The 57,671-nt window shown below is 46.8% G+C and carries 49 protein-coding genes, 1 tRNA gene and 1 pseudogene (1 of these 51 only partly in view); 26 read left to right on the top strand and 25 right to left on the bottom strand.

Features of this window, described 5'->3' with window-relative positions:
* Window positions 1-949: the beginning of a xanthine dehydrogenase molybdopterin binding subunit gene (gene xdhB, locus XMG59_RS00535; protein ID WP_173483963.1), read on the bottom strand. 1,328 nt of this gene lie to the left of the window's left edge; only the first 949 of its 2,277 coding nucleotides appear in the window; it begins with the start codon at window positions 947-949; the stop codon falls past the left edge of the window.
* Window positions 946-2,337 carry a xanthine dehydrogenase small subunit gene (locus XMG59_RS00530; RefSeq protein ID WP_173483964.1) on the bottom strand — a complete coding sequence of 464 codons (1,392 nt, stop codon included), beginning with the start codon at window positions 2,335-2,337 and terminating at the stop codon, window positions 946-948. The genes xdhB and XMG59_RS00530 overlap by 4 nt, the downstream gene beginning before the upstream one ends.
* A 174-nt stretch (window positions 2,338-2,511) precedes the next feature.
* On the opposite strand from XMG59_RS00530, the gene XMG59_RS00525 reads away from it, so the two are divergent.
* The 3 genes from XMG59_RS00525 (at window position 2,512) to XMG59_RS00515 (ending at window position 5,621) form a co-directional block, all read left to right on the top strand.
* On the top strand, window positions 2,512-3,876 hold the full coding sequence (locus tag XMG59_RS00525; protein ID WP_173483965.1) for an 8-oxoguanine deaminase: 1,365 nt from the start codon (window positions 2,512-2,514) through the stop codon (window positions 3,874-3,876).
* A 9-nt stretch (window positions 3,877-3,885) separates the two neighbouring features.
* A complete protein-coding gene (gene gpt, locus XMG59_RS00520; RefSeq protein WP_173483966.1) occupies window positions 3,886-4,380 on the top strand; it encodes a xanthine phosphoribosyltransferase in 495 nt (164 codons plus the stop codon).
* A gap of 206 nt (window positions 4,381-4,586) precedes the next feature.
* Window positions 4,587-5,621, top strand: coding sequence for a diguanylate cyclase (locus XMG59_RS00515; protein WP_173498030.1), 1,035 nt, complete (start codon window positions 4,587-4,589; stop codon window positions 5,619-5,621).
* Here XMG59_RS00515 and XMG59_RS00510 read toward each other — a convergent pair.
* Entirely contained in the window at window positions 5,618-7,048 is a 1,431-nt protein-coding gene (locus XMG59_RS00510; protein ID WP_173498029.1) for a sigma-54 dependent transcriptional regulator, read from the bottom strand. The two genes, XMG59_RS00515 and XMG59_RS00510, sit on opposite strands and share 4 nt — an antisense overlap.
* 24 nt (window positions 7,049-7,072) lie before the next feature.
* The gene (locus XMG59_RS00505; protein ID WP_173480958.1) at window positions 7,073-7,471 is read right to left on the bottom strand and encodes an Hpt domain-containing protein; all 399 of its coding nucleotides are present in this window, start codon (window positions 7,469-7,471) and stop codon (window positions 7,073-7,075) included.
* 206 nt (window positions 7,472-7,677) lie between these two features.
* On the opposite strand from XMG59_RS00505, the gene XMG59_RS00500 reads away from it, so the two are divergent.
* From XMG59_RS00500 to XMG59_RS00475, 6 genes are all read left to right on the top strand, one after another.
* On the top strand, window positions 7,678-9,342 hold the full coding sequence (locus XMG59_RS00500; protein WP_173498028.1) for a SpoIIE family protein phosphatase: 1,665 nt from the start codon (window positions 7,678-7,680) through the stop codon (window positions 9,340-9,342).
* Between the two features lie 97 nt (window positions 9,343-9,439).
* Window positions 9,440-10,033 (top strand): AAA family ATPase, encoded by a 594-nt coding sequence (locus tag XMG59_RS00495; protein WP_173495580.1) that lies wholly within the window; start codon window positions 9,440-9,442, stop codon window positions 10,031-10,033.
* A gap of 73 nt (window positions 10,034-10,106) precedes the next feature.
* Complete coding sequence (locus XMG59_RS00490) at window positions 10,107-10,451, top strand: STAS domain-containing protein (RefSeq protein ID WP_173488850.1); 345 nt, start codon at window positions 10,107-10,109, stop codon at window positions 10,449-10,451.
* A 3-nt stretch (window positions 10,452-10,454) separates the two neighbouring features.
* Complete coding sequence (locus XMG59_RS00485; RefSeq protein WP_173483971.1) at window positions 10,455-10,961, top strand: hypothetical protein; 507 nt, start codon at window positions 10,455-10,457, stop codon at window positions 10,959-10,961.
* 8 nt (window positions 10,962-10,969) lie between these two features.
* On the top strand, window positions 10,970-11,452 hold the full coding sequence (locus XMG59_RS00480; RefSeq protein WP_173483972.1) for an OmpA family protein: 483 nt from the start codon (window positions 10,970-10,972) through the stop codon (window positions 11,450-11,452).
* Between the two features lie 12 nt (window positions 11,453-11,464).
* On the top strand, window positions 11,465-12,628 hold the full coding sequence (locus tag XMG59_RS00475) for a WecB/TagA/CpsF family glycosyltransferase (protein ID WP_173498027.1): 1,164 nt from the start codon (window positions 11,465-11,467) through the stop codon (window positions 12,626-12,628).
* Here the strand turns inward: XMG59_RS00475 and XMG59_RS00470 are convergent.
* Window positions 12,573-13,127, bottom strand: a complete 555-nt coding sequence (locus XMG59_RS00470; RefSeq protein ID WP_173498026.1) for a hypothetical protein — start codon at window positions 13,125-13,127, stop codon at window positions 12,573-12,575. The two genes, XMG59_RS00475 and XMG59_RS00470, sit on opposite strands and share 56 nt — an antisense overlap.
* Before the next feature lie 102 nt (window positions 13,128-13,229).
* On the opposite strand from XMG59_RS00470, the gene XMG59_RS00465 reads away from it, so the two are divergent.
* Window positions 13,230-14,426, top strand: a complete 1,197-nt coding sequence (locus XMG59_RS00465) for a glycosyltransferase (RefSeq protein WP_173498025.1) — start codon at window positions 13,230-13,232, stop codon at window positions 14,424-14,426.
* 8 nt (window positions 14,427-14,434) lie between these two features.
* The gene (locus tag XMG59_RS00460; RefSeq protein WP_173480968.1) at window positions 14,435-15,670 is read left to right on the top strand and encodes a hypothetical protein; all 1,236 of its coding nucleotides are present in this window, start codon (window positions 14,435-14,437) and stop codon (window positions 15,668-15,670) included.
* Between the two features lie 34 nt (window positions 15,671-15,704).
* Here XMG59_RS00460 and XMG59_RS00455 read toward each other — a convergent pair whose 3' ends face one another.
* A complete protein-coding gene (locus XMG59_RS00455) occupies window positions 15,705-16,688 on the bottom strand; it encodes a hypothetical protein (protein WP_173498024.1) in 984 nt (327 codons plus the stop codon).
* A gap of 144 nt (window positions 16,689-16,832) precedes the next feature.
* Between XMG59_RS00455 and XMG59_RS12235 the strand changes: the two genes are divergently transcribed.
* Entirely contained in the window at window positions 16,833-16,970 is a 138-nt protein-coding gene (locus XMG59_RS12235) for a hypothetical protein (protein ID WP_371731440.1), read from the top strand.
* 389 nt (window positions 16,971-17,359) lie between these two features.
* On the opposite strand, the pseudogene XMG59_RS00450 reads toward XMG59_RS12235, so the two are convergent.
* From XMG59_RS00450 to XMG59_RS00430, 5 genes and pseudogenes are all read right to left on the bottom strand, one after another.
* A pseudogene (locus XMG59_RS00450) lies at window positions 17,360-19,192 on the bottom strand (SLBB domain-containing protein); the annotation flags it as partial.
* Window positions 19,193-19,514: 322 nt separating this feature from the next.
* On the bottom strand, window positions 19,515-20,438 hold the full coding sequence (locus XMG59_RS00445) for a hypothetical protein (protein WP_173498023.1): 924 nt from the start codon (window positions 20,436-20,438) through the stop codon (window positions 19,515-19,517).
* Window positions 20,428-20,907, bottom strand: coding sequence for a hypothetical protein (locus XMG59_RS00440; RefSeq protein ID WP_173480972.1), 480 nt, complete (start codon window positions 20,905-20,907; stop codon window positions 20,428-20,430). The genes XMG59_RS00445 and XMG59_RS00440 overlap by 11 nt, the downstream gene beginning before the upstream one ends.
* Before the next feature lie 68 nt (window positions 20,908-20,975).
* Window positions 20,976-22,172, bottom strand: coding sequence for a glycosyltransferase family 4 protein (locus XMG59_RS00435; protein WP_173480973.1), 1,197 nt, complete (start codon window positions 22,170-22,172; stop codon window positions 20,976-20,978).
* The gene (locus XMG59_RS00430) at window positions 22,172-23,452 is read right to left on the bottom strand and encodes a lipopolysaccharide biosynthesis protein (protein WP_173480974.1); all 1,281 of its coding nucleotides are present in this window, start codon (window positions 23,450-23,452) and stop codon (window positions 22,172-22,174) included. The genes XMG59_RS00435 and XMG59_RS00430 overlap by 1 nt, the downstream gene beginning before the upstream one ends.
* Window positions 23,453-23,579: 127 nt before the next feature.
* Here XMG59_RS00430 and XMG59_RS00425 point away from each other — a divergent pair, with 127 nt between their 5' ends.
* Genes XMG59_RS00425 through XMG59_RS00415 form a run of 3 tightly spaced genes read left to right on the top strand, consistent with a single transcriptional unit; the run spans window position 23,580 to window position 27,185 of the window.
* Window positions 23,580-24,470: a DUF6492 family protein gene (locus XMG59_RS00425; RefSeq protein ID WP_173498022.1), complete on the top strand. Its 891-nt coding sequence runs from the start codon at window positions 23,580-23,582 to the stop codon at window positions 24,468-24,470.
* A gap of 1 nt (window position 24,471) precedes the next feature.
* Window positions 24,472-25,872 carry a sugar transferase gene (locus tag XMG59_RS00420; protein ID WP_173480976.1) on the top strand — a complete coding sequence of 467 codons (1,401 nt, stop codon included), beginning with the start codon at window positions 24,472-24,474 and terminating at the stop codon, window positions 25,870-25,872.
* Entirely contained in the window at window positions 25,872-27,185 is a 1,314-nt protein-coding gene (locus XMG59_RS00415; protein WP_173483978.1) for a hypothetical protein, read from the top strand. The genes XMG59_RS00420 and XMG59_RS00415 overlap by 1 nt, the downstream gene beginning before the upstream one ends.
* Window positions 27,186-27,268: 83 nt before the next feature.
* Here the strand turns inward: XMG59_RS00415 and XMG59_RS00410 are convergent, their stop codons facing one another.
* The 3 genes from XMG59_RS00410 to treF all read right to left on the bottom strand — a co-directional run bounded on the left by XMG59_RS00410 (window position 27,269) and on the right by treF (window position 31,468).
* Window positions 27,269-28,441, bottom strand: coding sequence for a nucleotide sugar dehydrogenase (locus XMG59_RS00410; RefSeq protein ID WP_173498021.1), 1,173 nt, complete (start codon window positions 28,439-28,441; stop codon window positions 27,269-27,271).
* A 74-nt stretch (window positions 28,442-28,515) separates the two neighbouring features.
* The gene (locus tag XMG59_RS00405; protein ID WP_173498020.1) at window positions 28,516-29,913 is read right to left on the bottom strand and encodes a mannose-1-phosphate guanylyltransferase/mannose-6-phosphate isomerase; all 1,398 of its coding nucleotides are present in this window, start codon (window positions 29,911-29,913) and stop codon (window positions 28,516-28,518) included.
* A 55-nt stretch (window positions 29,914-29,968) separates the two neighbouring features.
* Window positions 29,969-31,468, bottom strand: coding sequence for an alpha,alpha-trehalase TreF (gene treF / locus XMG59_RS00400; protein ID WP_217363652.1), 1,500 nt, complete (start codon window positions 31,466-31,468; stop codon window positions 29,969-29,971).
* Between the two features lie 111 nt (window positions 31,469-31,579).
* On the opposite strand from treF, the gene XMG59_RS00395 reads away from it, so the two are divergent.
* Window positions 31,580-33,151 (top strand): bifunctional GNAT family N-acetyltransferase/carbon-nitrogen hydrolase family protein, encoded by a 1,572-nt coding sequence (locus XMG59_RS00395; protein ID WP_173483982.1) that lies wholly within the window; start codon window positions 31,580-31,582, stop codon window positions 33,149-33,151.
* 100 nt (window positions 33,152-33,251) lie between these two features.
* On the opposite strand, the gene XMG59_RS00390 is transcribed toward XMG59_RS00395, so the two are convergent.
* Together XMG59_RS00390 and XMG59_RS00385 are read right to left on the bottom strand one after the other, a co-directional pair.
* A complete protein-coding gene (locus tag XMG59_RS00390; RefSeq protein WP_371731435.1) occupies window positions 33,252-33,590 on the bottom strand; it encodes a HopJ type III effector protein in 339 nt (112 codons plus the stop codon).
* Window positions 33,591-33,607: 17 nt separating this feature from the next.
* Complete coding sequence (locus XMG59_RS00385) at window positions 33,608-34,270, bottom strand: phosphotransferase (RefSeq protein ID WP_173498019.1); 663 nt, start codon at window positions 34,268-34,270, stop codon at window positions 33,608-33,610.
* 188 nt (window positions 34,271-34,458) lie between these two features.
* On the opposite strand from XMG59_RS00385, the gene thiB reads away from it, so the two are divergent.
* From thiB to XMG59_RS00370, 3 genes are read left to right on the top strand one after another with little or no spacing between them, the layout of a single operon-like run.
* Entirely contained in the window at window positions 34,459-35,460 is a 1,002-nt protein-coding gene (gene thiB, locus XMG59_RS00380; RefSeq protein WP_173483983.1) for a thiamine ABC transporter substrate binding subunit, read from the top strand.
* A 23-nt stretch (window positions 35,461-35,483) separates the two neighbouring features.
* Entirely contained in the window at window positions 35,484-37,046 is a 1,563-nt protein-coding gene (locus tag XMG59_RS00375) for an ABC transporter permease subunit (protein ID WP_173483984.1), read from the top strand.
* Window positions 37,036-37,650, top strand: coding sequence for an ATP-binding cassette domain-containing protein (locus tag XMG59_RS00370; RefSeq protein ID WP_173498018.1), 615 nt, complete (start codon window positions 37,036-37,038; stop codon window positions 37,648-37,650). The genes XMG59_RS00375 and XMG59_RS00370 overlap by 11 nt, the downstream gene beginning before the upstream one ends.
* Before the next feature lie 175 nt (window positions 37,651-37,825).
* Here the strand turns inward: XMG59_RS00370 and XMG59_RS00365 are convergent, their stop codons facing one another.
* Together XMG59_RS00365 and XMG59_RS00360 are read right to left on the bottom strand one after the other, a co-directional pair.
* The gene (locus XMG59_RS00365; protein WP_173480987.1) at window positions 37,826-38,809 is read right to left on the bottom strand and encodes a quinone oxidoreductase; all 984 of its coding nucleotides are present in this window, start codon (window positions 38,807-38,809) and stop codon (window positions 37,826-37,828) included.
* A gap of 10 nt (window positions 38,810-38,819) precedes the next feature.
* The gene (locus XMG59_RS00360) at window positions 38,820-39,614 is read right to left on the bottom strand and encodes a DUF4198 domain-containing protein (RefSeq protein ID WP_173498017.1); all 795 of its coding nucleotides are present in this window, start codon (window positions 39,612-39,614) and stop codon (window positions 38,820-38,822) included.
* Between the two features lie 24 nt (window positions 39,615-39,638).
* Between XMG59_RS00360 and XMG59_RS00355 the strand changes: the two genes are divergently transcribed.
* A complete protein-coding gene (locus tag XMG59_RS00355) occupies window positions 39,639-40,769 on the top strand; it encodes a HupE/UreJ family protein (RefSeq protein WP_173498016.1) in 1,131 nt (376 codons plus the stop codon).
* A gap of 256 nt (window positions 40,770-41,025) precedes the next feature.
* On the opposite strand, the gene XMG59_RS00350 is transcribed toward XMG59_RS00355, so the two are convergent.
* On the bottom strand, window positions 41,026-42,156 hold the full coding sequence (locus XMG59_RS00350; protein ID WP_173498015.1) for an aminotransferase class V-fold PLP-dependent enzyme: 1,131 nt from the start codon (window positions 42,154-42,156) through the stop codon (window positions 41,026-41,028).
* Window positions 42,157-42,315: 159 nt separating this feature from the next.
* Here XMG59_RS00350 and XMG59_RS00345 point away from each other — a divergent pair, with 159 nt between their 5' ends.
* Both XMG59_RS00345 and XMG59_RS00340 read left to right on the top strand, forming a co-directional pair.
* On the top strand, window positions 42,316-43,203 hold the full coding sequence (locus XMG59_RS00345; protein ID WP_173498014.1) for a DMT family transporter: 888 nt from the start codon (window positions 42,316-42,318) through the stop codon (window positions 43,201-43,203).
* Between the two features lie 64 nt (window positions 43,204-43,267).
* Complete coding sequence (locus tag XMG59_RS00340) at window positions 43,268-44,860, top strand: ATP-binding protein (RefSeq protein ID WP_173488826.1); 1,593 nt, start codon at window positions 43,268-43,270, stop codon at window positions 44,858-44,860.
* A 225-nt stretch (window positions 44,861-45,085) separates the two neighbouring features.
* Here the strand turns inward: XMG59_RS00340 and XMG59_RS00335 are convergent, their stop codons facing one another.
* The 3 genes from XMG59_RS00335 to XMG59_RS00325 all read right to left on the bottom strand — a co-directional run bounded on the left by XMG59_RS00335 (window position 45,086) and on the right by XMG59_RS00325 (window position 48,961).
* On the bottom strand, window positions 45,086-45,913 hold the full coding sequence (locus tag XMG59_RS00335) for a PhnD/SsuA/transferrin family substrate-binding protein (protein ID WP_173498013.1): 828 nt from the start codon (window positions 45,911-45,913) through the stop codon (window positions 45,086-45,088).
* Between the two features lie 12 nt (window positions 45,914-45,925).
* Window positions 45,926-47,752: an ATP-binding protein gene (locus XMG59_RS00330; RefSeq protein ID WP_173498012.1), complete on the bottom strand. Its 1,827-nt coding sequence runs from the start codon at window positions 47,750-47,752 to the stop codon at window positions 45,926-45,928.
* Window positions 47,753-47,983: 231 nt separating this feature from the next.
* Complete coding sequence (locus tag XMG59_RS00325; protein ID WP_173483992.1) at window positions 47,984-48,961, bottom strand: calcium/sodium antiporter; 978 nt, start codon at window positions 48,959-48,961, stop codon at window positions 47,984-47,986.
* A gap of 303 nt (window positions 48,962-49,264) precedes the next feature.
* On the opposite strand from XMG59_RS00325, the gene XMG59_RS00320 reads away from it, so the two are divergent.
* Window positions 49,265-49,352 (top strand) — tRNA-Ser (locus XMG59_RS00320).
* 199 nt (window positions 49,353-49,551) lie between these two features.
* On the opposite strand, the gene XMG59_RS00315 is transcribed toward XMG59_RS00320, so the two are convergent.
* A complete protein-coding gene (locus XMG59_RS00315; RefSeq protein ID WP_173498011.1) occupies window positions 49,552-50,265 on the bottom strand; it encodes a YebC/PmpR family DNA-binding transcriptional regulator in 714 nt (237 codons plus the stop codon).
* A gap of 115 nt (window positions 50,266-50,380) precedes the next feature.
* Here XMG59_RS00315 and XMG59_RS00310 point away from each other — a divergent pair, with 115 nt between their 5' ends.
* The 3 genes from XMG59_RS00310 to XMG59_RS00300 are packed head-to-tail and all read left to right on the top strand — an operon-like array spanning window position 50,381 to window position 52,700.
* Window positions 50,381-50,632, top strand: coding sequence for a Trp family transcriptional regulator (locus XMG59_RS00310; protein WP_173481000.1), 252 nt, complete (start codon window positions 50,381-50,383; stop codon window positions 50,630-50,632).
* A complete protein-coding gene (locus XMG59_RS00305) occupies window positions 50,629-52,023 on the top strand; it encodes an anthranilate synthase component I family protein (protein ID WP_173483775.1) in 1,395 nt (464 codons plus the stop codon). The genes XMG59_RS00310 and XMG59_RS00305 overlap by 4 nt, the downstream gene beginning before the upstream one ends.
* A gap of 14 nt (window positions 52,024-52,037) precedes the next feature.
* Window positions 52,038-52,700: an aminodeoxychorismate/anthranilate synthase component II gene (locus tag XMG59_RS00300; RefSeq protein ID WP_173498149.1), complete on the top strand. Its 663-nt coding sequence runs from the start codon at window positions 52,038-52,040 to the stop codon at window positions 52,698-52,700.
* A 142-nt stretch (window positions 52,701-52,842) separates the two neighbouring features.
* Here XMG59_RS00300 and gcvP read toward each other — a convergent pair whose 3' ends face one another.
* On the bottom strand, window positions 52,843-55,707 hold the full coding sequence (gcvP, locus tag XMG59_RS00295; RefSeq protein WP_173498010.1) for an aminomethyl-transferring glycine dehydrogenase: 2,865 nt from the start codon (window positions 55,705-55,707) through the stop codon (window positions 52,843-52,845).
* Between the two features lie 170 nt (window positions 55,708-55,877).
* The gene (gene leuA / locus XMG59_RS00290) at window positions 55,878-57,545 is read right to left on the bottom strand and encodes a 2-isopropylmalate synthase (RefSeq protein ID WP_173481003.1); all 1,668 of its coding nucleotides are present in this window, start codon (window positions 57,543-57,545) and stop codon (window positions 55,878-55,880) included.
* Window positions 57,546-57,671: the final 126 nt, after the last annotated feature.

Raw genomic sequence — 57,671 nt, 5'->3', positions numbered from 1 at the left:
TGTCACTGTGGAACATCGCGCGATCCACAATGGCATCACTTAGATCTGGAGAGCAGCCACAGTCGCCATTAATGTCGATCTGTACCGCTTCGATTTGACCATCACTACGGAATCCCACTTGATATTGGTTGATAAAGGGGTGACGTTTCCCCGTTACCGTCATATCCGTTGATCTAGGTAGACGAAGCTTTACCGGTTTACCTAGCTTGTGCGCCGCCAGTGACGCTAAACAAGCCCAAGGAGCTGCTTGCGTCTCTTTACCTCCAAAGGCGCCTCCCATGCGTCGTACTTCAACGACAACCTCGTGGAATGGAAGGCCCAACACTTCAGAGACAAGGGTTTGCACCTCAGTCGGGTGCTGCGTAGAGCAGAGAAGATGCATACCCCCCTCCTCTGTTGGCACTGCTAAAGAGGCCTGCCCTTCAAGATAGAGATGTTCTTGGCCACCAATTCGCAATTCGCCAGAGACCTGATGTTCAGATGTGTCCATTGTGGACAGATCGCCTCTCTGCATCACATGAGGAGGACGTACTCGATACGCGTGGGACTTTGCATCTTCAATAGAGAGGATTGGCTTAGACTCTTCGTATTGAACCTCAGCCAATAATGCCGCAGAGCGTGCTTGCTTCTCATCAGTAGCTACTACGAGAAAGATCGGTTGACCATGAAAAAGCACATCGCCATCTACTAAAAGCGGGTCACCCGGAAAGACAGGACCAATATCTTTTATTCCAGGAATATCCCTGGACGTCAGCACGGTAATAACACCTGGAGCCTCTTGCACTGCACTCAGATCCATCGATAACAGACGGCCTCGGGAGATAGATGCTTGCCCGATGGCAGCAAACAGGGTGCCTTCAGGTAAGGGAGTATCATCTACGTATCGTGCTCTACCCGTCACATGCAACAACGCACTGTCGTGAGTGACTGAAACGCCTACAGGTTTCATACTGACTCCTTCGCACTGATTAGATGGAAGTGAATGACACGGGCACAGGCTTTGAGGCGATAATCAGCGCTGGCCCTGAGGTCTGATAGAGGCGTTAACTCGCCTAACGCATCAGTGACCTGATCAAGGGTAATGGATGAGGGGGCTGTACCTTCAAAAGCGGCCATAACACCCAGTGCCAAAACCGGAGTGGCTGCCATACCCCCTAACCCTATGCGCAATGAGGTTAACCGTCCCTCATGCATCCTGTAATGAGTCGCTACAGCGACGGCAGAGATATCATCATCCAGGCGCTTGGACACCTTCTCAAAATGCACTTGGGCCTGATCAGCAAGGTTGAAGTTAATCTGACTGATCACCTCATCCGAACTCAACGCGGTCTGCTTATAGCCTAAGAAGAAATGTTTTAGCGCAACCCTTCGCTCTTGTTGAACAGAGCTCAAAACCAACTCTGCATCTAAAGCGAGCATCAACGGAGCTAAATCGCCAATTGGAGAGGCATTTCCGATAGAACCACCCAAGGTCGCGCGATTACGGATCTGTTGTGATGCAAATCGACTGAGCAGCTGATCAAGAGCATTAAAATCAGACGCTTTTGCATGATCTTTAATTCGACTCAAAGTGACCGCTGCACCGACTGACCAGTGGCCACCCACAATAGTTAATTGATGTAAGGCGGCAACTCTGTCAGTACTAATAAGCGTCTCGACCTGTTCAAGCCCCTGAGTCGCCCGCAGCATACAATCAGTACCACCGGATAACAAAATGGCCTCTGGATGTTCCGATTTTAATTCACAAAGCGCCTCTAATGTTCGAGGTTGATGGAAACCGGCAACGGATGCCGTTGAGTGTTGTAACTGCTTTAGGGAATGGATTAACTCAACTTCACATTGAGCAAATCGATCATGGCTGCAATCGGCCAATTGAACCGCTTTAACAATGGGTGAATAGCCGGTGCATCGACAAAGATTGCCGCCTAGGGCTTCATCGATCGCCTCCACATCAGGATTGGATTCGTGCTTTTTCAATGCAAGTGCAGAAAGAATGAACCCTGGGGTGCAAAATCCACACTGCGATGCGTGCTGCTCTATAAATGCCTGTTGCAGTGGGTGTAGATCATCGCCTTGCGCTAGATCTTCAATCGTAATCAGCGCTTTACCAGCCAACTCAGCAGCCGGCATCAAACAGCTATTGACCGCCTCATACTTAAGCCTTTTATTATCATCTAAAGAGACAAGCACAACCGTACAGGCACCGCAGTCACCAGAGGCACACCCCTCTTTGGTCCCTGTGAGACGTTTAGATTCACGCAGGAATTCCAATAGAGTCTCGGTATTGGAAAGCGGACTATCCTGCTCAATGGAACCATTTTTCCAGTAACTGATCATATGAATGCTGCCTGAAGGGTCATATATAATAGACTTATTGTGCTAAAACCTAACCAAGTGGTCAAATAAATAAACTGACCTTGAAGTTAATTTTTATTTGATTTTTGAGTCAAATATTGGGTTCAATAGACGACTATTTTTCAATTATTAACAAGCTTTGAGATCCGCCAAAGTATGACAGACAATCTTCGCATCTGGTTATCCAATCCATTAGCCATCTACACGGGAAACGATGAGGATGCTTCTGGCGGTATTGTTGTCAGTGGCAAGACGATCGTAGAGCTGGTTGCCAAGGGTGAAACACCCGTTAATATTGATCAAACGATTGATGTCAGTGATCAGGTTCTGATTCCCGGTCTGATTAACACCCACCACCATTTCTATCAGACACTGACTCGCGCACTGCCCGCAGTGCTCAATAAAGAGCTTTTTCCTTGGCTTCAGACGCTCTACCCTGTCTGGGCCAATTTAGATCCTGAGGTTCATCGTGCCGCCACAAAACTGGCACTGGCCGAGTTACTGTTGTCCGGCTGCACAACCGCTTCTGATCACCACTATCTGTTCCCAGCCAATCTTACTGATGCCATTGATCATCAAGTTGAAATCGGCCGTGAGATGGGTGTGCGTATGGCGATGACCCGAGGCTCTATGAGTTTGGGCCAAGATCAAGGTGGATTACCGCCTAATACCGTGGTTCAAACAGAAGATGAGATCTTGCAGGATTCTGAACGCCTAGTCTCTCGCTATCACGACAGCGAACCCTATTCGATGTCACAAATCGCCTTAGCACCCTGTTCTCCCTTCTCTGTGACGACCGAGTTGATGCGTGACACGGCCAGTCTGGCCAAACAACTCAATGTACGACTCCATACGCACCTAGCAGAGACCATCGACGAGGAGAACTTCTGTGAACGCTCTTTAGGAATGCGAACGGTAGATTACCTAGAGTCTGTTGGTTGGCTATCCAGTAACACTTGGTTGGCGCACGGCATACATTTTAATGACGAAGAGATTGCCCGATTGGGTAAAGCTGGCGTCGGAGTCTGTCACTGCCCAAGCTCGAATATGATGCTGGCATCGGGCATTGCTAAAGTGAAGGAGCTTGAAGCGGCCGGTTCACCGGTAGGTTTGGGCGTCGATGGTTCTGCGTCGAACGATTGCTCGAATATGATTCAAGAAGTTCGCCAAGCCATGTACATCCAGCGCCTGCGTTACGGATCCTCTGCGGTCACCCATTTTGACGCCTATCGTTGGGGTACCAAAGGCTCAGCGCAGGTATTAGGCCGTAACGATATAGGTGAGCTCGCGGTGGGCAAAGCAGCCGACCTAGCTCTATTTAAGCTTGATGAGCCGCGCTTTAGCGGTGCTCACGATCCATTAGCCGCCCTGCTGTTGTGTGGGGCACATCGCGCAGAAGCCGTAATGGTGAATGGCGAGTGGCGCGTTAAGGCTGGTGAGTTAGTCGGTCAAGATATTGAACAGATCATGCATGAACATAAAGAGGCTGCTAATACGCTTGCGGCTCGTACGATTTCTTAGGAGAAGATAATGACACCCTTCAGCAAAGACTTTCCCGTAAGCTGGGATGAACTGCACCGAAATGCACGTGCACTGAGCTGGCGCCTTCTAGAACAAGGGCCTTGGAATGGCATTATTGCCATCACTCGCGGCGGCTTAGTACCAGCAGCCATCCTAGCTCGAGAGATGGATATTCGCATGATCGATACGATCTGTGTCCTTAGCTACTCAAACTCAGACAGTGGTGAAGCTTCTGTTCAGGGGCAGATAGAGGTACTAAAAGGCATTGAAGGTGATGGCGAGGGGATGATTTTGGTCGATGACCTGGTTGATACCGGCCGCACCGCAAAATACGTTCGCGAAATGCTTCCTAAAGCACACTTTGCAACACTCTATGCAAAACCGGCTGGCAAACCACTGGTTGATACCTTTATTACTGAGGTCAGCCAAGATACTTGGATTCGTTTCCCTTGGGATATGGTGCAAACCTTTGCACAACCACTATCAGAAGTTATCGATAAGTAACTGATTTTAAATAAAGTATTATTTTGATTGGACGTTCTATTTTACACAAATAAAACGTCTTAAAAAATCCTGCAAAATCAAAATCCTCTGCTAGGCTTAAGCTTTCATTATGTTTGGAAGGGTTTTGTATGGGTTTTAGTTACCTAGTTTCCTGCCTATCTTTGTTACTCATTAGCCAACCTCTTTGGGCTAATGAGAGCTCTCTAATGGCTGAGATAAGACTCCACCCCGTCATCTTTTTAGTCTCTGTTACACTTATCATCATTGTGCTGGCCACAATGACTCGAACCCTGCAGCTATTTCGTTCACGTGGACATAAGCAGTTTAGACAGCTTAAGCGTAAGCGTCACAAGACACAGCGACATCTTGCCATCATCGACAAACACATCTTAATGGTAAATACCGCCCCAAACGGCAAGGTGACTAAGGCATCTAGCGCCTTTTGCGATCACACGGGATATACAAAAGAACAACTTAAATCAGGCACATTAGCTCGTTTAATTCCAGACGAAAACAGCGCACGCCTTTTGCAACAACGATATCAAGAGGCAAGTCAGAAAGGGGTCGTGAGTGTTGAAACCCAAGAGAAAAATGCCTACGGTGGACTCTATTGGGTCAAGCTTCAGATCGAGCCTCAATACGACCGAAACGCTAATCTGATTGGATTCACCGAGATTCGCGAAGACATTTCGACTCAGAAAAAACTGGAAGAGCTATGGATGACGGACCAGTTAACCGGCCTCTACAATCGTTCGAGGCTAGATGAGCTATTTGAAGCAGAGCTGCGACGTGCAAACCGATACGGCACTCAATTTTCGCTGTTGCTGTTAGATATTGATCACTTCAAACAGATCAATGATACCCACGGGCATCTTGTAGGCGATGACGTTCTCTATGCCGTCGCTAACCTACTTCAGAATAATATTCGTGATGTGGATATATTGGGTCGCTGGGGCGGTGAAGAGTTTATGATCATTTTACCCAACACCAACCAATCTGAAGCGTTGATTCTTGCAGAAAAACTTAGAAACACACTAAGAGATCACCCATTCACACCCGTGAGTAAGGTAACGGCTAGTATCGGTATCAGTAGTTTTATTGCCGGTGTCGAAGCAGATGAGCTATTTAAACGGGCGGATGATGCGCTCTATCGAGCCAAAGCAAAAGGAAGGGATCGGGTAGAGTTAGGCATGGTCAGCATACCTAACCCTAATGAACAGAGTCGCGATCGCAGCGCTTAACTCCAACCCTTTATTTTGCGGTAGAGTGTAGAGGGGCTAACCTCAAGTAACGCGGCCGCTTTAGGGACATTGCCTTTACAGAGTTTGACGGCATTTTCGATGATTTTTCGCTCTAATACATCCAGAGGTTCAATCTCGTCTAAACTCTGAGCCATCACTTTCGAATAGGGTTTAGACTTCTTAGCGGATTTACTCGTTTGAACCTCTTCTGGCTCTTCTGTTTTGACGGGTTGTGGTGCCACAATCTCCTGCAGCGAATTTAACGGGGCCGGGAAATCGGCCACACCGACCATACCCCCCTCGTTTAATACAACGACATTACGAATCACATTCTGAAGTTCGCGGACATTACCTGGCCAGTGGTACTCCAGCAGTCTACGCTTAGCTTCATCTTCAAAGCCCTCGAAATACTTGGTCTCTTCACGCGCGTAACGGTTAAGGAAGAATTCGGCAATCATTAGAATATCATCACCGCGATCCCGTAACGGCGGCAGGTGAACAGGAATCACATGCAGGCGATAGTAGAGATCCTCTCTAAAACGACCCGCTTGCACCTCAACCAGAGGGTCTCGGTTCGTTGCGCAGATGAATCGAACATCGACCACCTCATCTGAATTACTTCCTACTTTTTGGATAATGCCGGTCTGAATGAATCGTAGCAATTTGGTTTGCAAATCAAGACTCATTTCACCAATTTCATCTAGAAAAAGTGTACCGCCATTGGCTTTGCTGGCTGCGCCCTCACGATTGGCACTGGCCCCAGTAAACGCACCCTTCACATGGCCAAAGATCTCACTCTCCATAAGATCTTTAGGAATAGCGGCACAGTTAATAGCAACGAAAGGACCTTCAGAACGCGCGCTCTGCTTATGCAGGGCTTCTGCAGTGAGCTCTTTACCTGAGCCACTCTCCCCTGTCACAAAGACAGATGCCTTACTGGGGCCCGCACGCTCGATAAGATGATACATATCTTGCATCGCAGGACTGGCACCAATAAAGCTATGGAAGGTCTCACGCTCCCTCTTCTCTGCCAAATCGACAGGAGCAAAGTTGAGTTTTGCCACCTGTGCAAATGCTGAGCTGATCGCTACCTTTAGTCGACGCGCATCAAAAGGTTTTTCTAGAAAATCATAGGCGCCTAAACGAATGGCATCGACGGCCACATCGATCGAGCCATGCGAGGTCATAATGATCACCAAAGAGTTAATCTGATGCTCAATAATTCGTTTAAGAAGCTCAAAGCCATCACCATCAGGCAGGCGCAGATCCAGAAGAACGACCTGATAAACCTTGGAATCAAGTGCGGTGTGAGCTTCAGCCAGTGTGGCGGCGGCATCAACTAATACCCCCTCCTTCTCAACGTACTGTGCATAGATACGTCGCAGACTGGCACTGTCTTCAACAATTAATACTTGATTCTGAGACATCAGAAATTTCCTCAATTAACTCTATTAAGCCGATAGCGATGATGAAAACCGGTTCAACTCTGCAAGGACAGATTCCAGCTGCGAGGGTACAGAAGGCACAAACTGATCAACCGTCGCTTGATCGCCAGATTTGGCTGCTTTTTCTATGCGCTCGGCGGTAGAACGAAGCGTTTCGGCACCAAAGGTTGCTGAGGTACCTTTCAGTGAATGTGCTTCGATACCTAATGTCGCTAAATCATTTTCAGACATCGCTTTACTGATGTTCTCTAAACGCTGTGAAGATTCTGATTCGAACACTTCAATAAGGCTTGGCAAGAAATCGATCGACGTGTCCTCTAAAAGACGCTCCAGTACTGCAAGATCCAGTACTTCAGAAACCTTTGAAGCAACCGCCTGATCCATTGAATCGATGATTTGTCCCATTTAACTATCTCCTTAAAATAATCCTTCTAAACAGTGAAGGCACATCAAGAGAAAGCAAGGTCCATGCCAACTCTTCTTACCGCTTATAAAAAGATCTATTCATAGTGATTCGCAAAATGCAAAAAGTCTAGATATTTGATTCAGAGCTGTTGGCACGGTTTGTGCTTACCCTCATGCAATAGGAACTAAACAGACCGAGTTTTAAAATGAATATTGCAGTATCAGTTAAGAGTAGCGAACAAGACCATTTTGATATCAATAGAATCCTAATGGTTGATGACAGCCCTACCGAACGAGCTCGCCTTGGCGCGATGTTAAAAGACCTAGGCTATGAAGTCGTTGAGGCCTGTGATGGTAAAGAGGCACTCGCACTGCTGGAGAGAGACCAATTTCAATTGATCCTCTCAGATCAAGTGATGCCAGAGATGGATGGCAAAACACTCTGTCGCACTCTGAGAAGCAACGAGCGTTACGGATCACCCTACGTCGTTATGCTGACCGCAGAGAATGATCAAAATGAGCTGGTCACCTGTATGGATGCAGGCGCGGATGATTTTTTGCGTAAACCCGCTGTTAAAGAGGAACTTCGTGTACGGCTGGCTGCAGGAGCTCGCTTGGTAAGCATGCGTAAAAGTGTCACCGACCAGAACGAGCAACTCAACGAAACCGTGACTGCACTGGAAGCTGCGCAGAAGCAAAATGAGGAAGAGTTGCAATTTGCGACGCATCTTCAAGAGGAGTATGTACCAAAGAATCAGTGGTTATCACCCACCCTAGAACTCGCTACACACTTTAAAACAGCACGTGGCATTGGTGGTGATTCAATGGGATATGTCACAACCAATAACAATCAAGTACTGATCTATCAGATCGACGTAATGGGACACGGGGTCGCATCGGCTATGCTCTCCTTTACCTTACAAAATGCCATTCAACAGATGCTGGGTTACTACATCAATCAAAGTGTCTTGCCACCACTTCATCAAATCGTTCGCAGACTGAATGAGCGCTTTCCTAGTGAGCGTTTTTCAGGCCTCTACTTCACTATGTTCCTTGGCATGATAGATGAACAAGCCAATACCCTAAGGTACTGCCAAGCAGGACACCCTCACCCCTGCGTGTTAAGCGAACAGGGTGATATGATGCAGATAAGCCGCGGCAGCTTTCCAGTTGGAATGTTTGAGTTTGCCGACTTTGAAACACGATCCCTTCCCTTTTTACCAGGTTCTTCATTGCTGTTAAGTAGTGATGGACTGTTTGATATTGTTGATGAAACAAACTCAGCCATAGGCCGTAATGCGATCGAAAACATACTGAAACGTGAACGCAGTAAAGATGCCGCAACTCAGTTAGATATCATTAAGCAATTTGCCTATGATTGGGGTAACCAAGAGACCCCAGAAGATGATGTATCGGTCATGTTGATTAAACGCTCCTCGGAAAACAACCAAGAGACAGAGTTGAACGTCCAGCCATTTCTGACCAGTTTACGCCCTACAGAGAGCGACGTAGAAAAGACACTGGATCATATCTATCTTCACTTAAAACTGCTTAATACCGATGATCTAATCCTCTCTAAGATCAGAACCGCGCTAGCTGAACTACTGAACAATTTTGTTGAACATACTGTTTGGCCTGAAGATTATGTGGAGCTTCCAATAGAGATCATCACAACGACCTCTAAAAGCTGGATTGAGTTCAATATTCAAGAATATTCCGTTGAGCTTCCTCATCTATGCCCACCTAAGCCCTATTCAGGTGAATCAGAGTCAGGGCGTGGCCAACACATCATGATGAGTTGGATCGATCAAATCAGCTGTAAGCGTGCCAATGATGCAAACCTATGGCGACTGCGTTTTAAAAACAGCTAATAACGTCACTCAAAATAAGCCGCATCTATTGCGGCTTATTCATTTCCAGCACTGATCTCTCTATAATCTGAGCACATTTTGAACCGATGGAATTGACGTGAAACCTCTTTTGATTGCCGTTGCCGGTGCTTCTGGATCTGGGAAAACCACCGTAGCTAACGCCCTGTTGCAGGGCATTCAATCACAGGGATTAACGGCCACGCTGTTTAGTCAGGACAATTTCTACAACCCTATTGGTCACCCGCTCAGTAATTACGATGAGCCTCAAGCGCTAGAGCTTGATCTATTGGCCAAAAAACTCAACGAGCTTAAACAGGGGTTGGCGACCGAAATTCCGACCTATGATTTTGTCGTTCACAGACGCCAACAAGAGACTTTGATCATTGAACCACTGGATGTGATTTTGGTCGAGGGGCTTTTTCTACTGTCACAACCGAATTTAGTCTCAGCCTTTGATATCAAAATCTACTTAGATGTCCCTCAAGAGATCTGCTTCCAACGCCGTTTTGAACGAGATCAAATTGAACGAGGTCGTGAACCTGACGACATTCGTCGTCAATACAACGACCAAGTGCGACCTGGATTCGAACGTCACATTGCCCCATATCGCGATCAAGCCGATATTAGAATTGACGCCCTCCCCTCAGATGTGAAAAGTTTTATTAAAAATAGACTAAATCTGCCTCGATAATCGGAACAAACCCCTAAGTTGGCACACCTATTGCTAAGGATATATAGGTACATAATTAACTTAGGAGTTACCGATGAGTTTTACAGTCAGTTCTTACGATTCAGCTAACGTCGTTCACATGCCAGAGAAACTTACTATGGCTAATGCGAACAGCGTTAAACAGCAGCTTACCGAGATGATCGAACAGGGAAAAACCAACCTTGTCATCGATTTGGCAGGCATGAGCTTTACCGATTCAAGTGGTTTAGCCGTGCTAGTCGCTGTCTACAAAAACATTCAAAAATTGGGTGGTTCAGCGGTGATCTTGTCGCCTCAACCAGCCGTGCAATCTCTGTTAGAACTGACACGCCTGCAAGAGCTATTCGAGATCTATCAGGATCCGAATGCTGCCATTGAGCGAGTCAGCAAAGCGGCTTAACCAATGTACGAAGCCCTTCGAGAACACCTAGACTCCGCCGTGCTGACATTGGCGGAGTCAAAAGGATCAGAGCTACCCAATGCACTTATTGAGTCGCGCATCACCTCAATTATCTTCTATAAGGCGGCCATTGAGTTGATTGAACGGTTCAATAATGGACAGATAAACATCTTGGAAAAACTTCCAGAAAATGTCCGTCGTTCGCTCCTTACGCCCAACTGCATGATGAGTTATGAGCACTGGCTAGATGCCATTTCTAATCTGCATCTTGAGCTAGAGAAGGTCTACTACAGTGATACCCATTTAACGCACGAATCTTTGGCTGATATTCACCGCAATGCGATCGATATTGAGCAGTTTGTTCTCAGTGCGCCCTTTAACGGCAGAGCCAGCCTGTTAATGCCAGGATTAATAAAACGGGACCAGAAACTTAAATGTTTAGCGGCACCCTTTTTAGTCTTTAAGAGGCTAGGTTTACTGACTCCGTTGAAATCGGTTGTGAACGGATAGGAGTGATCATGAAAAAATATGACGGCATCAAGCTGGGTTCATTGGTCAGCTTACTCCTGTCTGGTTGCAGCCAACAGCCGATACAAAACGAAAACGAGACGATCTATTTTTCGCACTCGTTGCCGAATATCGCCACTCCCTTAAAGCCTCAACCAGTCGTCAACATTGTGCTACCGATCATCTACTTCGCCAACGACAGTTATGAAGTGACGCCAACCGAGAGGGTCAAACTCAAAGAGTTTGTTGAGACACTGGGTGAGCAACGTCCGTCAATCATTTTGAATGGGCATACCGATTGGAATCGCAGTGACCAATACAACGATCAGTTGGGGCTGAATCGATCCGAGTCCGTCCTACTAACATTGGTTGATATTGGCTACCCAGCTGAAAAACTGGCCACAGCCTCCATGGGCGAATCCCAACCCGTTGCAGACAATCAAACCGAACAGGGCCGTCAACTGAATCGACGAGTCACTCTATCACTATTCTAATAGAGCCAAATCATGACACGAGAAGAAGCGATTGCACGTGATCTAAAGCGCAATGTATGGACAGTCATGGGGCTGCCGTTTGATTGCACAACAGAGCAAGAGACGACAGATCATCTGATTGATGCGATGCTAAAAGAGGAGCGCTGCTTCTTCACAACACCGAACCTAAATTTTGCAATCACTGCACAAAATGATTCGCAATTTAGGGATTCAGTCATTAACTCAGATTGGGTGGTCGCGGATGGTATGCCGCTTATCTGGATTGCAAAAACTCTAGGTATTCCTTTGCCGGAACGCGTCGCTGGCTCTTCAGTGTTTGAAAGGGTTAGGCAAGAGTATAGAAACCCACATCGCCCCATCCGACTGGTCTTTTTCGGAGGCCCTGATGGAACAGCAGCTGAAGCGTTTAAAAAGATCGCGGTAGACAACAGCAGCATGGAAGTCGTTGGTTTTTACAGCCCCGGCTTTGGCTCGATGGATGAGATGAGTGATCCTGAGATAATCAAACAGATCAATCAGACAGATGCGGATCTTTTAATTGTTGCGTTAGGAGCAAAACGAGGCCAGCAATGGATCGAACTAAACCGCCACAATCTTGATGTTCCGGTCATTTCACACCTGGGCGCGGTCATCAATTTTGTTGCAGGAACGGTTAACAGGGCCCCTCTTTGGATACAACGTAGCGGTTTAGAGTGGTTATGGCGTATATGGGAGGAGACGAGTCTATTTAAGCGGTATTGGCATGATGGTCGCGCATTTATTTGGCAATACCTCACAAAAATACGTCCCTATAAAAAACTAATGCAGAAGCAGTCTCAGCTACCGCAGATACCTTTGGAGTTTAGTTATCTAAACGACTCAAACACCCTACAAATATCGGGTGATGCACTTCACAGAAACTTATCAAATCTTAGAAGTGCATTAATTGAGTTAATTGAAGAGGAGAGAGTTCGGGTCATCGATCTCAAAGGCCTATCTCGGCTGGATGGTTCATTCATCGCCCTGCTACAACTGGTGCAAAAGCAGATCAATATAAACGGTCACAGCTTGACGCTTAAAAACCTTGATTCAGTTCATCTGCAACAGTTTGAATACGCTTGCGTATCTGATCAATTCACTATTATTCAACATCCAAGCCCAGTGGATGACGCTTCACTAGCGCCCACTCAATCATAGCGATCAATAACACCAGTGCAGTTGAGATAAGATAAACGTTTACGACCATATCAAGATGGGTAAAAGGGTCTTTCTCCTGTAAAAACTCTACCAATAAGATCACTGCGACAATCCCAACTCCGGGCAACCAAGAGTAGGCTAGATTTCTTAGCAGTCGATAGAGTCTGAACCGAACTATCTTCTTAGAGGGGTTTATTAGGGCAAAGCAGAGGTAATAACTGAATGTGTGGAACGCGCCAACACTGAGCATCAGCAGGCCAAGGTAATCCAGATAGTAGGTTTCATAAATTGCCTTCCCTACAACGAATTCGATGCCAAAAAAGATAAGCAACAGCATCACCGATCTCATTAAGTATTCAACAATCAGCACAACGACCAATGGCTGATTCTTCAACTCACCAGCCTCCGCTTTTTCCATAGTCTGTAGATTAGACGCTCGAGGTGGTCCGATGACGGATAGATATCCTAGAATGAATAAAAATTTCGACAGAGCTCTCATCTAATTCCTCTCTATGTGGCACACAAATTGCATTAACTAACTGGGTGAAAACCCATTACTTGCGAAGTGATAAGCAATTTACAGGCCAACTTGAGAAATATTATGAGTAAACAGACACTGTTAATGATCAGCATAGAGCTTCCCTACCCCGCTAATAGTGGTGGGCGAGTCAAGAGTTGGAATATGCTGAAGTACCTAACCAACCACTACTCTGTTGCCCTGGCCTGCCCACTTAAATATGGGAGTGAACATGTAACTGAATTTTCGCAGTTGGTCGATCTAGATAAGTTACTCTACGAAAAGGTTGAAGAACCCCGTTCGCCTAAAAACTTGATTAAGAGCTATCTTAAAGCGATCCCTCTTAATGTCTTAAGATCAGGCTCAAAAAAATTGAAAGAGCGTATTGCAGAGATCGCGAACGATTACGAAGTCATGTTGATTGATCACTACGAAGCCGCTCAATACATACCCGACCATTTCAGAGGCAAAGTGATATTTCATGCTCATAACGCCACCTACCTAATGTGGGATCGTTATGGCAAAGAGGGTAATAATTGGGTTATGCGTACCATCGCAAATTGCGAAGCCAAACGCGTTGCAAAGTTTGAATCTGAAATCTGTCGTCGATCTGATCTATTTTTTGCATCACCCAACGATATAGACAATCTCTCCAAAATTGGTGCAGATACCAATATTGCAAGAGAGACCTACCACCTTGGGGATGACACACAACTTGCTCTCCCTAGCATCAAATTTGAAGAGACAGAGAAGCGACTTCTCTATGTAGGCACACTCAGTTGGGAGGCTAATGTTGATGGCTTACTCTGGTTTATTGAACAAGTGTGGCCAGAGATAAAGGCCAACAATCCTAACCTGATTCTAGACATCGCTGGTGGTAACCCTGCACAACGTCTTGTCGACAGAGTTGCACAGGTCCAAGGCATTCAATTGCTAGGCTTTGTCGATGACCTAGAGCCACTGTTCAAGCGCTCTCGTGTGTTTATTGCACCGCTTACTTTTGGCTCAGGTATAAAAGTCAAAGTGCTCAACTCAATGTGCAGAGGACTTCCCATTTCAACCACATCGGTGGGTGCCGAAGGCATTGATGCGGACCACTTAACCCACCTATGCATAGACGATACCGCTGCAGATATGGCGAACTCAATTGATCGTTTGCTGCATGATCAAAAGCTATGGGAGACACTGGAACAAAAGAGTCGTGAGCGGGTACGTGAAAAGTACACCTGGGATAGGGTTCTAGGTTTCATGGTCAACGAAATTAACCTGCTATCGGCTTAATCAACCCTGTGTTCATCTCGACTCGAGCCCTTATCACCTTTGCACTGGCTGTCATCTTCTATACAGCGTTTAAGGGTGCCTATTACTTTATGGCCAATAGATTACAGGAGGTCGGTTTTCTCCTAACCTTTATTCTATTTGGCTACTCTGCACTGGTTGCAGCACTGAACGTTAAAGAGCAAAACCTTCGATGGAGTTTTTGGGTGTTCACCACCCTGCTATTTGTGGCTTACACCTTTGTGCTACCGGCCTATCAATTCTCTGTGAATGCTGGTGTGTCAATGCTACCCAGCATGATGGCATCACGTGAATTTCTGATTGTGTTTATTGCCCCTACTCTCTACTTCTTGTACCGAATTGGTTACAAAGTTGAGGACATTAATAGAGTCGTTCTGTTGGTGTTTGCTGCCATTGTTTTTAGTTATGTATTTCACTATTTCCGTATCGATCTTGAAGCTGCCTACAACTCCTCTGACCCAACTATAAAAGGGATGACAACGCATGACGAGCATCGAGGATATCGATTAAAAGCGCCACAGGTAGCTCTATTTCTAACGACCATAATTTCAGCCTATCTAATGGTGACTTCCGAAAGCTTAAGAGCAAAATTGGGTTGGGGCATCACATTTTGTGTTTCCGTTTGGATATGGTCCATTATTCAAGCAAGAGCACCAACGGCAATGATGATTCTGGGTGTTCTTCTCTATCACCTATGGTTTGCAAGAAAGCCACGCATGGGATTGCTTTTCCTGGGTATGGCTCTAATCATTCCGCTTTATACACTGGCCATTCAACAATATTTTGCCGTTATGGAAGGGGCCGATGATGGTGTTCGCTATCGCTCCTACATGATTGCTCTTAACACTGTGATGGACCATCCATTTTTTGGATTTGGTCAACAAAGTGCAGCGACAATCACAGAGCAAGAGATCTTTTGGTATAAGTTCTACAGCTCAGATCTCGGTTTAATAGGTGTGGCATTTAAATTTGGCATAACGGGTGCTTTGCTCTATGTGGCACTGATGATCTATACACTCAAGAAAGCAGTGACTACCAACTGGTTAATTATTCAGCATACGGGGAAAGCTAACATATTTTTTGTTGCATCCATTGCGAAACTAATTACCGATATTTTCAACTCTTTACTGTCCGTGCACTATATTTATATCCATGGTCTAGCCCATGCATCAATAATCATTGCCCTGAGTGTCATCTATAGACTCGAGTATCAGAATCACAGATAGACACTATAGAAACTGGCGAATGCATAGAGAGTCTCTATTTATCAATCCACTCTTCAAAAGTCTGAGATGTAACCTCATCACCAGAAATGGGCTTTGCTTGAACCTTTCCAACTCGGGCTTTGTATTCAGAAAGTGCAGCGTTCATTTTTCTTAGAATGACGAGCCCAATTACAAAGAAGAGGCCTAAAAATAGCACCCCTACAAAAGCTAATACGGTCCACTTTTTTCGGCTCGGGTATGACTTGTAAAGCGGTGGATTAGCAGGCTGTATCATCTCAAAAGGATAATTCTCTCGAGCATGGATCATCGATTCGACACCCAACTGTGCTTCTAATAAACGATAAATAGAACGTTGCACTTCGATATTATTTACCTCACTCAGACGGCGTTCTAAATAGTCACGACGAGAATTCATTGTCTCTACAGAGCGCTGTTTAATAAACGCATTAAAATCAGCAAGGTAGTGATTAACAATCTCTGCAGAATAATCGGATGAGTGAGTGGTCGCATAAACGGTCAAGAGACCACTTTTTTCATCATGAGAGTGGCCAACGTGCTCTTCCCTAAAAATCTTAGTGGCAACTCGATAATCTGGAACAAACCCCTCACGAAATGAGGCAGATTCTGCATTCCATTCGTTGGGAAACAACATCGGCAGCAGTCCGCGCTTATCAATAAAATACTTTGTAAACTCAAAGCTATTTAACTTAGCTAACAAGCGATCAAGTTCATTACTAGGTGCAACATCAATAATGAAGTCGTGCTCTAATAATTCTAAGGCATCGCTACCTCGATAACTTTCTGGGGCTACGCCACCTGGATTTTCATTGATATTCACAGCCGCGATTCCTGATGCGGTAAACTTATCATCCACAAACTTTGATAAACCAAAGACAGCAGCTGCTGAAAAAATGGCCGCGATCAACAGACGATATTTCGAGCGGAGTACAGCGTCTAAATACTCTAAAAGATCCACCTGTTGATCGATATGAATAGGTGGTTCATTTGTGTTCTTCATAATTAATTACCCTTAAAAAGATAACTGACGCTTGAGGCTGATAAGGTCAATTTATAGAACAGATCGACCCAAGATTGTGTGAACTCTCGACCATTGATTCGATCGACACTCAACGGCACATAGATAGTAGACCCTGGAGTCACTTTGACGTTTGAAGCGCTACCTAACCAGCCCCAACTCGATGCTTTAGAACGAACACTCATCACCTCTCCATTAGCTTGTACCACAAAAGCATGCTCATGCTGCGCTAACTCTTTCATACCACCGCTTAGATTGATGTAGTCCAATGAGGCTCTATCTTTTCGATATTTGTGTGACGTTGGAAAATAGACCTGACCGACGACAGAGACCTCATCTTGGTATTTTGGAACCCTAATGCGATCTCCAGACTCTAGAACCACATCAGACAGCTCTGAGCAGTTTTTAACAGCGGCCTCCATATCAACCACCATACGTCCTACTGCACGCTTAGGAGCCAGTTGCTTGATGATTTTCAAAGTTTCCTCTGCGCCGTTGTTTTCGGGCTGTTTATCCTGTTTTTGGTAACCTGGTGAAAGATGTACATCCGCTAACAGATCATCAAGCTCGCCCATCATGCGATCAAGTGCCTGTTGTTCACGAAGACGGACAGATTCACGCGTAAATACCGTACCGAAGAGATAAGCGTCCTCTGTAAAGCCACCGGCTCTCTGCAATAATCCACAGAGTGTTTCACGCTTATCAACGGTGTATGTGCCCGGGAATAGAACTTCACCTTCGATGGTCACCTCTTTACGGTTACTGATCCATTCAGGTTTTTGTCTGATGACCAGATGATCCGAGGGTATCAACACAGTGGTTAAATCTTCGCTTATACCTTCTCTTTGAATTAAAGAGACATCGTATTGATCTATGCGCGAATAATCGCCTTTGATAATTGAGCGACGGGCTAGCGTTGCCTCTGAGTTGAATGCTTGCTCTTTTAGGCCACCTGCAGCAACCACAAGATCCTCAATACGCATTCCAGCCACTAGGGGATAGAGGCCAGGAGAACGTACTGATCCGCTCACTTTAACCACTTGTGTAGGAGTATTGATCGAAGCTTGCTGGCGAAGCTTCTCAAGTAGACCTTTTAAAATCTCAGATCGTTTACTGTCTCGGCCAAACAAGAAGAGTTCATCCCCTGCTTTCAATTTAGGGTTATAGCGATTCTCTGTTAAATCCAACGCTGTCACATCCACCTTTAAGCTGTCAGCATCGGTGCGCGACAAAATTACATAGGAGCGATCACTACCTACCTGGAAGCCACCAGCATACTCAATCAAATCGGTTAAGCGCATCTCATTGGCGATTGGATAGGTGCCGCCATGACGAACGAACCCTTTGATCCGAACCAGAGGTGAAAGCTCTGATGCAGACGCCTCGCGCTCCATTCTCTTAACCAGATTATTGAGTTGATCTGCACGCTGATCGTGCGTATTGAAAACGACAATTCGATCTCGCGCCTGCAAAGTCAAATTATCTTCTGAAAATGGGTTAGAGAGTGCATTACCTAAATTAAAATAGAGTACCTCTGTTCTCTTGCTAACAGGATTTTCTCTCTCTACCAGTGCGGTTGATAAGTCAGCGCCCTGTTTAAGAGTGGCAACATCCTTAATCAGATCAGTGACTTTAATACCGCTTCGCCACTGCATTGCACCGGGTTTAAGCAGATGACCATCAAGCAACACAACATTTTCAACACGATCTATCACTGGTAGCACCTTAACCAGATCGCCATTGATCAGACGAATATCCCCACCCTGCTTCGTCATATCGGCAGAGATCAACTCATAGGACTCGCTTGAACCTATACGTTCTATCATAACGGTGCTTTTGGCAGCCGTCGGCAACAGTCCACCAGCCAGTTTGAGCAAGTCAGTAACGCTCTGCTCTTCCTCGATTTCATAGATTGCTGGTCGATGCACTTCTCCCGCAATACCTGCCGTCATTCCGATAGGTTTGATAAAGATGATGTCCCCTTGGCGCAGATAAGCATTTCCGCTGTCATCACCCCGTAGAAGCAGATCATAGAGATCAAAATCTGCAACAACCCGCCCCTGACGCTTCACCTGAATGGAGCGCAGTGAGCCGGTTCGTTTAATACCCCCAGCCTGAATCAACGTATTCAGTAGAGAACTCATACCACTCACCGTGTAGGTGCCTGGTTGATTGACTTCACCGACCATTAGAACCTGAATGGAGTGAAGCTCAGCTAGCGTTACGATACTTTTCACACCGACTCGGACGCGATCAATGGACTCTTTGATTAACAGTTTAGCGTCTGAAAAATTGAGACCCGCAACTTGAATGGCGCCAATTTCTGGAACCAGGATTTGACCCTCACGAGTGACGACAAGTCGATACTCCAAATCGGTCACACTGAAAATCTGCAGCACAAAGGTATCACCTGGCCCAATGATGTAATCTTCAGGAACAGGAATACCTGCAACGGGTGCAAAGGTTGTGGCAAGCGTAGTGAACATGTCATAGCCAAATTGCTCAAGCGAAGGCTGAGTTTTCAAATCGCGGCTTTTCTCCGTTAACTCAACCGGCTTCAGCGTCTCTGCAATCTTTTTCTCTATCTCAGAAGGCTCTTGTAACTCATCGATGATTAAGCTTTTCACAACCCCCAAAGGGACCTCCTCTAAGGGTAAGTCCTGACCGGTTGGAGCCGCATTAATCGCTGCTTGACGCTGCTGACGCTCGGGCAGTGAATTGGCCGACGCGTTATTGACCGTGAATGCCATTAACAGACAGAGAGCGCTCAGAACAGAGCTATTCGTGTTAAACATATTCATTACCCTCTTACTCATCAGCAAACTTCTCGCAACCGTTAAAGTTGACCAGCGCATTTAAAGCGGTTCTTGGACACTGATCTTTGTAATCAAAAACACCATCGCCATCACTATCTTTAGGTCCTTTATAAAGTACTCTCTCAACAAAATGCGCCATTTGTTCAGGCGGCATTATTTTGTCTGCAGCACTTGAAAAACCACAGTCTCCGATCTGATCTATAAGCGATCTTGATAAAGAGTTACTGATTCCAATCAAATAGATACAGCTACCTTTTAACTCTTTTGGCGACATCCATTTAGGCGTTTTTGATTGAATAAGGTGGCCTTCTGGGTAGCGATATGCCTGACGCAATCGATTAATGGCATTGACTAAATTTTCATCAACGACACTCCAATCCGTCAGAATCACTATCGTTTGAAAACCCCTCACCTGTGCAGACTGTTGATGTAAAGCGTTTAGCAGAGAGATCAAATCCTCAGCGACGAACTGAAATTGCTCACTATCTAATTGATAAGGATCGAGCTTAGATAGTGGCTTAAAGCTGAAGTCCGAGGAGAATTGCGCCAGGTCATTGGCAGCTAGCAAATGGCTTTCAAGGTTTGTCTTGGGTGCCGTTACCAGAAAACGACGCACGACCTCTTCGGCATAATCTGTACTGGGCACACCTCGATACTCTTTACCCTTTAGGGTTGTCCAGTCAGCAATCAGGGTAAATTGGTCAGCTCTTCTCTCAAGCTGAAGTTGATTAACCCGCGGCTCAATATTGAGTGGATCAAAAATATGCAGTGAGCGTTTATTCAATGAAGTGTTGTATTCGTCAATCGACGTTAACAGTGTTCTCTCTGGTACATCGATGGTTCGTTCAAAACCAGAACAACCCGCTAAAAACAGCGTTGTTATCGGTAACAAAAGCTTCAGTAGATCACTTTTCATTTGACGTTCCTTTGAGACCTAACAGGTCCTTAGCCTCCTGAAACAGATCAAAAGGCAGATAATCACTAAGATGAGAATTGGGCATCAAATCGATACCAGCAAAGCTTTTGATTAGATAGAGAGCTGCAGCCAATACAATAAGAGCGGTCATCATTAAACTGCCAGACACCAGCAGGTAGACAGTTCGTCGTAAACCAATGGGCAAACGCTCGATCCGGTTCAACTCTAAATTGTGTGTTTTACGTCTTCGATCACGACCTGCAAACAGAACGAGATAGTAGGCTCTAAAAAAAAGCGGGAGTCGAATGCGGATATCTAGACTGTGTCGTGTTTCGGTGGACTGAGCGACCAGTGCCGACCTGACGTCGTTGAGTTGTTCAACACTGAGACTAGAGAGAGTTTTATGAGGAATTCGACTGATCGTAAAATCAGCAAATACTTCACTACTCTCTCGGGTTTTATCCTGCACACTGCTACCTAATCATTAATTCTCAGATAGCAATAAGCAAAAACCTTGCCAGTTTTGCAAAGTGCAAATCAAATAGCCTGATAGAGTTCACTGTATTTAGAGAGCATTTCTCGGTTAGAGTAATTTTTTGCTTGTTCTAAACAGTGCCTAGAGAGTGTTTCGTAATCCAACTGACCAAAGGTTTGCAGTGCTGATTCAAACTCTGATTGGCTGTTAATATCTATGACAAGACCTGTCTCTCCCTGCCTGACGAGCTCGAGCAATCCACCAGCACCATGAACCATTACCGGTATGCCATGGGCATAGGCTTCAATGACAACGCGCCCCATAGGCTCATACCATAAGGAGGGAACAATCAGCACATCGATCTCTGCAAAGAAATCAGCAGGTTTTGTAAATCCTCTATAATCAATGGCTGGATCACTCTCCAGTTGTGACTCAATCCTTTTCTCACCAGTTCCGGCAAAAACGAAGCGGTAATCACTCCCTTCAGGCAGTTGTTTCACGCGATCAACCAACTGCATTACACCCTTGTCGTACTCCAAACGACCAATGTAACCAAAGACTTTCGCCTCACTCGACCGAGGAGTCTGTGACTGTTCTTCAAAATTGTCATTAGGGGAGATGCTGTTATAGATAACTCGCTGATGACTCTTCTTAAAGTAACCGTCTTCGGTGTGGCTATTTAAGATGAAATTGCTAATCCCTACGATGCCATCGACTCGCTCAGAACCCCACCTTTTTGGCGTCGAATAGCATCTACACTCCTTGCAAATTGCTTCGCAATTTATCTCATTTTTTCTTCTCGACTCTCGATGACACTGTATATAGTAATCCCGCAAGGTATGAACGACCTTGCAGCCTCGTTGCTTAGCAATCTTCCAAACCAATACACTGATTCCTTTAAGATTGTTGGTATGCACAATGTCTGGCTGAAACTGATCAATGACGGATAAAATATCTTTTCGATAACGAAAATTACTAAGATCCAGAAGACGTTGTGCAAGCTTCTGAGCAACACGTTTAACTTTGTTGGGTGTTTCTAGCGTTACGAAAGGCCAGTAGATGTTTCTATCTGGGAAGTAGAAGGCTTTTACGCCATTTTCTAAACGCCGAGAACCAACCAAGCTGGGATCTTTCACGATACTGGCTACTGCCACCTCATAACCCATGGAGACCAGACCATCCGCTAGGTTATAAACTGACTGTTCAGCACCTCCTAGCTTGGTAGGAAAGAAGACAGAATTAAATAGCAGAATTTTCATCATTGGGTTCCTGTTAAATCACTACAGCGTTTGGATTTTTGGTAGACAAACAGGATTAAAGTCCCGTAGAGAAAACCGTTAGCAATGCTTAAATAGATGATCGATTGAAGTGGGCTTTGTGCTAGCACGCCAAGGTAGATGGCTAACACCCGAACAGAGAGTGAAACGATTTCATGAGCAAGCAGATGAGCCTGCAGACCTAGAACGGGGACTGATGCAATGGCAGGCCTTGAGGCCAGCATCATCAATAACCACAGGGCAATCCATTGTGCAAATTCTCCCGACGTTTTCCACTCTTCGCCGTAAAGCAGAGCGAAAATGCTAGGCCCAAGTAGAGCGATGAAACCAAAAGGAAATATGCCCAATAAGAATAAATTTCTCGTCGTTCTATTAAGAAGTGCGGTGATAGTCTGTTTTTGCTCTACCCTATCAACAACCTCTTTGTAGAAGACGTCCCCTACACTTTTCCCCAACAAGGTTGCAGGTACAGTCAACAGCGCGAAGGCGATGGTGTAATAACCTGCAGCAGCTGATCCGAACGCCCAGGCAAACATCAACGTAGGCGCAGCCAACGAGACTGAGTTTAATAGCACCTGTGGTGCGCGATAGATTGGAAAATCGTAATAGCGTTTGAGCAAATCACGATAGGAATCTTTAGTGACATACTCAGTGGATAGACCAGATCGCTTCGCTAGATAGAGGTTTTGAATCATCATACCCAGGGTATAAAACAGGACTAACCATCCACCGGTGGCTTTAATCAAACCCATCAAGGTTTGACTCACTCCAATAAACAGCGCCCTAATGTTGAGTGATTTTGCCAGGTTGGAGAACTTCTTAGTTCTAATCTGCCACTGTTCATTAACCTGGAATATCGCAGCAATAAAAATAGCCACAGGTAGTAGCCAACCCAAACCAATAAGGGACTCGGCATTTATTAATGTCAGGACCTCTTTTTCAAAGATCAGCAAACTTATGAGTAAAGTGGTCGATAGAGATAAGCTTATAAACAGCGATAGCTTAGCCAATTTCCAAGCCTCGGCATCGCTTTTCGCCAGTACGATAGACATAGGTAAGGTCAGAGCAATGGCAGGGGCAAACATATAAATTGACGAGGTGAAAACACCTAAATAACCATACTGTTCAGGACCATACAGTCGTGTAATGACCAATGAAAATAGAAGCGTTAAAGCATTAGACAGCGCCGTGCCACTGGCCAGCACCATTATATTTTTTAAAAAAGCATCCTTATTTAGAAAGTGCTTAAGTCGAGAAATCATCAGTCGTAAACCCAAACATTGATCGATTGAACCTCTACAGCATATTTCGTGCCAATGTATTCATATAAATGAATATAAGTTGGCACGATTAATGCTAATCACCAGTAAATGCATACTGGAGTGAGTAATGAGTTCAAACTCTCAATCTGATCAACTGGCGCTAATCACCTGTTCGTATGGTCCGGACTTAGATCGTTGTAAACGATTGTGCGAATCGGTGGATAGATTCGTTGATTCAATCTACGAACATGTCTTGATTGTTCCTAAACGTGATCTCAAAAAGTTTTTAACGCTCGTAAACGAGCGACGCAGAGTAGTCAGTGTTGAATCTGTCGTACCAGACTCATTTATTCAACTCCGATTTTCGAACAAGTGGTGGTTGGGGGCTTGGGGTTTTCCAACACGCGGTTGGGTCATGCAACAGATTACAAAACTAAGCGCAGGCTTCTCCACTAAGGCTAAAACCTTAATGTTTGTGGACTCAGATCTACAGTTCATACGCCCGCTTGACCTCTCTTTAATTGAACAGTCAGGACGCACACGTCTGCACTCTATTCCAGGGGATATGGACTACGGTGTTCACCTTAAATGGCATGCGAAAGCTGGAGAATTGCTCGGCTGCGACACAGCTTATGCGGGTTCTGATTACGTTGGACAGTTGATCACATGGGATCGAGAGACGTTGATGGCTATGTTAAGGGACATTAGCAGAGAAACCGGTACTCACTGGACAAGAGCGATTGCGCGCTCTTTGACTGTGTCTGAGTACATTCTGTACGGCATGTATGTGACACGAGTGCTAGGTATTAACCGATCAAACCACTACGAAACAAGCAAAGATCTTTGTCACTGTTGCTGGGATTCTGAGGCCGCTAAGGCAGTTTCCAATGGAACCGCCAAAGTTGATCCATCGGCTATCGCCGTTCTAATTCAATCAAATTTAAGCTTCACAACGGATGAAGAGGCCGAATTGATTGATAAGGCATCGAAAATTTCAAACGCAAAGGTTGGTGCATGATATGCAGATATTAGAATCAATCACTCCAATCAATGAATCAGATTTTCGTCAGTACATTGAACTCTCACTTCGCCAAAGCAGTGGCAGTCAAACAGTCTCTTTCATTGACGCTGCAGGGCTTTCAATGGCGAATGAGCAGGCAGATCTCAAGCAGGCATTTTCATCTGTCGATCTGCTCATCCCTCGCGGGCGTGGTATCAATGTATCGATGAACCTGATTAATCGTGGACAAATGCCGTCAGCAAACAGCTCATCACTCTATCGAGAGCTACTGCTATCACTTGAAGCGTTTGAAAAACCGGTCATTTTGTTCACAGACAATAAAAAAGCCGCGCATAAAACAGAGCTCGAGATTACTAAACTTTACCCTAACCTAAATCTCCAGATCACTATTTGCGATACACAATACGATAAAAGCACACAATGGTTTTTAGATAAGATCAAAGAGAAAAACCCAAGCTCGGTACTATTCGCTCTCGAGACTCCCCTTCAAGAGCGTTTAATGTCTCGAGTAAAATCAAAGTGTGAAGTACCTCTGTTGGTCACTTTGGGGCATCCACTGTTTGATGCTATTTTTGAGGTGAGTGAGGGCTTTAACTTATCTCGCCTAAGACACAGCGTCCTCTTCTCTCCAATGCGATTTTTTAAAACCTTCGTAGGAACGCTTTATCAAATCCCTAACAGTGACGAGAAACGAAACTCACGTATCAATACGATTTTAAGACAGTGGGGATGGTCAACCCGCATTAAGCGCCTATCAATACGAACCAAGTCATCTCTGTGGCTATTGCGATGCAAAATGCAAAGCATTTTAAAACGATCTATTGACTTATTAGGCGCCGGTTTGGGGCTGCTATTGCTATTACCGCTGTTAATTCCCGTTGCTGTAGGGATAAAAGTCACTTCGCCTGGACCTCTCTTTTACTCTCAAGTCCGGGTAGGACACCGAGGCAAGCTGTTCAGAATGTGGAAGTTCCGTTCAATGTATATCGATGCCGACGCACGTAAAGCGGCACTAATGGAACAGAATGAATCATCTGACGGCGTCATTTTCAAAATGAAAAAAGACCCTCGCATTACACCGATAGGTCGCATCATCCGTCGACTCAGTATTGATGAGCTACCACAACTCTATAACGTGTTGATCGGTGATATGTCGCTGGTTGGCCCGAGACCCGCTCTAGAAGCTGAAGTCGCTCAGTACCCGGTGCTAGCCCGCGCTCGTTTAGAAGCTATGCCTGGTTTAACAGGTCTGTGGCAAATCTCAGGTCGATCAGACCTCCCCTTTGATAAGCAGGTTCTGTTGGACACTGCCTATGTAAACCAGCAATCAGCAATGAATGATGTAAAGCTGATCGCTAAAACCATACCTGCTGTAGTTAGCGGTAAAGGAGCCTACTAATGACCATTGAACGTGCCATTCTTTTCGCTGATCGAAAAGGGAAAGAGCTAACTCCTCTCAATGATCGCTACCCTATCTGTTTGCTACCCATTGCTGGTAAAACACCCCTAGAGTTCTGGCTTGAGCAGCTCTGTGATATGGGTGTTAAAGAGGTAGATATTGTGATCAATCAGTTCGCTGATCTGATTAAAAAAGCGGTACCCAATGGTGATCATTGGGGGCTAAAACTTAACTACCATTTATCAACCGGTGAAGAGCCGCCTCTCGCTTTTTGGAGTAGGATGCACTTTTCAATGACAGGTAAGATGATTGCTGCACGAGCCGATGTTTTGCCCGTCAAAACAGAACAGGGAGCGATTAGTAATCTATTAACGCTGGACTCTGAATCGGTTGAACAGCTAAACACCCTAGAGTGGAATCGAAGTGAAGATAAACAGCGTGATTCCAACTCACTCGCGTCACTGGATGCATACGTAAAAGCCTATTTTGCTCTGCTAAACGGCGATCACTATGGCCTAGTTCCTAGGGGGTTGCGTGCAGACGATGACAAATGGCTAGCGACACCGACCTTCAGTTCAAGTCGCTCAGACTCAATTGAAGGACCTCTCTACATCGGCAGAGATGTAATGATTGATCAGAACGCAACCTTGTCTCAAACGGCGGTTGAGGCAGGCTCTATGGTCGATAAAGGCGCTCAACTGAATCGAGCTATTGTATTTCCAGGTACTTATGTTGGACAGGACGTCAGTTTAACGGACTCAATTGCGATGGGCAGTTTACTGGTCGACTTGAAACACCAGAGTGTTATACAGATTGCAGATCCTGCATTAATTAGTCCGATCATACCCAGCAGCTCATTGGTTAAAACGAATACCAGCGAACGATTAGTGGCATCTATGCTTATGATCTTATCAGCACCCGTCGCATTGCCACTGGCATTGATTACTCAAAAATCGGGGGTATTAAATAGAGAAGATCAGCTCTCAAACCGAGGATCTCGTCTACACCCGCTCTGGTTTACCAAACTTAACTTCACATCAAATATTGGTTGGGTAAAACGCTGGCCTGAGCTTTTAGGGGTGATCGATGGGGATCTAAAGCTATTTGGAAGCGAGTATGAGTCCATCGAAGATGAGCGCCCCCTAACAGAGCTTCCAATTTCCCAGGGTCTGTTTACGCCTCAATCGGTGTTTAAAAATCAATCACTCGATGAGTTTGAACGACAACTTTGGGGGTTAGAGCTGGCGAACGAGAAGCTTGGTCCTTTTCGACTCTTTGCAAGAGCCATCAAAGTAAGCTTAAAGAATATTTAAATAGGGCCACTCTTTTACCGGTCCAGTAACAACAAAAAAGGTGGCGAGCTATTTAGCTGGCCACCTTTTTTATTAGTTAAAAACTAACTGTCGCTATTGAATATATCGCGGGTAAAGACTTTATCAAGAACGTCTTCTAACTCTTCATCCATCCGGTTACAGACGATCACATCCGCATCGGCTTTGAATGCATCCAAGTCTTTGTAAACGATGGAGTTGAAGAATAGATCCTCTTCAAGCACTGGCTCATAAACAACGACCACAATGCCTTTTGCCTTCAGGCGCTTCATCACCCCCTGAATAGCAGAGGCGCGGAAGTTATCCGATCCAGACTTCATGACAAGACGGTAGAGCCCGACAATCTTTGGATTGCGCTTAAGAATAGAGTCCGCAATAAAATCTTTACGGGTGGTGTTGGACTGAACAATCGCACCGATTAAGTTACTGGGTACGTCATTGTAGTTAGCCAGTAGCTGCTTGGTATCTTTTGGCAGGCAGTAACCACCGTAACCAAAGCTTGGGTTGTTGTAGTGAGTGCCGATACGCGGGTCTAACCCTACCCCTTCTATGATCTGTCGCGTATCCAAGCCGTGTGACAGCGCGTAGGTGTCCAACTCATTGAAATAGGCCACACGCATTGCAAGGTAGGTATTGGCAAAGAGTTTGATCGCCTCAGCTTCGGTACTACCGGTGAATAGTGTGTCGATATCCTCTTTAAGAGCCCCCTCAACGAGCATTGCAGCAAACTTCTCTGCACTCTCAGACCGCTCACCTACCACGATACGTGATGGGTATAGGTTGTCGTACAGCGCCTTACCTTCACGTAAGAACTCTGGCGAAAAGATAATATTGGGTGAATTGAACTCTTCACGCAGATTACGAGTGTATCCGACAGGTATGGTCGATTTAATGACGATCGTCGCTTCCGGGTTAATGCGAATAACATCTGAAATCACCGCTTCAACTGAACGAGTGTTGAAGAAGTTAGTCACCGGATCGTAATCGGTGGGTGTCGCGACAATGACGTATTCAGCACCTGCATACGCCGTTTCCGGATCCGTTGTTGCAACCAGATTTAATGCTTTTTCGGCTAAATAGAGTTCAAGTTCAGTATCTTCAATAGGCGCTTTACGGTCATTGACCAGTGCTACCCTATTCTCATCAAGATCTATGGCTGTCACTTCATTATGTTGAGCCAAAAGAACGGCGTTGGACATGCCCACATAACCTAGGCCTGCAACCGCTATCTTTGTCATATAAAAATCCTAATCGTTAAGTCTGTCTCTCTGCTAACAGCTAGCTAGAGTCACACACTCAAATTACAAATGCGTTAAGAACGGCCGTAGAGATCTTCAAAACGGACAATATCATCTTCACCTAGGTAAGAACCTGACTGAACTTCAATCAACTCTAGTGGGATCTTGCCTGGGTTCTCTAACCAGTGAACACAGCCAACCGGGAGATAGACCGACTCATTCTCGGTTAGCATGATCTCTTCGTCATTGCGCCCGACACGAGCCGTACCCGACACAACAATCCAGTGTTCAGCACGGTGGTGGTGCATCTGAACCGAGAGTTTATTACCCGGCTTCACGCTAATGCGCTTAACTTGGTAGCGTTCGCCGTTATCAATGGAGTCGTATTTACCCCATGGACGATAGACTTCACGGTGCAGCTCATACTCACTGCGACCCTCTGCTTTTAAGCGCTCAACGATCTTTTTAACGTCTTGCACCTGATCCTTGCCTGCCACCAACACTGCGTCTTTGGTTTCAACCACAACAATGTCCTTAACCCCGACAGTCGCAACCAGTTTACTGGTCGATTTGATCAAGGAGTCTTGGGTGTTGTGGGTCATAACATCACCACTGACGGCATTACCGTCGCCATCCTTAGGGGTAACTTCCCAAAGCGATGACCAGGCACCCACATCATTCCAACCGGCATCCATTGGCACGACTACAACATTGTCAGCTTTCTCCATCACTGCATAGTCGATCGACTCATCCGGACAGGCTTTAAACGCCTCTTCATTAATGCGCACGAAATCTAGATCCGGAGTAAGAGTTTCTAAAGAAGCGGTACAAGCATCTAGGATATCTGGGCGGTGTTTACCCAACTCTTCGATGTAACGTGACGCTTTGAAGAGGAACATACCGCTGTTCCAGTAGTAGTCACCCGAATCTACGTAGGCTTGTGCACGTTCAAGATCTGGTTTCTCAACGAATTCCGCTACTTGATAGCCCTCAGCTTCAGCAGCGCCTCGACGAATATAGCCATAGCCGGTTTCAGGACCCGTGGCGACAATACCAAAGGTCACTAGGGCACCTGCTTCAGCAAGGGGTTTGGCTTTGTTCACTTGCTGCTGGAAAACCTCGACATTCTCAATGACATGATCCGCCGCTAACACCAGTAGCAAAGGGTCATCTTCGGAAGTCAGTGCCTGCAGTGCAGCCAATGCAATGGCCGGTGCCGTATTGCGACCGACTGGCTCCAATAGAATATCGGCCTGGGCATCCATCGCACGCATCTGCTCTGCAACGATGAAGCGGTGCTCCTCATTACAGATCACCAACGGCTTTCCATCGCTGATACCGTCCACACGTGAAGCCGTTGTCTGCAGCATGGTTTGTTGGCCTGCCAAGGCTAGAAACTGTTTCGGATAGAGGGAGCGAGACAGTGGCCATAAACGTGAACCGGAGCCACCGGCCATAATTACAGTTTTCATTTAATCCATTCCTTTTATGATCTATCCAAAACACTGAGCAATGATTGTGCCAAAATTAAGTCTCCATTGCGCGCTTTAGTGCCAAATAAGTCCCATTCGTCCAACCGAAACCATCTTGAACGGCATATTCACCGCCACCGGCGATCTCACCGGGTGTGACTACATTGTACTTCTCCAACATTTTGCCCGTTTGGCTAAAGACTAGCTCTAGGGTGCTCAGCCAGCGTTTAGCGCCCTCTTCTGCCAACTCATCAAACTGGTACTGTTTTAAACCTTGGAAACAGATCCACTGCAGAGGGGCCCATCCATTCGGGGAATCCCACTGTTCACCCGACTCAACATTGGTTGTTACCCAACCGCCCGGTTTCAAAAACTCTTCATTTAATTTAGCAACGACGCAAGCGGCTCTCTGTGGTGAAGCAATACCAGCAAATAATGGGAAACTCATCGCCAGTGACTGATGGTCTCTCTGTTTAAACCCATCTAGGTCCAAATCGACATAACAGCCAAGGTCGTCATTAAAGAAGTAGTATTCAATCGCATCGGCACGCTGATTAGCCAACTGCTCATAGTGGCTCGACAGCTCTGGTAAACCTTTGATCGACGCTGCTTTTGCAATGACTCGCTCTACCATGACCAATAGCGAGTTAAGGTCCACAGGGATAATGTTTGACGTTGAGATCGAACCGAGAACATCACCGTTGAACCATCGAGATGAGAAGTCCCAACCCGACTCAGCCCCCGCTCTTAGATCTCGATAAAGGGTCTCTTCATCCCTATCAGAAGCCTTAGCAAGCGACTCATCCTCTCTGAAGCTCTCCTGACGCGGTGTGGCGGCGTCATCCCAGTAGCGGTTCAATGGCCCTTTTTCCGTCATAACAACACGACGATGGGATTCACCAACAGAGAGGTTTGCAGCGCCATCCATCCAGAAGAGAAGATGCTCACGCATCATATGGGGTAAAAACTCAGCCAGCACCGACTCATCGGTATGATTCGCCAGAAGCTCGACCATCAAAGCAAAAAAAGGCGGCTGACTTCGTGAGGCAAAGTAGCTGCGGTTGCCGTTGGGTATAAAACCGAGTGTCTCAATAAGATGTGCAAAGTTCTCCACCATATGGCGAACAGTTTCCACGTCACCTGACTCTACTAAACCCAGTTGGGTGAAGTAGCTATCCCAGTAGTAGATCTCATTAAACCGCCCACCCGGCACGATGTAGGGATTAGGCAGCGGGATACAACTACTTCCCTCGACATGCTGATCAGACGGGCGCTTGAGCAGAGTCCAGAGCTGTTCGATGTGCTCATGAGGATTGATACTCCCCCGCTCTGATGCCGATGACTCAAGGGTTTCTCGCTTAAAGAAACGTGGAATAAAGTCAGCCAGCTCAAACCCCACTTCACTCTTACACTCTATGAATGCTTGGTTTATTTCATCAGCTGAGGCCCTAGGCACTAAATCAACAAAGGTTTTAGAGTCAGGAAAAAGGCCTGAACGTTGAACGGCAAGAAAGAGTTCCGGAAACATAGCGTCCGGTGGGGTTGGCAATGACACAGTATCCCTCCAATAATCACAAACGCCATTGTAAATAAAACTTCGAGAAAACCCATAACAGGTCTATGCTTAAGTTATCTAAACAGTGCTTAATTTGTTCGAGAGACCTTTATGAGCTACGAAAACCCAAAAGATCTTCAACTGAAACTGCGCAACCTAACCCTGGACGATCTAGATCAACTGGTCGAATTGATGGATCGGGTCTACGACGATCTTGGGGGCAGCTGGCCAAAAGAGTCCCTAGCTCTGCTTCTAAAACAGTTTCCTGAAGGGCAAATTGTCATTGAAGATCGCGGCACCATTGTGGCTGGCGCGCTCTCTGTTCAATGTGCTTATAACCGCTTCACTAGAGCCCACACCTACGACGATTTGATCGGTCGACGTGAGACCTTCCAACACGACAAGAAAGGCGATGCACTCTACGGTTTGGATCTGTTTGTACACCCAGACTATCGTGAATATCGACTAGGCCGAAGGTTATATGATGCTCGAAAAGAGATCTGTATCCAATTGAATTTACGATCAATTTTAGCGGGTGGGCGCATCATAAACTACTACAAGCACGCTGAAGAGATGACGCCTAAAGAGTACATCGAAGCGGTGCGCAAACGTGAGGCTTATGACCCCATTCTAAGTTTCCAGTTTGCTAACCACTTTGAAGTGAAACGTATTCTTCGAAACTACCTGCCAGAGGATGAGCGATCTAAAGGATTCGCGACTCTGCTGGAGTGGATCAACATCGATTACGAACCAGAAGATGAGTCTCTGCAAGCCGAAAACTTCAGAAAACGATCCGTTCGCGTCAGCGCCATACAGTGGCAGATGCGCACCACAGAATCCTTTGAACACTGGTTAACCCAGGTTGAGTACTTTGTCGACTCTATGGCCGACTACACGGCCGACTTCATTATGTTCCCAGAGTTCTTTAACGCCCCGCTCATGGGGCTCGGCAATCAAGAGAATCAATATGAGGCGATCAGATTCCTAGCAGGCTATGCCGAGAGAACCATTGAAGCGATCTCTGGCTTTGCCGTCGCTTATAACATCAACATCATCTCTGGCAGCATCCCGGTACTGGAAGGTGACACTCTCTACAACAATACCTACTTATGCCGTCGTGATGGCAGCATAGAGGTGCAACCGAAGCTCCACATCACACCGCACGAGCGTCGTGACTGGGTCATTGAGGGTGGTGACACACTGCAGGCCTTTGATACTGATGCGGGTCGTATCGGTATTCTGATCTGTTACGACGTTGAATTTCCTGAGTTGGGTCGACTGTTGCGTGATGAGGGCATCGACATTCTTTTTGTCCCTTTCTGGACAGATACAAAGAACGGATTTCTTAGAGTACAGCGATGTGCACAGGCGCGCGCTATTGAGAATGAGATCTATGTTGTCATCGGAGGCAGTGTCGGCAACCTACCGCAGGTACACAATGTCGATATCCAATATGCTCAGTCGGCTGTCTATTCGCCGTCTGATTTCGCCTTCCCGCATGATGCTATCATCGCGGAGAGTACACCTAATACTGAGATGGCACTGATAGCCGATTTAAACTTGGATTCGTTGTACGACGTCAGGGAGAAAGGGTCAGTGACCAACGGAAAGGACCGTCGAACCGACCTCTACTCTTTGGTGTTGCGGAAAAAAGCGACCGATGCGCTGAAAGAGAGTGAATAAACTTGTTGGAGCATCGCGGCCTTTTCAAGACCGCTCCAACAGGAACAGCCATGTTTCGACGCAACCTGTTGGAGCCTTATCGAAGATGAGGCGAATTAGCCTACTTAGCCGTCAACACACCTTCAGGTAACTGAACGCCAGCCCAACCCGAATTCATGAAATTACGAATATTGCCGTGATCGGTTCCTTCAGGATTACCCAACACATCATCGCGGTAGTAAGTACCAAAACAGGCCAGCGTCTCTGATTCAGAAAGATTATTCAGCTTAGCAAAGCTCAAAATCTTAGCCGAGCCCTGGTTTTGCTCTGCTGAGTTTTCTAGATCACCGTTTACAAAAGCAGAAGGTTTATGGTCAAACGATGCATCAATAACCGCCATCACCTCAGCGAACTCTACGCTCTCAGGTGCCTGTTTAATCTGTTCCAATAATTCATTCATGTTCATTCTAATTACCCTTAACCTGTAACCTGTGATTTATAATGTGACCAGAGCATCTCAAGCTGATCGACCACCTGAATTGATTGGGCCAGCCAGTGGGTTAACGCCTGCTCGTCAAAAGCGTTCAACAGAGGCAACTGCATCAACTCACTTGCGGTAAAGCCTAGATCTCGAATTAACACCGCGTAATCCAACCATGCGATTCCAACGCCTGCGTACTCCCAATCAATAATGGTGGCGTCGCCATTCTGCCAGCAAATATTACCCGGGTGAAGATCATGGTGAACTAACACCCTAGGCATGTTAGGAAGGGAGAGTAGTTGCTGCTCAGCCTCATCAGTTAACTGTTGATGTCCTGAATCACGCAACTCGTCTCGATACTGCTGAAATAGCGCAGCATAATCTAACATGGGCAGTTCAGTAAGGCTCTGCATCTCAGCAAAAGCATTCAATAGAACCGTTTTTTGAGCCGATGAGAGCACGCCTGAGCACTCTCCTGCGTGATGCATAATCAACACACCCTGCTGAGGCTCGTTGATCATTAACTTAGGGGACCATTGAAAATGAGCGATGGCATCAAGAATGTTTCGCTCACGAAACGGGTCCACCCCTGGGAGGGTCTCTTTGTCAGGTTCTGCCCTAACAACAAACCGCTCCCCTTTTTCCTCAAGTAGATACATCCTATGACGCGTAGCAGACGTATCAAGAGGTGCTATCTGACTGTTCAAAGGAATTTTGTCTGAAATTAATTGCGACAAACTTCCCGAAACCGCCCTAGATGCAATGACAGCCTCTAGCTCACTTAGTATCATTCAACGCCTAACTTAATAATGGATGTTTAAGTTTTTTAAATTACAGGAGTTTCTTGATGGATTCAGCAACCACACTCAAATTATCTGTTGCCGGTGCAATGTTAACTGCTTCTTTTGCGGCAGTCGCTTCCGATAAGCCCGAACTTAACGTGTACACCTACGACAGCTTCGTCTCTGAGTGGGGTCCAGGCCCTCAGCTCAAAACAGCCTTTGAAGCACAATGTGGTTGTACTCTTAATTTCGTCGCAGCAGAGGATGGTGTCAGCATTCTGAATCGCGCACGTGTCGAGAAATCCAACACCCAAGCCGATGTACTGCTTGGCCTTGATAACGGTTTGATGACAGAAGCTACGCAACTGGGTCTGGTTCAATCTCACAGCGTCGACACCTCAAAGATCACCAGCGACTTAAACTGGAACAATAATCAGTTTGTACCCTTTGACTACGGCTATTTTGCATTCATTTATGACGCGCAAAAGATCCAAGCGCCAGCAACAAGCTTTGCTGAACTCTTAGCTTCCGACGCCTCAGTTATCTACCAAGACCCACGTACGTCAACGCCAGGCCAGGGGTTAATGACCTGGGTTAATAAAGCGTACGGTGAGGAAGCGGCGACTGCATGGGCAGATCTAGCTAAGCAGACCGTTACCGTCACCAAAGGTTGGTGGGAAGCTTACAGTTTGTTCCTAGAGGGCGGTTCTGACTACGTTTTGAGTTACACCACATCGCCTGCATACCACGTTGTTGCTGAAGGTAAGAATCAGTACAAAGCCGCAGAGTTTACAGACGGACACGTAGCACAAGTTGAAGTGGCCGCGATCAGCGCATACAGCGATCAAACTGAGTTAGCGAACCAGTTCCTTGAGTTTCTAATCTCAAACGAAGCGCAGCAGATCCTACCAGTGACCAACTGGATGCTACCGGTTATTGATAATGTAGAGCTACCAGAAGCGTTTGAGCAGTTGGTAACCCCACAGCAGATCAAACTTGGCAGTGACGAATTGGCCGAAAACCGTGCTCGCTGGATTCGTGAGTGGCGTACCGCTGTTTCACAATAAAGCGATCGCGTGAACCAATCCTGATGTTACTAGGCCGCACTTTCACCCCACTGATGAGTGCGGTTGCTTATCTGGGCACCCTCTCTCTGACGGTGCTCGCCTTTTGGGGGTTGATCGGATTCGAAGAGACCCGATTCACCCCCGAGCTGTTACAAGACACATACCTACAAAACATTTTAAGTTTTACCCTCTACCAAGCCCTGTTAAGTGCCTTGGGCTCTCTTCTACTGGCAATACCCATCGCAAGAGCCCTGCATCGTTTGCGACCCGCTGGTAGAGATCAGTTTCTAAGACTCTCACTGCTGGCGTTCGTGATGCCATCACTCATATTGATTACCGGCATCGTCAACCTGCTAGGACCGCAATCGCCATTTATAGATCTGTTAAAAGAGTGGAAACTCTTTGGCCTCAATGGAATCTTAATTGCCCATATCTATCTGAACTTTCCGCTAGCCGTTCGTATTCTCTATCAGGGCTACAGCTCTATCCCTTTAAACCGAGAGCAATTAGCCGACCAGCTTAAGTTCAGTTTTTGGCAACGCCTTCGACACATTGAGTGGCCTGCTATTAAGAGCCAGGTCGCAACACTGGCGGGCTTAATCTTTATTCTCTGCTTTAACAGTTTTGCGATCGTATTAACGCTCGGCGGTGGACCTAAAGCCACCACCTTAGAACTGGCCATCTACCAAGCCCTTAAATACGACTTCAACCTCAACGAGGCGCTAACCCTTGCCTGGCTGCAGTTTGCGATAGCCGGTCTTATCTATCTTGCCCTGATCTATGCCAGCAGAGTGAACTGGCTCGGTTCCACTCGAGAGCAGCCTGCTTATCGATTAGAGCAAGGGGTAAAAGTGCCTATTCAATTGGCTTTCTACCTGCTGGGGTGGGTCTATCTATTAGGGCCGTTAATTGCACTGTTCATCACACTCAATCAAGAGGCACTAATTAACTACCCCTACGCTGCCATGTTGAAAGCAATGGGCGTCTCACTGCTCATCGCATTAAGCGCATCACTGTTGGCACTTCTCACCGCCATCGCACTGCTGACACCCATCAGAAAAGCAGCCCAACAAGTTAAGCCGATACAAGAGACGCTATTCAGTTGGTTAGCCAATCAGTCACTGGTCGCTCCAGCCATGGTGTTATCGACCGGTAGTTACATTTGGCTGATCAGCCGTGGGCTACTCGAGACTTACGCCACACTGATGCTAATACTGCTTAACGCCTTTGTTCTGCTACCCTTTTTGCTCAGCCAGCTACGCCCAAGATTCATTCAATTTGATTCGCAATATGCAAAACTAGTAGGCAATTTAAAACTCACACCGCTGGAGAGAGTGCGCATCATCTACCCGTTTATTCGACGCTCACTACTAGCCGCTTTCTCTTTGGGACTTCTGTTGGCCTTAGGTGATGTCTCCATTTTTGCTATATTTGGCAGTTATGAATCACCGACCCTCCCCTGGCTGATCTACACCTTTGCTGGTACCTATCGTATGTCAGAGGCCGCTATCACATCGGTCATTCTGTTGGGACTTTGCTACCTGCTATTAATTCTACTGGAGCGCAGTGTTCACCATGAGCAATAACCTTGGCCTGCAGATCAACAACCTCATAGTCAGCTACCCCGATTGGGAGTACTGTTACGACTTGTATGTCCCTGACCAATCCAGAGTCGCACTGCTCGGCCAAAGCGGCATTGGTAAAACAACCCTGCTGTTGGCTATTGCCGGCTTTGCACCGATTAAATCAGGTGAAGTGCGCTTCAATGATCAGGTCATTACTGATCAGCCTCCAGAAGAGCGTCCTGTCGCGATGCTGTTTCAGGAGGATAATCTCTTTGAACACTTAACCATCCAGCAGAACTTGAGATTGGGATTGGATAAACGTCAAAACCCGGACAAACGCATCCAAGAGGCGATGCAAGAACTGGATCTGCTCGGCTATCTCAACAAGATGCCTAATCAGCTCTCTGGCGGGCAACGTCAGCGTATTGGCATCATCAGAACCCTACTGCGTCCTGAACCGATTATTGTCCTGGATGAGCCTCTAACAGGCTTAGACAGCGAAACTAAGCAGAAGGTTTTGGACTGGATCGATAGACAATTAACCGAACAACAGAAGATGTTGATTATGGTGACCCACCAGCGCAGCGAAGCTGAGCGATTGAGGTGTGAAATCAAGAGTGTGTGACTAGCACCAAATAATGTTGGAGCGGTCTTAACAAGGCCGCGATTACCTTCCTAGAGGTGTCTGGCTTTAGCCTGACACCTATTTCGCCTCATCTTCGATAAGGCTCCAACAGAGTAGATCAGACGCTATACAAAGAGTGGATGACAGGCTAAAGGCCAGTCACCCACTGCCAGTATTAAGGCAACAACACCGTTGAACCGGTCGTTTGACGCGACTCCAAATCGATGTGAGCTTGCGCTGCATCAGCCAAGGGATAACGCTGATTGACCTCAATCTTCACCTGCCCTGATTCAACGCGCGCGATCAGATCCTTGGCCATACTCTCCAACATAGGACGATCATGAACATAGGTCATCAGTGTCGGGCGGGTCACTTTAAGGGACCCTTTTGCTGCCAACATGCCAATCTCGAACGCTGGAACCGCACCGGTTGCGTTACCAAACGAAACCATCGTGCCACGCGGTGCTAAACAGTCGAGTGACTGCATAAAGGTATCTTTACCAATAGAGTCGTAGACCGCTTGCACCCCTTTACCATCCGTCAGCTCACGAGTACGAGCAACAAAATCCTCTTCGGTGTAGATGATCGTCTCATCGCAACCAAAGCTCTTAGCCAAATCCGCTTTAGCCTGATTGCCGACCGTACCTATAACACGCGCACCCAATGCCTTAAGCCACTGCACAGCAATCAAACCGACACCGCCTGCTGCAGCATGAAGCAGGATGGTATCGCCCGCCTGCACCTTGTAGCTGTCATTCAGAAGGTACTGAACGGTTAGACCTTGCAGCATCATAGCAGCACCCTGCTCGAAGCTGATGCTCTCTGGTAGTTGAATCAACGTATCCTGCGGCATCACGCGCTTTTGACTGTAGGCGCCAAGAGGTTGCCCCGCGTAAGCCACTCGATCACCGACGCTGACATAGGTCACACCTGAGCCAATTGCCTCAACCACACCGCTACCTTCCATGCCAATCTTGCCCGGCATCTCTTGTGGGTAGAGACCGGTGCGGAAGTAGACATCAATGTAGTTAAGACCTACCGCTTCATGACGAACCAACACATCAAACTCGCCCAGTTCAGGAAGTTCGACATCAACCAACTTCATCTCTTCTGGACCGCCATTCTGCTCAATTCGAATCGCTTTAACTGTCTCGCTCATTATTAATCCTTTATTTTTGACACTGGTAAGTTAAAGAGGCCCAATCACTGACCCAATCCTTACCCTTAGCTCTTGGTTCAGATCCGTAATCAATACGAACGGCATTGATTAAAAATGGACCCTCTTGTGCAGTAAATCTTACTTTACCATTCTGGTTAGTACGGTACTGTTCTGTCCCGCGTTTACCTTTAACAAACCGTCTTACAAGGGCGCCCTCAAGCGGTTTACCCTGCCATAAGAGTTGGAATGTGGGGGCGGTGGAACACTGGGTGAAGGATGCAACCGGGATCAGCTCCAAACGGTGACCCAAAGGTTCGGTTAGCCATTCAGCCTCTTCACTGCCTTCAACAGAAAAGAGTGTTTTAGCATGGCGATAGTAGGTCTCTGTTACACCCTCTCTGGACCTACCCTGCTCCTGATACCAATCGAGCACCCACTCGAGGCCTTCGCCGTTGATATAGTCGACAAACTTCTTCTCACTATCAAAGGTTAGGTCATAGGCCTTAGACTCAAGCGCCACCCAGCGAAAACCCATTTCGGGCATTTTAGAGGTGTAAGCCGGCTTATCTCCGGTGATGGCATCAACGTTACGCAGACCAGCTCCATCCCGCTCAATGAACTGCGCTGTCTCATGTTCAAGGTAGGGATAGGCGTACCCTTTGAAGTTTTGCCCAATCCGGATATCCGCTTTTATCGTAGCTTTCGGACGTATCTGATACTGGCTAGGCTCTAACCATTGCTCATGAGCACTTGCGAACGATGAACTAATCGCTACTATCAGTGCTAATGGTTTAACTATTTTCACATCCAGCTCCGTTAAGGAAATTCAATGACTCTACGTGCTCGTCTCTATTTTGGCCTTCTTGGCACTCTACTATTATTAGTCAGCACGTTAAGCCGAGCCCATGAAATTACTCCAACCATCATTGAGATGGAAGTATTACCCGACAATAGTTTGGAAATGCGTGTTGATACCAACTTAGAGGCTCTGATGAGCGAAATCGGGACTGAACATGCGGATACTGATAACGCCCCCACCGCTGAGCAGTATAATCAATTAAGAGCACTGCCCACTGCTGAACTGTCAACTAAAGCAGATCCCTTCGTTGCTAAGCTGTTTAATCAGATCACACTCGCCTCAACAGATGGGCCAGTACCTAAATCACTCCTTAGCTCTGATCTAGCCGTTATCGATCAACCCGATATTGATCTGGCCCGCCAATCTTTGGTCACCTACCGCTTTACTGTCGAATCAACCTCGTCAGAGATCACCTTTAGCTGGCCAGAGGCCTATAGCGATGCCGTCGTCCGGTTAAGTGAACAGGGTGAGATCAAAGGGGCATCTTGGGTAGCCGCTGGCACTCAATCAGAATCGATCAATTTAAGTCGTCTTGAGTTGAAGCGCCAAGGGCTTTTGGATTACGTAAAGCGGGGCTTTGAACACATATTACCCTTAGGCCTTGATCACATTCTGTTTGTGCTCGGCCTCTATCTATTAAGTCAACGTCTTAAAGATCTTCTGTGGCAGGTCACCGCCTTCACAGCCGCGCATACATTGACTTTAGCACTGGCCATTTTAGGGCTTGTGAACATACCCCCATACATTGTGGAGCCTCTGATCGCCCTGTCGATTGTCTATATCGCTATTGAAAACCTATTTAAAGATCGAGTCTCTAAATCCCGAATTGGGCTGGTCTTTGGCTTTGGATTGTTACACGGACTAGGATTTGCGGGTGTGCTACGGGAAATCGGCTTAGAGTCGGATAGCTTCGTAGAGAGCTTAATCGCCTTCAATATTGGCGTGGAGCTGGGGCAACTCGCAACCCTTGTGATTGCGCATCTGTTGGTTGGATACTGGTTCTCATCCAAAGCCTTTTGGAATCGATGGGTACGCATACCATTAAGTTTGGGGATTTCGCTACTTGGAGCGATTTGGTTTGTAGAGCGGGTGTTTTATTAAATCGGATCGCTTCTCCTTGTTGGAGCCTTATCGAAGATGAGGCGATTAGGTGTCAGGCTGGAAGCCAGACACCGCGAAGAAGAGCATCGCGGCCTATTCTAGACCGCTCCAACAGTGACGAACCCAATCGTAGGAGCTAGCACGGAGTGCGAAGCGACCTATTGGAGCCTTATCGAAGATGAGGCGATTAGGTGTCAGGCTGAAGCCAGACACCTGTAAGAAGAGCATCGCGGCCTATTCTAGACCGCTCCAACTATTAAAGACCCGCCTTATCCAGCGCCTCTTTCAAGTAATCCAACGTACGATCAACGTTCATTAGCTTATCGATACCGAACAGACCGATACGGAAGGTACAGAAGCCTTCTGGCTCATCACACATGAGCGGTACGCCCGCTGCGATTTGGAATCCTGCTTGTGCAAAGCGAGAGCCATTCTGAATATCACTATCGGTTGTATGGTTAACGATGACACCAGGCGCTCCGAAACCCTCAGCCGCTAAGCTCTTAATGCCGCGTGATGCCAGTAGTTCACGAGCCTCTTTACCTAAGCGAGCTTGAGCCGCTTTAAGTTCCGCAAAGCCAAATTTCTCAGCCTCGGCCATTACATCACGTAGCTGACGCAAACCATCGGTAGGCATGGTGGCATGGTAGGCGTGGCCACCGTTTTCGTAAGCTTCCATAATCTGAAGCCACTTTTTAAGGTCGCAAGCAAAGGAGTTACTAGTAGTATTCTCGATCGCGTCACGAGCTCGTTGACTCATCATCACAAGGCCCGCACAAGGTGAACCACTCCACCCCTTCTGTGGCGCACTGCAGAGCAGATCAACACCCAGAGCCTTCATATCAACCCAGATGGCACCTGACGCAATACAGTCCAGAACAAACAGCGCACCCACTTCATGAGCCGCATCCGCAATGGATTTAATGTACTCATCTGGCAGAATCATACCGGCCGAGGTTTCGACGTGTGGTGCAAAGACCACATCTGGTCGCTCGTTACGAATGGCATCCACCGCCTCTTCAATGGGGTACGGAGAGAGTTGCGCTTGTGCATCGTCTGAATCAAAACGAGCTTTAAGAACCAACTCTTCACGAGGCAAGCCTGCCATCTCAAAGATTTGAGTCCAACGGTAACTAAACCAACCGTTGCGAATCACCATCGCTTTTTTGCCGTTAGCAAACTGTCGAGCCACCGCTTCCATACCAAAGGTACCGCTACCAGGAATGATCGCAACTGCATCGGCGTTGTAGACGGATTTTAACTGACCCGAAAGATCACACATGACATGCTGAAAGGCATTCGACATGTGGTTTAGGGAACGGTCTGTGTAAACAACCGAGAATTCTAGCAATCCATCTGGATCAACGTTTGGCAGTAATCCTGACATAGTCTGTCCTTATCAATAATTATTCAGCACATAATGCGAAAGAACCGCTTTTGAATCAAGGCATAATCAGGCAAAGTCACAGGATGAAATACTAGGTGAACAACCATCGGTTCCCTTATGATGGCTAAGCTTGCAAATAAATAGAGATCAACCGATTAGATGCCTACTTCACAACTGCTCAATCTTTTCACACTGTCGCTGCTTTGGGGTGGCTCGTTTCTATTTATCGGTATTGCCGTGCATGAGATAGATCCCCTTCTACTGGTTTTTTTAAGGGTGATGATTGCAGCATTGGTGATGTTAAGCCTGCTGCCTCTTTTCAAAGTTCCGCTTCCTAAAGATGTTGATACCTGGAAGAAATTCTTTGCAATGGGGCTGCTCAATAACGTTATCCCCTTTACCTTCATCTTTTATGCACAAACACTGATCAGTGTCTCATTGGCCTCCATCATCAACGCCATGACACCGATCTGCACCTTTATTGTGTTAGCCCTATTTAAAGAGGAGTTACTCAAACCCAATAAAGTCATTGGTAGTCTGTTGGGCGTATTGGGAGTCGCGCTGCTTAGCGGCCTAACCCAATTAGCTCTCCATACCGATCCTCTGGGAGTTCTGCTAAGCTTTTTAGCGACCGTAAGTTATGGTTTTTCAGGATTATGGGCGAAACGCCACCTCGCCGGACGCAACTCGATTCAGTCTGCGACATGCCAGCTTAGCGCCTCAAGCCTTATCATGATTCCAGTACTGATACTGACCTCAACCAAATTACCCGAAACGCTACCCTCTTTCAGCGTGATCGCTTCAATATTAGCGCTGGCGGTGGCCTCAACATCCTTTGCTTACATACTCTTTTTTGAGTTAATCAGTAAAGCAGGTGCCGCTAACGCCATGCTGGTCACCCTTCTGGTTCCTATTAGCGGCACTCTGCTAGGTATCAGTGTTCTTAATGAGACCATTACACTGATTCAAGTGACGGGAGGTTTGTTCATTGGTTTCGGACTGCTTGTTATAGATGGGCGTATATTTTCTCTACTACAAAAGAAGTAAAACAAGTCAGGATCTATAGACTATAGTTAACGAATGAGAAACAGATGTTTATTGAGACAGCGCGTTGATTCGAAACTCCATTAAAACTAAGACGATCTTAGGGGTAGCTGCTATCGAAGCGGTCCTTCTGATCACGCTGATCGTTATGATGCTCGGTTTTATTCGTGATACGAACTTCAACGAGATGAACAAGCGTGCTAACGCGACGGCACAACTCTTTGCGATTACCGTTAAAGACGCTGTTTTAGCTTATGATCTAGCCTCTCTGAATGCGTTTGTCGATGAGGTCATGAAAAGTGACGACATTCTGTACGCGCGTGTTCTCGATCAACAGGGTCGCATCTTAACTCAATCCGATACCATCTCTCCGGGTGACATTGACCTAGAAGCGTCAGAGGTTGATGACGGTATCTTTGATGCAAAAGCGGTCATCGAGGTCGAAGGCGATCAGTACGGCATGGTAGAGGTCGGGTTTAGTATCTACCCTATACTCAACACGATTGAAGAGGCTAAACGTTGGAGTTACGCCATTGCCGCTTTAGAAATGGTATTAGTGGCAATCTTCTCTTTTGTCTTGGGACGCTATCTGATTAATAAGCTCTCCCTGCTTCGTGATGCTGCAGAGACCATTAGCCGAGGCGAACTTAGGACTCAAATAGAGGTTAAAGGAAACGACGAAATCGATGTCGTGGCAACCGCTTTTAACCGAATGAGCTCCACCCTCAAAGCGACGCGCGAACAGGAAAAGACCTTAGAGCAGCAGCTGCGTAATTTAAATGAAGAGCTAGAAAACAAAGTTGAACAGCGAACTCTAGCGCTATCAGAAAAAAACCATCTGCTTGAATTAGCCAATCATGAAATCAAAGCCGCACAAGCCAAATTGATTGCTGCTGAAAAACAGGCCTCACTGGGGGTTCTAGCGTCAGGCATTGCCCATGAGGTGAATAACCCGCTATCAATTGTCCGTTCTAACATCGACACCCTGCGCGATTACATAGAGCAGTGTGTGAGCGCGATAGAGCAGATTAAAAAAGAGTCGATGAATCCTGAACAGCTCAATCCAATCCTTGATAAAGCAGATTTTGATTACCTCTCATCAGATTATCCATCACTGATAGATGAGTCCGAAGCGGCTATTTTGCGGGTAACACTGATCATCTCGCAACTTCGTAATCTGGAGTTAAACAGAGAGGAGTCAGAGTTAGAGTTGGTCAACCTACGAAGCCTCGTTGAACAAAGCGCTGAACAAGCTGTACAGCAGTTACCTGATCGCTCTGCAGGCAATTGTCAGATACTGATTCAACTGCCCGACTCTCTATTTGTTCGAGCGAATGCACGCTTAGCAATGGATGCTATATCGGGCGTTGTCACCAATGCGCTTCAGGCTGTTCCCCCGGAGAAAGAGGCCCTGGTAAACATTCAATGTGAAAGAGAGGGTTCAGAACTTAAACTGACGATCGAAGATAATGGCATGGGTATAGAGACCCAAGACATCAACAACATCTTTGATCCCTTCTTTACCACACGCGAGATTGGAGCTGGAACGGGGCTAGGGCTCTTTAAGGTGCAAACCCTGATGAAAAGCATGGATGGTGATATTGAGCTGGTTAGAGCGAAACCGAGCGCACTTTTCCAGCTCAGGTTTCGCTTGGATTAAGTTCGCGGCCTTCTTAAGACCGCTCCAACAGTTCGAAATCTTTTCTTAAGTTCGCGGCCTTTTTAAGACCGCTCCAACGGTTCGAAATCTTTTCTTAAGTTCGCGGCCTTTTCAAGACCGCTCCAACGGTTCGAAATCTTTTCTTAAGTTCGCGGCCTTCTTAAGACCGCTCCAACGGTTCGAGATCTTTTTATGTTGGAGCGGTCTTGAAAAGGCCGCGATCGCTCAATCCAACAAACTATCCAACAGCGTTAGCTTCAGCGCACGTACATCATCCCAGTCACTGTCATTAGCGGCTCTAAGCGATTGAATACCTAAACCTGATAACGCAGCTTTACCCTCTTCAGAGTTACTCATATCAGCCAATGTCGCTGAAACTTTCTTGGCTATATCGGCATCGACTCTTGGGTGGTTAGCAAAGGCATGGGGGGTGTACTCTTCGGTTTTCCAAAGTACTTTTAATTGGCTCTTAATATCATCTTTAGAGTTATTAAACGTGCGTCCTATGCCGCCTCCGGCCAAGAAAAACTCACGAGACACACCCAAATAAACTGAGTCATGCGAACTGACATAACGGGGGGTGATAGTAATACCCATTGCTGCCAACTCCCCACGTGGAACCAACGAAGCCGCAAAGGCTGCTGGCGAAGGGAATGCGACCTCCTTACCCTCTAACTGACTTAACTCAGCAATGGAGCTGTCGGTACGCGTGACTAGAAGACCCTGAATTTTCTTATCCGCTCGATGCGCAAGCGCAGTGTAACCCTTGTGTTCATTAAAGAAGGTGAAGTGGTAGGGGTTCATGTAAGCAAAGTCATACACACCGTCCATTAAACGCTGCTCAAAGGTAGGAATATCGGTAGCGGTAGCAAACTGAAACTGCATGCCCGTTTTATCTTCTAGATGCTTAAGAACAGGCCCCCACACTTTAGCTAACTTGGTTGCTGACTGCTGAGGGACAACACCAAAAGTAAACGTCTCTGCCCAAGCTTGACCACTGATGGTCGCCGCCAAAACACCGACTGTTGCGAAACGCTTTAATAACTTATTCATCAACCACTCCTCTTAACTATTGATGATTTTGACAGACTGAGAGAGCAAAAACGCCTCGATGCTGTCGATTTTTAATGGTTTTGCCAACACAAGATCAGCACCTGCTTTTAATAGCTGATCTCGCTCTCCTCCAATGGTTGCCGCTGTTACACCGATAATGGGTGTATCAACATCCATAGACCTCAGGGTTTTAATCATCTCATCTCCATCCATGACCGGCATCATTAGGTCAGACAGCATAAGATCAAACGTCTGTAATTTAGCTTTTTGCAGACCCTCATCCCCGTTAGAGGCGGTCACAACTGATGCGCCTTTTGATTCCAGCATCTTTTTGGTTAACAGTTGTATTGTTAGGTTATCCTCAACGACCAAAACGGATAATCCTTCTAACACTGAGAGTTCCATCTGAGGTAACTCAGATGTTGGCAAAGAACTCTTAGCCTCTTCAATCGCCAATGAGAGTGTAAAGGTAAAACGGCTACCCGTTTTCCCGTCGCTCTCTAACACCAAATCCCCGCCCATATTAGTCACCAACTCCTTACAGACACTGAGTCCAATACCGCTCCCCTCAGTCTGGCTATCACCTCTAGTAAAGCTCTCAAACACCCGAGCCTGAAGCTCTGGCTTAATGCCCTTACCATCATCGGTAATAGAGACTTCAAGACGTGCAAAGTTTGGGTTAATGCGTTGCAGATCGGCCGAGATAGATAAGGTTTTACACTGGCTGTGAATGATGGCGTTTCGCATTAGATTTGAGACGATTTGACGCAGCGCCTTCTCTGATGTTTTAACCTGCGTCCCGGTAATCGCTATCTCATCGACTAAACGAATTCCATGTGCATAGGCTTGCTGTCGATAGCTGGTAATAAGACCACTGAATAGCTCAGCCAAATCGACTGAATCGACGTTCATATCACGACCAGAACCCGCTCGTGCGACCAAGCTCATATCATCAATAAGCGATAGAGTATGATCAACATTCGAGCGGATGAGATTGAGATTAATGGATTCTCTATTTTCTAACTCCATCATGATGATCGATATGGGCGTGCGGATCTCATGACCTAAAATGGCGAACACATCGGCTTCACGCTGTTTAGATTCTTCCGATAATCTAAGTGCCTGCTGAAGTTCTTTGGTTTTACTTTCGACTTGCTGAGCTAAGTTTTCCTGACTTTTCGCCATGACTGATTGTGCTTCAACTAACTTCTTGCGCATCGCTTCAAGCAGACTAGCAAACTGCGAGATCTCATCATGGCCAATAACCTTAACCTCTGTGTTTAGGTCACCCTTAGCAATCGATTGGACACTTTTAGAGAGCTCTCGGATACGACAAGTCAGGTATCGACCAAGCAGGTATGAAAAGAAAGCTACTAACAGAAGCCCGCCAATCGCGATTTGAAAACCTAACAGTTTGGCAAAATTGGAGTTATCGTCAACGATTGAGATGTCATAGGTAAACTCCACCCAGCCAAAGGATTGTTGATCAATAATAATAGGCATCTGAACATCATATATGGATTCAAGCCCATCTAGCCCCTTCTGTGTCTGGCTCGCCATGACTCGATCATTAGCTGCTATAACTGAAACGCCCAATACCGTTTCACGCTGCATGAATTGAGAAATGGCCGATTCTATCTCGGCAATATCAAAGCTGATGACCGCGTTGGTGATTGACGAGGTAAAAAGCTCTGATATGTCTCGTGCAGACTCTTCATAAAGCGCTTTATTCGTATCATGAACAATGGCTGACTCTGTCAGAATCAAGAAAGAGAAGGCGCAGATCTCGAATAATGCCACACCAATGATGGTTTTAGCACCAATACTTAACTTGGACACAAACTTAAAAATACTGCTCTCTACAAATTTTCGTTAGTAAATTTAAAGCAAGTATCGTGCCAACTTATTAGATGCTGGAGTGTGTATGTAAAGCTATCGCGGCCTTTTTAAGACCGCTCCAACAGTGTCAAATGCACTTAGTGTTAGAGTCGACTTGAAAAGACCGCGATAAATACTGTTGGAGCGGTCTAGCAAAGGCCGCGATAATTTAAGGGCGAAGCGATATAAGCGTTAAAACGAAGCAGACAGCGTATAGAAAAGGTAACCCGCATAACCTATATAGACGGCCACCAACAACCCACCCTCAATACGATTAATGCGACGACGCCCTAACACACCGTAACCCAAAACAAACAGGGATAGAGTTAACACGCCCATAATGGTCCAATCACGGTAGAGAGCTGCAGCTTCAATACCCAAAGGCTGAATAGCACCGGCTATACCAACAACGGCAAGAGTATTGAATAAGTTAGATCCAATGACGTTACCCAAGGCTAAATCATGCTCGTTCTTCTTTACCGCAATGATTGACGAAGCCAGTTCAGGCAGCGAAGTGCCTATCGCTACAATGGTCAATCCAATGATCAGATCACTGACACCCAAAGCCATCGCAATATCGACAGCGCCCCAGACCAACAGGCGTGAGCTACCAATCAGAATCACTAGGCCTAACACCAACCAGAAAAGCGCTCGACTTAACGGCAGGTAGTCGTCATCTTCAAACTCAGATTCAAAGTCCGCAGAGAGTGCATCGTTTTTGGCTCTCATGCTGGAGTAAATCGACCAGCCCATAATCAGCGCAAAGACAAACAACATCAGAAAAGCATCAAAACGAGTAATCTCTAAATCGTAGATCAACGCACCCACAAGTAGGGTTGCAAGGGCTAGTAGAGGAAGCTCCGTCTTAAGAATCTTGGATTTAACGCTGATAGGACTTAACAGCGCGGTAATCCCCAAAATTAACGCAATATTAGTGATGTTTGAGCCAAAGCCATTACCAATGGCTAAGCCGGGGTTACCTTGGGAAGCGGCTAAAGCAGAAACCACCATCTCAGGTGCAGAGGTACCAAACCCAATAATGACCATACCGATCAATAAGGTTGGCATACCCAAATGTTTAGCGGTAGCAGCCGCCCCATCGACAAAACGATCGGCACTCCAAACCAATAACACAAGACCCGCAACCACAGCCAAGATCGGCATCAACATCAATCAGTTCCTAATGAAAATATTAAATCTGTGTGTATTCTAAACGAAACCACCCTCAGTAACAGCACAAGCCGCGATAAACCCTTGTGATTTAAACCATCTTTGCTAGAATCCGCGCTCGCGTTGAAGAGCACGCCTGGAAGGTGTTGTGCCAAATTAAAGTTTAGGTTGAGTGTCCGAGTGCTCGACTAAAAACGCAAGGATAGCGTTTTTGAACGGACGAAGTCCGGCCCCAACGGGGTGAGCGTCAGGAGACGCGAATAACGAGCACGCCTGGAAAGTGTTGTGCCAAAATAAAGTTTAGGTTGAGTGTCCGAGTGGTCGAAGGAGCACGCCTGGAAAGTGTGTATACGGCAACGTATCGAGGGTTCGAATCCCTCCTCAACCGCCATCCAAATCAAAAAGCCTCGCACAAGCGGGGCTTTTTGTTGGAGCCTTATCGCAGATGAGGCGATTGGCATCATCGCGGCCTTTACCAGACCGCTCCAACAAAAGCGCAAGTACTATCGCGACCTTTTCAAGATCGCTCCAACATAAGGCTTATTCCAACAAAAAAGGCTCCCTAGGGAGCCTTCATTCAACGTCACTCTTTACAGCTGAACGTTGTGGTAAACGTGCTGAACATCATCAAGATCTTCTAGCATGCCTAAGAACTTATCAAACAACACCCGATCTTCTTCGCTGATCTCTGTGTAGCTGTTAGGTACCCACTGGATCTCTTCTACTTCAAGATCCGTAATGCCCATCTCAGTTAGAGCTGTTTTAGCTTTAAAGTAGTCGGTAGGAGCAACAAAGGCGGTTAGCAACCCCTCTTCGTTCTCAAGATCGGTTACATCAACGTCGGCTTCCATCAGCGCTTCAAGCACAGCGTCTTCATCATCGTGTTTGAATACAAATACCGCAGCGTGTTCAAACATGTGCGCTACGGCACCTTGGTTACCGATCTTACACTTGGTCTTAGTAAAGGCTTGGCGAACATCACCAAAGGTACGGTTCGGGTTGTCAGTTAGACACTCAATGATCGCCATTGAGCCGCCTGGGCCGTAACCTTCATATCGAGCAGGTGCGAAGTCTTCACCGCCACCACCTTGTGCTTTATCGATCGCTTTATCGATAACGTGCGCAGGTACCTGATCTTTTTTAGCACGATCAAGCAAGCTACGCAGAGACAGGTTAGCATTGGGATCCGAACCACCGGATTTGGCACTCATGTAAATTTCACGGCTGTAACGACTGTAGACCTTAGCATTCTGGTCAGAAGTTTTAGCAATCGAGGCTTTTCGGTTTTGATACGCACGACCCATCGGGAAGTCACTCCAGTAGTTCAAAAAAGAGGCGACAGTTTAATCCCCTAGCGCCCTTCAGACAATCCTAAAAAGCGCTGTTCACTGGAAAAGCATTGTGCTATTGTACTAGTACATGAATACATCTAGCCATTTTGATCAACTCATTACTCACCTCTTCTCTTGTCAAAGCGAAGAGACACTTTCCGTTGCGTTGCAGGAACTGTTAACACCCAGTGAGGTTACAGAGATCAGTAAACGATTACAGATCTTCCGACTTTTAGAGGATGGTGTTCCCCAACGCGAAATTGCGAAACAGCTAGGTGTAGGTATAGCGACTGTGACGCGCGGTTCGCGCGCATTGAAAGCCAAAGAAGGTAACGAATGATTAACCGTAAACCGGCCAAAATTGAGCTTCCCCGAAAACCTCAATACGTCAAAATGGCGGCCGACATCGATTTTTTCCAACTGTTTAAGAAGATCGAAAAGCGCTTTGATAACTGCGTGATGCTCGAATCTTTGGGTGAAGAGAGTTACATCTCACGCCACTCCATCATCGGTTTTGATCCTGAGCAAATTTTGTGGGCCGACGAAGGCTACCTTCATATCGAGGATCGCCAGGGCAACCGCGAGTCTTACGCCAGTGAAAACCCATACTACCTTCTACGTGAGATCGTTCCTCAAAACATCATCTCGCGAAAATATGCGGGTGGTCTGACCGGCTATATCGGTTACGACTGTATGAACTACTTTGAACCCTCACTGAACCTACAACACAGTGAGATGTTCGATATCTTCCGTTTTGGTGTTTTTAAAGACGGTCTAATTCTCGACAAAATGACCGGTGAAGTTTTCTACTTCTACTACACTGATAGCCGCATTGAGTTGGTCGATGAGATTCTCGCTTCCGACTGCCCTGCCAATGGCCCGCTGAAGATCTACAACCTCGGCGATACCATGACCCAACAAGATCATGCTGATGCTGTTATGAAGGTTAAACAGGACATCATTGAGGGTAAGATTTTCCAGACGGAAGTGGGCTTTAAAAAGCGTTTCCGCCTCGAGGGTGACACCATCAACATTTACGAACAATTGCGCGAAGTGAACCCATCGCCGCAGATGTACTACGTAAAGTTTGGTGAGCAGAAGCTAATTGGCGCAAGCCCCGAACTACTCTTCCGCTTACGTCAGGGTGAAATGGAGACCTTCCCACTGGCCGGCACAACAAAACGTGGCGCCGATGCCGTTGAAGATCAGCAGTTAGCTCGCGCCCTACTCAACGATCCTAAAGAGATTGCCGAGCACAATATGATCGTCGATCTACATCGAAACGACATCGGTCGAGTGGCACGCTTTGGTACGGTTAAAGTGCGCAACCTTATGGACATCAAACGATTCAGCCATGTCCAACACATCTCAAGTGAGATTGTCGGCATTATCTCTGATGAGCATGACATGTTCTCTGCTTTAGCCAGCAACTTCCCTGCCGGCACACTGACAGGCGCGCCAAAAATTGAGGCGATGACGATCATTGATGAGTTGGAAGCAGATGGCCGGGGCCCTTATGGAGGTGCAGTCGGTCACTTCTCCTTCAATGGTGATTGTACCTTTGCCATTCCGATTCGCACGGTATTTGCCAACGGTGAACAGGCGTATGTGCAGACCTGTGGTGGTAATGTCTACGACTCTAATCCGGAAGATGAGTACGAAGAGATTCGTCGCAAGTTTGCCGGTACTAAAAAAGTACTGGATCAATTTATGGTGGAGGAACAGGCGTGACCGATTCAACAACCATGAAGGTTTACATCATCGATAACTATGACTCCTTCACCTATAACCTCTACCAGTTCATTGGTGAGATTCTTGAAGCGGAGCAACTTGCCGGCCAATTGGATGATTTTGAGATCATTGTAAAACGCAACGATGAGGTCGATGTTGAGGCAGTACGTCAGGCAAACCCAGATAGAATCATTATCTCGCCCGGACCAGGTTCACCGGATGACCCTAAATATTTTGGCGTCTGTGCTGATGTGATAACCAGCCTAGGCAAAGAGACGCCGTTAATGGGCGTCTGTTTAGGTATGCAAGGGATCGTCCACTGTTTTGGTGGAAATGTGGTGAAAGCCCCACTGCCGATGCACGGCAAGATCAGTCCGATCACTCACAACGCCGAGGGTGTATTCAAAAACATCCCCGATCAACTTGAGGTGATGCGCTACCACTCTCTCATTGCAGAGTCGGAATCGATTCCAGACTGTTTAGAGGTCACTGCAGCTGTCGGTGAGCTACAGCAGAACGACCTGACCAACATCGATCGAATCCGCCAAGGCGGTGCCTTTGAGATTATGGGTGTTAAGCACAAAGAGTATCCAATACACGGCATTCAATTCCACCCAGAGTCCTTTGCGACCGAAGGCGGTAAAGAGCTGATTCGAAATTTTTTGTTTGTGGAGTGATCTTGTTGGAGCCTTATCGTAGATGAGGCGATTTATAATCGCGGCCTTTTCAAGACCGCTCCAACATTCAAACCGCTCCAACGCTCCAAAAAAAAAGGGGTCTGACCTTTGGTCTGACCCCTTTTTGTTAATACAAAATAACCTACTCTGCGTAGTCACTCACCGGTGGACAGGTGCAGACGAAGTTTCGATCGCCGTAGACGTTGTCGATACGGTTAACCGTTGGCCAGAACTTCGCTTGGCGAACCGCACTGACTGGGAACACAGCCTGCTCTTTTGAGTAGCTGCGGGTCCACTCTGCATCCACCAGATCTTCCAGGGTGTGCGGTGCATGTCTAAGAACAGAATCTTCCGCAGCGACTTCACCTCGCTCAACCGCCGCAATCTCTTCACGAATCTTAATCATCGCTTCAATGAAACGATCAAGTTCCTGAATAGATTCTGATTCAGTTGGTTCCACCATTAGCGTGCCCGGCACAGGGAAGGACATGGTCGGCGCGTGGAAGCCATAGTCCATCAAACGCTTAGCAATGTCCTCTTCAGTAATGTCAGAGACCTCTTTCAGAGGGCGGATATCGATAATACATTCGTGTGCGACAAAACCATTCGTGCCGCGGTAGAGAATCGAATAGTGATTCTCAAGACGTTTAGCAATGTAGTTAGCATTTAGAATCGCCAGTTCGGTCGATTCGCGCAAACCGCGATCACCGAGCATACGGATGTACATCCAGGTAATCGGCAGAATAGACGCCGAACCGTAAGGTGCTGCTGCTACGGCTCCATTGCTGCCATTACCTGGCACGGGCGATACACTGTGGCTAGCAAGGAATGGCGCTAAGTGTGCTTTCACACCAATAGGCCCCATACCTGGACCACCACCACCGTGAGGGATAGCAAAGGTTTTGTGCAGGTTAAGGTGTGATACGTCAGCACCAATCGTACCTGGCTTACACAGGCCTACCTGCGCATTCAAGTTAGCACCGTCCATGTAGACCTGACCGCCGTGCTGATGAATCAGTTCACAGATTTCACCCACGGCCTCTTCAAAGACACCGTGCGTTGATGGGTAGGTAATCATCAGTGTCGACAGGTTATCGCTGTGCTGTTCCGCTTTGGCTTTCAAGTCAGCCACATCCACGTTACCCACTTCATCACAGGCAACCACGACCACTTTCATATCCATCATTGCGGCTGAAGCAGGGTTGGTACCGTGCGCCGACGACGGAATCAAACAGACATTACGGTGACCTTCACCGATAGACTCTTGGTACTTACGAATCGCTAACAGACCAGCATACTCACCCGATGCACCTGAGTTTGGCTGCATAGAGATCGCATCGTAGCCGGTAATATCAATCAACCAACGATCCAACTGTTCTAGCATTTCAGCGTAGCCCTGCGCCTGCTCTGCAGGAACGAACGGATGAACATTACCAATTTCTGGCCAAGTGACCGGTGCCATCTCCGAAGTCGCATTCAACTTCATCGTACATGAACCTAGCGGAATCATGCCGTGAACCAGAGAGTAATCTTTATTCTCTAGACGCTTCATGTAACGAAGGATATCGTGCTCAGCGTGGTAGCGATTAAAGACAGGGTGAGACAACACTTCATCTTCACGAATCATATCCGTTGGGATCGATAGAGCCGCATCGACATCACCTAGGTCCTCAACTGAAACAACCTTACCGGTAATGATACTTACAAGTTGAGCGACATCTTCAACGCTGTGCGTCTCATCAAAGCTGACACCGAAACGAGTCTCAGTGATCTTACGAAGATTGATATTGGCATCTAAAGCGCGCTGATAGACCGTTGCATCGGCATCAAAGCTCAAGGTATCAAAGAAGTGGGTATTGGTCGTTAAGCCAGCACGGTTAAGCTGATTCGCTGCAAGCTGAGCGAGGCGGTGAACACGAGTAGCAATCTTTTTCAGACCCGCTGGGCCATGGTAGATCGCATAAAACGCAGCCATATTGGCCAACAGAGCCTGAGCTGTACAGATGTTAGAGGTCGCCTTCTCGCGACGAATGTGCTGTTCACGTGTCTGCATCGCCATGCGGTAGGCTTGGTTACCTCGGGAATCGATCGATACCCCAATGATGCGCCCAGGAACAGAGCGCTTAAGCTTTTCGCTGGTCGCGAAAAATGCAGCGTGTGGACCTCCAAAGCCCATCGGTACACCAAAACGTTGCGCTGAACCGAGTGCAACATCTGCACCAAGAGAGCCCGGTGATTTAAGCAGCATTAATGCTAAAAGATCGGTTGCCACCGCAACCAGTGCACCCTGTGCCTTAGCATCTTCAACGACGCTGGCAAGATCGATGATCTCCCCTTCACTGCCTGGGTATTGAACCAGACAGCCGAAACAGTCGTGTGAAGAGAGGTTTGTGGCATCATCAACAACAACCTCAATACCAAAGTACTCGGCACGTGTTTGAATCACATCCAAGGTCTGTGGGTGTACCTGAGAATCGACAAAGAAGGTGTCTGATTTCTTACGATTAGATCGCTTAAGCAGAGTCATTGCCTCGGCTGCAGCGGTCGCTTCATCAAGCAACGACGCGTTTGCCAAGTCCATGCCGGTCAGATCCATGACCATCTGCTGGAAGTTGAGCAGTGACTCAAGACGGCCTTGTGAGATCTCAGGCTGGTAAGGGGTGTAGGCGGTGTACCAAGCGGGATTCTCCAGCACGTTACGCTGAATAACACCCGGTACCAAAGTGCCGTAGTAGCCCATACCGATAAAGTTTTTGTTCAGTTGGTTCTTAGCCGCGATCTGCTTAAGTTCTGACAGGGCTTCAACCTCTGTCACCGGATTACCAATCGAGAGCGCATCACTCAGTAGGATCGATTCAGGGACGGTTTTCTGAATCAAATCAGCTCGATCAGAGACATCCAGGGTGCTGCACATCTGTAATTGCTCAGCATCATTTGAGCCGAGGTGGCGCTGAATGAATTGATCAGAATCGCGAAGTTCTTGAAGCGTACTGTGAGAGTGAGGCATGAAGGGTTCCAACTAACAATTAGAAAGTTTCAATTAAGGCCAATATTCTACTCCTTCAGCCTATTTCATGACACTTTTTGATAGATTGATTGAAAATAAAAAGGCCAGTACACATTTCACAATGCGAACCGGCCTTATCAATTAACGGATTAAATCAGTTGTTAGCGTCACTAAGCCGCTAGTTGTACAGCGACCTCTGATCGGTTGATGGCCGAGATCAGTGCCTTTAGAGAAGCCCCTAAACTGTCTGTATCAAAGGCCATACCGACGACACGCTGACCATCAACATTGATTAAGAAGTAAGCTGCTGCCAATGCATCGGTGCCACTACCGACCGCATGTTCAGAGTAGTCGATGACGTTGACTGCCTGCCCAGTCAACGAGGCCCAACCATCAAGGAAAGAGGAGATTACCCCTTCCCCCTGACCGATCAGTTCACGATCTTGGCCGTTGATCGATACTGTCGCTTTGAACTGCTCGTTTTGCTGACGATCAATGGAGAAGCCTTGCAACGCTACTGGCTCAGCCGATTTAATAAAGTTCGCTTTAAGGATCTCAAAAATCGCATCACTGCCCATTTCCGAAGCACTCTCTTCTGAAGCTTTTTGAACCAGCGGAGCCAATTCAGTCTGCATCCAGCGCGGCAGAGTAATGCCATAATCACGTTCAAGTACAAAGGACATACCGCCCTTGCCTGATTGACTGTTAACGCGAATAACCGCTTGGTAATCACGGCCAATATCCTTTGGGTCGATTGGCAAGTAAGCCACCTGCCAGTGCTCATCCTCACCCTGTCGGTGCAAACATTTCTGTATAGCGTCCTGATGGCTACCCGAAAAGGCCGTGTAGACCAACTCTCCAATCCAAGGATGACGGGGACTAACCGGCAAGCGCGTACACTCAGTAAAGGTGGTAATAATCTCATCCGGATTAGACAGATCCATTTTAGGATCAACGCCTTGGCTGTATAAGTTCATCGCCATTGTGACCAAATCCATGTTACCGGTACGCTCGCCATTGCCTAGCAACGTCCCTTCCACACGATCAGCACCGGCCAAAACTGCCAGCTCAGCAGCCGCCACAGCACATCCTCGGTCATTATGAGTGTGAACTGAGATAATCGCGCCAGCACGATTCTTCATATGGGTACAGAAGTACTCAATCTGATCGGCAAAAATGTTGGGCGTCGACTCCTCTACCGTTGACGGTAGATTGATAATGCAGCGGTTCTCAGCCGTTGGCTGCCAAACATCCATTACCGCATCACAGACCTCGATCGCATAGTCGATCTCAGTTCCGGTAAAACTCTCTGGTGAATACTGGAAGGTCCAATCAACTTCTGGGTAATCTTTGGCACCCTCCATGACCCACCGCGCACCCTGTGTCGCAATCGCTTTGATACCCTCGCGATCCTGATTGAATACGCGCTCACGCTGAATCGTACTGGTTGAATTGTAGACGTGAACCACCGCACTTTTAACACCACGAAGCGCTTCATAGGTACGGTCGATCAGCTCTTTACGGGCCTGAACCAGTACCTGAATCGTCACGTCATCAGGAATCTCACCGTTGTCGATCAACCAGCGAACAAAATCGTAGTCCGGCTGACTCGCTGACGGGAAGCCCACCTCAATCTCTTTTAGACCAATCTTCACCAACAGACGCCATAGACGCTGCTTCTGTTCTACGGTCATCGGTTCAAGTAGCGCCTGATTACCGTCACGCAGATCCACCGACGCCCAAATCGGCGCGTGGGTGATTGTGTTGTTAGGCCAAGTACGATTCTCAATTTGAATCTGTGGAGCTGGCTGATAGCGGCGGTAATCGAAGTTAGACATACAATCCTCAACAGTGGCTTCGAGTTAATTCATTGCTGCACAGTTTACTGGGGTTACGGAGGTGAATGATTGCGAATTAACTAAGAAATAGATGAATTTATTATCATTAATTGCTATAAATTAATT

This window comes from Marinobacterium sp. xm-g-59 (genome assembly GCF_013283315.1).
Taxonomy (GTDB): domain Bacteria; phylum Pseudomonadota; class Gammaproteobacteria; order Pseudomonadales; family Balneatricaceae; genus Marinobacterium_E.
This window is presented reverse-complemented; position numbering and strand designations above follow the sequence as displayed.

Coding starts and splice junctions, on each gene's coding strand:
- XMG59_RS00530 (WP_173483964.1), bottom strand. CDS start 2,337: ATGATCAGTTACTGGAAAAATGGTTCCATTGAGCAGGATAGTCCGCTT.
- XMG59_RS00505 (WP_173480958.1), bottom strand. CDS start 7,471: ATGGGACAAATCATCGATTCAATGGATCAGGCGGTTGCTTCAAAGGTT.
- XMG59_RS00465 (WP_173498025.1), top strand. CDS start 13,230: ATGAGTAAACAGACACTGTTAATGATCAGCATAGAGCTTCCCTACCCC.
- XMG59_RS00385 (WP_173498019.1), bottom strand. CDS start 34,270: ATGTATCTACTTGAGGAAAAAGGGGAGCGGTTTGTTGTTAGGGCAGAA.
- XMG59_RS00525 (WP_173483965.1), top strand. CDS start 2,512: ATGACAGACAATCTTCGCATCTGGTTATCCAATCCATTAGCCATCTAC.
- XMG59_RS00490 (WP_173488850.1), top strand. CDS start 10,107: ATGAGTTTTACAGTCAGTTCTTACGATTCAGCTAACGTCGTTCACATG.
- XMG59_RS00425 (WP_173498022.1), top strand. CDS start 23,580: ATGAGTTCAAACTCTCAATCTGATCAACTGGCGCTAATCACCTGTTCG.
- XMG59_RS00350 (WP_173498015.1), bottom strand. CDS start 42,156: ATGTCAGGATTACTGCCAAACGTTGATCCAGATGGATTGCTAGAATTC.
- XMG59_RS00485 (WP_173483971.1), top strand. CDS start 10,455: ATGTACGAAGCCCTTCGAGAACACCTAGACTCCGCCGTGCTGACATTG.
- XMG59_RS00475 (WP_173498027.1), top strand. CDS start 11,465: ATGACACGAGAAGAAGCGATTGCACGTGATCTAAAGCGCAATGTATGG.
- XMG59_RS00395 (WP_173483982.1), top strand. CDS start 31,580: ATGAGCTACGAAAACCCAAAAGATCTTCAACTGAAACTGCGCAACCTA.
- XMG59_RS00410 (WP_173498021.1), bottom strand. CDS start 28,441: ATGACAAAGATAGCGGTTGCAGGCCTAGGTTATGTGGGCATGTCCAAC.
- gcvP (WP_173498010.1), bottom strand. CDS start 55,707: ATGCCTCACTCTCACAGTACGCTTCAAGAACTTCGCGATTCTGATCAA.
- XMG59_RS00375 (WP_173483984.1), top strand. CDS start 35,484: ATGTTACTAGGCCGCACTTTCACCCCACTGATGAGTGCGGTTGCTTAT.
- XMG59_RS00510 (WP_173498029.1), bottom strand. CDS start 7,048: ATGTCTCAGAATCAAGTATTAATTGTTGAAGACAGTGCCAGTCTGCGA.
- XMG59_RS00310 (WP_173481000.1), top strand. CDS start 50,381: ATGAATACATCTAGCCATTTTGATCAACTCATTACTCACCTCTTCTCT.
- XMG59_RS00500 (WP_173498028.1), top strand. CDS start 7,678: ATGAATATTGCAGTATCAGTTAAGAGTAGCGAACAAGACCATTTTGAT.
- XMG59_RS00315 (WP_173498011.1), bottom strand. CDS start 50,265: ATGGGTCGTGCGTATCAAAACCGAAAAGCCTCGATTGCTAAAACTTCT.
- XMG59_RS00455 (WP_173498024.1), bottom strand. CDS start 16,688: ATGAAGAACACAAATGAACCACCTATTCATATCGATCAACAGGTGGAT.
- XMG59_RS00415 (WP_173483978.1), top strand. CDS start 25,872: ATGACCATTGAACGTGCCATTCTTTTCGCTGATCGAAAAGGGAAAGAG.
- XMG59_RS00325 (WP_173483992.1), bottom strand. CDS start 48,961: ATGTTGATGCCGATCTTGGCTGTGGTTGCGGGTCTTGTGTTATTGGTT.
- XMG59_RS00420 (WP_173480976.1), top strand. CDS start 24,472: ATGCAGATATTAGAATCAATCACTCCAATCAATGAATCAGATTTTCGT.
- XMG59_RS00435 (WP_173480973.1), bottom strand. CDS start 22,172: ATGAAAATTCTGCTATTTAATTCTGTCTTCTTTCCTACCAAGCTAGGA.
- XMG59_RS00405 (WP_173498020.1), bottom strand. CDS start 29,913: ATGAAAACTGTAATTATGGCCGGTGGCTCCGGTTCACGTTTATGGCCA.
- XMG59_RS00305 (WP_173483775.1), top strand. CDS start 50,629: ATGATTAACCGTAAACCGGCCAAAATTGAGCTTCCCCGAAAACCTCAA.
- gpt (WP_173483966.1), top strand. CDS start 3,886: ATGACACCCTTCAGCAAAGACTTTCCCGTAAGCTGGGATGAACTGCAC.
- XMG59_RS00370 (WP_173498018.1), top strand. CDS start 37,036: ATGAGCAATAACCTTGGCCTGCAGATCAACAACCTCATAGTCAGCTAC.
- leuA (WP_173481003.1), bottom strand. CDS start 57,545: ATGTCTAACTTCGATTACCGCCGCTATCAGCCAGCTCCACAGATTCAA.
- XMG59_RS00365 (WP_173480987.1), bottom strand. CDS start 38,809: ATGAGCGAGACAGTTAAAGCGATTCGAATTGAGCAGAATGGCGGTCCA.
- XMG59_RS00515 (WP_173498030.1), top strand. CDS start 4,587: ATGGCTGAGATAAGACTCCACCCCGTCATCTTTTTAGTCTCTGTTACA.
- XMG59_RS00300 (WP_173498149.1), top strand. CDS start 52,038: ATGAAGGTTTACATCATCGATAACTATGACTCCTTCACCTATAACCTC.
- XMG59_RS00430 (WP_173480974.1), bottom strand. CDS start 23,452: ATGATTTCTCGACTTAAGCACTTTCTAAATAAGGATGCTTTTTTAAAA.
- XMG59_RS00390 (WP_371731435.1), bottom strand. CDS start 33,590: ATGAATGAATTATTGGAACAGATTAAACAGGCACCTGAGAGCGTAGAG.
- XMG59_RS00355 (WP_173498016.1), top strand. CDS start 39,639: ATGACTCTACGTGCTCGTCTCTATTTTGGCCTTCTTGGCACTCTACTA.
- XMG59_RS00335 (WP_173498013.1), bottom strand. CDS start 45,913: ATGAATAAGTTATTAAAGCGTTTCGCAACAGTCGGTGTTTTGGCGGCG.
- XMG59_RS00445 (WP_173498023.1), bottom strand. CDS start 20,438: ATGAAAAGTGATCTACTGAAGCTTTTGTTACCGATAACAACGCTGTTT.
- thiB (WP_173483983.1), top strand. CDS start 34,459: ATGGATTCAGCAACCACACTCAAATTATCTGTTGCCGGTGCAATGTTA.
- XMG59_RS00480 (WP_173483972.1), top strand. CDS start 10,970: ATGAAAAAATATGACGGCATCAAGCTGGGTTCATTGGTCAGCTTACTC.
- XMG59_RS00345 (WP_173498014.1), top strand. CDS start 42,316: ATGCCTACTTCACAACTGCTCAATCTTTTCACACTGTCGCTGCTTTGG.
- XMG59_RS00470 (WP_173498026.1), bottom strand. CDS start 13,127: ATGAGAGCTCTGTCGAAATTTTTATTCATTCTAGGATATCTATCCGTC.